49 protein-coding genes and 2 tRNA genes (1 of these 51 cut by a window edge) are annotated in these 57,012 nt (G+C 72.4%); 19 read left to right on the top strand and 32 right to left on the bottom strand.

What is annotated here, in order from left to right; translation table 11 throughout:
- The first annotated feature begins 62 nt into the window (after positions 1-62).
- Positions 63-1,160 carry an NAD(P)-dependent alcohol dehydrogenase gene (locus tag HBO46_RS05575; protein ID WP_166139988.1) on the top strand — a complete coding sequence of 366 codons (1,098 nt, stop codon included), beginning with the start codon at positions 63-65 and terminating at the stop codon, positions 1,158-1,160.
- A 56-nt stretch (positions 1,161-1,216) separates the two neighbouring features.
- A complete protein-coding gene (locus HBO46_RS05570; RefSeq protein WP_166139989.1) occupies positions 1,217-2,038 on the top strand; it encodes a flavodoxin family protein in 822 nt (273 codons plus the stop codon).
- On the opposite strand, the gene HBO46_RS05565 is transcribed toward HBO46_RS05570, so the two are convergent.
- On the bottom strand, positions 2,002-2,970 hold the full coding sequence (locus HBO46_RS05565; RefSeq protein WP_166139990.1) for a GNAT family N-acetyltransferase: 969 nt from the start codon (positions 2,968-2,970) through the stop codon (positions 2,002-2,004). The two genes, HBO46_RS05570 and HBO46_RS05565, sit on opposite strands and share 37 nt — an antisense overlap.
- 79 nt (positions 2,971-3,049) lie before the next feature.
- Between HBO46_RS05565 and valS the strand changes: the two genes are divergently transcribed.
- The gene (gene valS, locus HBO46_RS05560) at positions 3,050-5,671 is read left to right on the top strand and encodes a valine--tRNA ligase (protein ID WP_166139991.1); all 2,622 of its coding nucleotides are present in this window, start codon (positions 3,050-3,052) and stop codon (positions 5,669-5,671) included.
- A gap of 57 nt (positions 5,672-5,728) precedes the next feature.
- Here valS and HBO46_RS05555 read toward each other — a convergent pair whose 3' ends face one another.
- The 9 genes from HBO46_RS05555 to HBO46_RS05515 form a co-directional block, all read right to left on the bottom strand.
- On the bottom strand, positions 5,729-6,472 hold the full coding sequence (locus HBO46_RS05555) for a hypothetical protein (protein ID WP_166139992.1): 744 nt from the start codon (positions 6,470-6,472) through the stop codon (positions 5,729-5,731).
- Positions 6,473-6,586: 114 nt separating this feature from the next.
- Complete coding sequence (clpX, locus tag HBO46_RS05550) at positions 6,587-7,867, bottom strand: ATP-dependent Clp protease ATP-binding subunit ClpX (protein ID WP_166139993.1); 1,281 nt, start codon at positions 7,865-7,867, stop codon at positions 6,587-6,589.
- Positions 7,868-7,966: 99 nt separating this feature from the next.
- Positions 7,967-8,629, bottom strand: a complete 663-nt coding sequence (locus HBO46_RS05545) for an ATP-dependent Clp protease proteolytic subunit (protein WP_263457786.1) — start codon at positions 8,627-8,629, stop codon at positions 7,967-7,969.
- Positions 8,630-8,633: 4 nt separating this feature from the next.
- On the bottom strand, positions 8,634-9,239 hold the full coding sequence (locus tag HBO46_RS05540; RefSeq protein WP_166140226.1) for an ATP-dependent Clp protease proteolytic subunit: 606 nt from the start codon (positions 9,237-9,239) through the stop codon (positions 8,634-8,636).
- Positions 9,240-9,424: 185 nt separating this feature from the next.
- Positions 9,425-10,849 carry a trigger factor gene (gene tig / locus HBO46_RS05535; protein WP_166139994.1) on the bottom strand — a complete coding sequence of 475 codons (1,425 nt, stop codon included), beginning with the start codon at positions 10,847-10,849 and terminating at the stop codon, positions 9,425-9,427.
- 72 nt (positions 10,850-10,921) lie between these two features.
- Positions 10,922-10,994 (bottom strand) — tRNA-Pro (locus HBO46_RS05530).
- 48 nt (positions 10,995-11,042) lie between these two features.
- Positions 11,043-11,113 (bottom strand) — tRNA-Gly (locus HBO46_RS05525).
- Positions 11,114-11,220: 107 nt separating this feature from the next.
- On the bottom strand, positions 11,221-12,318 hold the full coding sequence (locus HBO46_RS05520; RefSeq protein ID WP_166140227.1) for a PP2C family protein-serine/threonine phosphatase: 1,098 nt from the start codon (positions 12,316-12,318) through the stop codon (positions 11,221-11,223).
- Positions 12,319-12,347: 29 nt separating this feature from the next.
- Positions 12,348-13,202, bottom strand: coding sequence for an Fpg/Nei family DNA glycosylase (locus HBO46_RS05515; RefSeq protein WP_166139995.1), 855 nt, complete (start codon positions 13,200-13,202; stop codon positions 12,348-12,350).
- A gap of 61 nt (positions 13,203-13,263) precedes the next feature.
- On the opposite strand from HBO46_RS05515, the gene HBO46_RS05510 reads away from it, so the two are divergent.
- Entirely contained in the window at positions 13,264-14,418 is a 1,155-nt protein-coding gene (locus HBO46_RS05510; RefSeq protein WP_166139996.1) for a hypothetical protein, read from the top strand.
- 7 nt (positions 14,419-14,425) lie between these two features.
- Here HBO46_RS05510 and HBO46_RS05505 read toward each other — a convergent pair whose 3' ends face one another.
- The 6 genes from HBO46_RS05505 to metG all read right to left on the bottom strand — a co-directional run bounded on the left by HBO46_RS05505 (position 14,426) and on the right by metG (position 20,193).
- The gene (locus HBO46_RS05505; RefSeq protein ID WP_166139997.1) at positions 14,426-14,941 is read right to left on the bottom strand and encodes a ribose-5-phosphate isomerase; all 516 of its coding nucleotides are present in this window, start codon (positions 14,939-14,941) and stop codon (positions 14,426-14,428) included.
- Positions 14,942-14,958: 17 nt separating this feature from the next.
- Positions 14,959-15,849, bottom strand: a complete 891-nt coding sequence (locus tag HBO46_RS05500; RefSeq protein ID WP_166139998.1) for an alpha/beta hydrolase — start codon at positions 15,847-15,849, stop codon at positions 14,959-14,961.
- 9 nt (positions 15,850-15,858) lie between these two features.
- Entirely contained in the window at positions 15,859-16,428 is a 570-nt protein-coding gene (locus tag HBO46_RS05495) for an LURP-one-related/scramblase family protein (RefSeq protein WP_166139999.1), read from the bottom strand.
- A 26-nt stretch (positions 16,429-16,454) separates the two neighbouring features.
- Positions 16,455-17,732: a hypothetical protein gene (locus HBO46_RS05490; RefSeq protein ID WP_166140000.1), complete on the bottom strand. Its 1,278-nt coding sequence runs from the start codon at positions 17,730-17,732 to the stop codon at positions 16,455-16,457.
- A complete protein-coding gene (locus tag HBO46_RS05485) occupies positions 17,725-18,264 on the bottom strand; it encodes a SigE family RNA polymerase sigma factor (RefSeq protein ID WP_166140001.1) in 540 nt (179 codons plus the stop codon). The genes HBO46_RS05490 and HBO46_RS05485 overlap by 8 nt, the downstream gene beginning before the upstream one ends.
- Before the next feature lie 132 nt (positions 18,265-18,396).
- Entirely contained in the window at positions 18,397-20,193 is a 1,797-nt protein-coding gene (gene metG / locus HBO46_RS05480; RefSeq protein WP_166140002.1) for a methionine--tRNA ligase, read from the bottom strand.
- Positions 20,194-20,253: 60 nt separating this feature from the next.
- Here metG and HBO46_RS05475 point away from each other — a divergent pair, with 60 nt between their 5' ends.
- The gene (locus tag HBO46_RS05475; RefSeq protein ID WP_166140003.1) at positions 20,254-20,928 is read left to right on the top strand and encodes a GOLPH3/VPS74 family protein; all 675 of its coding nucleotides are present in this window, start codon (positions 20,254-20,256) and stop codon (positions 20,926-20,928) included.
- Positions 20,929-20,959: 31 nt separating this feature from the next.
- On the opposite strand, the gene HBO46_RS05470 is transcribed toward HBO46_RS05475, so the two are convergent.
- The 3 genes from HBO46_RS05470 to HBO46_RS05460 all read right to left on the bottom strand — a co-directional run bounded on the left by HBO46_RS05470 (position 20,960) and on the right by HBO46_RS05460 (position 24,546).
- Positions 20,960-22,147, bottom strand: a complete 1,188-nt coding sequence (locus HBO46_RS05470; protein ID WP_166140004.1) for an N-acetylmuramoyl-L-alanine amidase — start codon at positions 22,145-22,147, stop codon at positions 20,960-20,962.
- A 61-nt stretch (positions 22,148-22,208) separates the two neighbouring features.
- Entirely contained in the window at positions 22,209-22,811 is a 603-nt protein-coding gene (locus tag HBO46_RS05465) for a mycothiol-dependent nitroreductase Rv2466c family protein (RefSeq protein ID WP_166140005.1), read from the bottom strand.
- A gap of 79 nt (positions 22,812-22,890) precedes the next feature.
- Positions 22,891-24,546: a CHAP domain-containing protein gene (locus tag HBO46_RS05460; protein ID WP_166140006.1), complete on the bottom strand. Its 1,656-nt coding sequence runs from the start codon at positions 24,544-24,546 to the stop codon at positions 22,891-22,893.
- Between the two features lie 155 nt (positions 24,547-24,701).
- Between HBO46_RS05460 and pepN the strand changes: the two genes are divergently transcribed.
- Positions 24,702-27,263, top strand: a complete 2,562-nt coding sequence (gene pepN / locus HBO46_RS05455) for an aminopeptidase N (protein ID WP_166140007.1) — start codon at positions 24,702-24,704, stop codon at positions 27,261-27,263.
- A 112-nt stretch (positions 27,264-27,375) separates the two neighbouring features.
- On the opposite strand, the gene HBO46_RS05450 is transcribed toward pepN, so the two are convergent.
- Positions 27,376-27,762 (bottom strand): DUF5130 family protein, encoded by a 387-nt coding sequence (locus tag HBO46_RS05450; protein WP_166140008.1) that lies wholly within the window; start codon positions 27,760-27,762, stop codon positions 27,376-27,378.
- Positions 27,749-28,117, bottom strand: a complete 369-nt coding sequence (locus HBO46_RS05445) for a hypothetical protein (protein ID WP_166140009.1) — start codon at positions 28,115-28,117, stop codon at positions 27,749-27,751. The genes HBO46_RS05450 and HBO46_RS05445 overlap by 14 nt, the downstream gene beginning before the upstream one ends.
- Before the next feature lie 155 nt (positions 28,118-28,272).
- Here HBO46_RS05445 and HBO46_RS05440 point away from each other — a divergent pair, with 155 nt between their 5' ends.
- A complete protein-coding gene (locus HBO46_RS05440) occupies positions 28,273-29,346 on the top strand; it encodes a mechanosensitive ion channel family protein (protein ID WP_166140010.1) in 1,074 nt (357 codons plus the stop codon).
- A gap of 72 nt (positions 29,347-29,418) precedes the next feature.
- Here the strand turns inward: HBO46_RS05440 and HBO46_RS05435 are convergent, their stop codons facing one another.
- Entirely contained in the window at positions 29,419-29,844 is a 426-nt protein-coding gene (locus HBO46_RS05435; RefSeq protein ID WP_166140011.1) for an OsmC family peroxiredoxin, read from the bottom strand.
- 89 nt (positions 29,845-29,933) lie between these two features.
- Here HBO46_RS05435 and HBO46_RS05430 point away from each other — a divergent pair, with 89 nt between their 5' ends.
- On the top strand, positions 29,934-30,317 hold the full coding sequence (locus tag HBO46_RS05430) for a globin (RefSeq protein WP_153322493.1): 384 nt from the start codon (positions 29,934-29,936) through the stop codon (positions 30,315-30,317).
- Positions 30,318-30,338: 21 nt separating this feature from the next.
- Here HBO46_RS05430 and HBO46_RS05425 read toward each other — a convergent pair whose 3' ends face one another.
- Positions 30,339-31,220, bottom strand: a complete 882-nt coding sequence (locus HBO46_RS05425; protein WP_191480203.1) for an acyl-CoA thioesterase — start codon at positions 31,218-31,220, stop codon at positions 30,339-30,341.
- A gap of 160 nt (positions 31,221-31,380) precedes the next feature.
- On the opposite strand from HBO46_RS05425, the gene HBO46_RS05420 reads away from it, so the two are divergent.
- Together HBO46_RS05420 and HBO46_RS05415 are read left to right on the top strand one after the other, a co-directional pair.
- Positions 31,381-32,595: an acetyl-CoA C-acetyltransferase gene (locus tag HBO46_RS05420; protein ID WP_166140012.1), complete on the top strand. Its 1,215-nt coding sequence runs from the start codon at positions 31,381-31,383 to the stop codon at positions 32,593-32,595.
- A 78-nt stretch (positions 32,596-32,673) separates the two neighbouring features.
- Positions 32,674-33,162: a MarR family winged helix-turn-helix transcriptional regulator gene (locus HBO46_RS05415; protein ID WP_317983890.1), complete on the top strand. Its 489-nt coding sequence runs from the start codon at positions 32,674-32,676 to the stop codon at positions 33,160-33,162.
- Positions 33,163-33,260: 98 nt separating this feature from the next.
- Here HBO46_RS05415 and ettA read toward each other — a convergent pair whose 3' ends face one another.
- From ettA to HBO46_RS05390, 5 genes are all read right to left on the bottom strand, one after another.
- Complete coding sequence (ettA, locus tag HBO46_RS05410) at positions 33,261-34,943, bottom strand: energy-dependent translational throttle protein EttA (RefSeq protein WP_166140013.1); 1,683 nt, start codon at positions 34,941-34,943, stop codon at positions 33,261-33,263.
- Positions 34,944-35,068: 125 nt separating this feature from the next.
- Positions 35,069-35,524: a single-stranded DNA-binding protein gene (locus tag HBO46_RS05405; protein ID WP_166140014.1), complete on the bottom strand. Its 456-nt coding sequence runs from the start codon at positions 35,522-35,524 to the stop codon at positions 35,069-35,071.
- 162 nt (positions 35,525-35,686) lie between these two features.
- Positions 35,687-37,354: a YfjP family GTPase gene (locus HBO46_RS05400; protein ID WP_166140015.1), complete on the bottom strand. Its 1,668-nt coding sequence runs from the start codon at positions 37,352-37,354 to the stop codon at positions 35,687-35,689.
- Between the two features lie 105 nt (positions 37,355-37,459).
- Positions 37,460-39,199, bottom strand: coding sequence for a P-loop NTPase family protein (locus HBO46_RS05395; protein WP_224769387.1), 1,740 nt, complete (start codon positions 39,197-39,199; stop codon positions 37,460-37,462).
- Entirely contained in the window at positions 39,196-40,317 is a 1,122-nt protein-coding gene (locus HBO46_RS05390; RefSeq protein WP_224769386.1) for a PrsW family intramembrane metalloprotease, read from the bottom strand. The genes HBO46_RS05395 and HBO46_RS05390 overlap by 4 nt, the downstream gene beginning before the upstream one ends.
- Before the next feature lie 58 nt (positions 40,318-40,375).
- Between HBO46_RS05390 and HBO46_RS05385 the strand changes: the two genes are divergently transcribed.
- On the top strand, positions 40,376-41,848 hold the full coding sequence (locus HBO46_RS05385; RefSeq protein WP_224769385.1) for an aminopeptidase P family protein: 1,473 nt from the start codon (positions 40,376-40,378) through the stop codon (positions 41,846-41,848).
- A gap of 148 nt (positions 41,849-41,996) precedes the next feature.
- Positions 41,997-43,295, top strand: coding sequence for an HNH endonuclease signature motif containing protein (locus HBO46_RS05380; RefSeq protein WP_166140017.1), 1,299 nt, complete (start codon positions 41,997-41,999; stop codon positions 43,293-43,295).
- A gap of 1,172 nt (positions 43,296-44,467) precedes the next feature.
- Here the strand turns inward: HBO46_RS05380 and HBO46_RS05375 are convergent.
- Together HBO46_RS05375 and HBO46_RS05370 are read right to left on the bottom strand one after the other, a co-directional pair.
- Positions 44,468-46,336 carry a glycoside hydrolase family 2 protein gene (locus tag HBO46_RS05375; RefSeq protein WP_224769384.1) on the bottom strand — a complete coding sequence of 623 codons (1,869 nt, stop codon included), beginning with the start codon at positions 46,334-46,336 and terminating at the stop codon, positions 44,468-44,470.
- A complete protein-coding gene (locus HBO46_RS05370; RefSeq protein ID WP_224769383.1) occupies positions 46,333-47,649 on the bottom strand; it encodes an MFS transporter in 1,317 nt (438 codons plus the stop codon). The genes HBO46_RS05375 and HBO46_RS05370 overlap by 4 nt, the downstream gene beginning before the upstream one ends.
- Positions 47,650-47,810: 161 nt before the next feature.
- Here HBO46_RS05370 and HBO46_RS05365 point away from each other — a divergent pair, with 161 nt between their 5' ends.
- Genes HBO46_RS05365 through HBO46_RS05345 form a run of 5 tightly spaced genes read left to right on the top strand, consistent with a single transcriptional unit; the run spans position 47,811 to position 53,185 of the window.
- The gene (locus HBO46_RS05365; protein ID WP_166140018.1) at positions 47,811-49,358 is read left to right on the top strand and encodes an ABC transporter substrate-binding protein; all 1,548 of its coding nucleotides are present in this window, start codon (positions 47,811-47,813) and stop codon (positions 49,356-49,358) included.
- Complete coding sequence (locus tag HBO46_RS05360; RefSeq protein WP_166140019.1) at positions 49,355-50,335, top strand: ABC transporter permease; 981 nt, start codon at positions 49,355-49,357, stop codon at positions 50,333-50,335. The genes HBO46_RS05365 and HBO46_RS05360 overlap by 4 nt, the downstream gene beginning before the upstream one ends.
- Positions 50,332-51,171: an ABC transporter permease gene (locus tag HBO46_RS05355; RefSeq protein WP_166140020.1), complete on the top strand. Its 840-nt coding sequence runs from the start codon at positions 50,332-50,334 to the stop codon at positions 51,169-51,171. Before HBO46_RS05360 ends, HBO46_RS05355 begins: the two co-directional genes overlap by 4 nt.
- Positions 51,168-52,160, top strand: coding sequence for an ABC transporter ATP-binding protein (locus HBO46_RS05350; RefSeq protein WP_166140021.1), 993 nt, complete (start codon positions 51,168-51,170; stop codon positions 52,158-52,160). Before HBO46_RS05355 ends, HBO46_RS05350 begins: the two co-directional genes overlap by 4 nt.
- Positions 52,157-53,185 (top strand): ABC transporter ATP-binding protein, encoded by a 1,029-nt coding sequence (locus HBO46_RS05345; RefSeq protein ID WP_166140022.1) that lies wholly within the window; start codon positions 52,157-52,159, stop codon positions 53,183-53,185. Before HBO46_RS05350 ends, HBO46_RS05345 begins: the two co-directional genes overlap by 4 nt.
- A gap of 7 nt (positions 53,186-53,192) precedes the next feature.
- On the opposite strand, the gene HBO46_RS05340 is transcribed toward HBO46_RS05345, so the two are convergent.
- The gene (locus HBO46_RS05340) at positions 53,193-54,017 is read right to left on the bottom strand and encodes a class I SAM-dependent methyltransferase (RefSeq protein ID WP_166140023.1); all 825 of its coding nucleotides are present in this window, start codon (positions 54,015-54,017) and stop codon (positions 53,193-53,195) included.
- 168 nt (positions 54,018-54,185) lie between these two features.
- On the opposite strand from HBO46_RS05340, the gene HBO46_RS05335 reads away from it, so the two are divergent.
- A complete protein-coding gene (locus HBO46_RS05335) occupies positions 54,186-54,857 on the top strand; it encodes a winged helix-turn-helix transcriptional regulator (protein WP_166140024.1) in 672 nt (223 codons plus the stop codon).
- Between the two features lie 118 nt (positions 54,858-54,975).
- Here HBO46_RS05335 and HBO46_RS05330 read toward each other — a convergent pair whose 3' ends face one another.
- A complete protein-coding gene (locus HBO46_RS05330) occupies positions 54,976-56,823 on the bottom strand; it encodes a phosphoenolpyruvate carboxykinase (GTP) (protein WP_166140025.1) in 1,848 nt (615 codons plus the stop codon).
- 174 nt (positions 56,824-56,997) lie between these two features.
- On the opposite strand from HBO46_RS05330, the gene HBO46_RS05325 reads away from it, so the two are divergent.
- Positions 56,998-57,012: the start of an ArsR/SmtB family transcription factor gene (locus tag HBO46_RS05325; protein ID WP_166140026.1), read on the top strand. Its footprint extends 369 nt past the window's final position; 15 of the gene's 384 nt are visible here — the first part of the coding sequence; the start codon lies at positions 56,998-57,000; the stop codon falls past the right edge of the window.

The raw sequence follows: 57,012 nt of genomic DNA, 5'->3' as shown, positions 1-57,012 counted from the left end.
GTCGTGGGCGGTGGCGGCGCGGAGGGGCGACAACAACGAGAACACGTTCTAGGTTGTCCGCCATGCAGACCACCGTCGCGCTCGTCGAGTCCCCCGGCCAGGAGTTCACCCTCAGCGAGGTCGAGCTCGACGACCCGCGACCCGATGAGGTGCTGGTCCGCATCGTCGCGACCGGCCTGTGCCACACCGACGTCACGATGCGCAGCATGCTGCCGGCCGAGATGTTCCCGAACGTCTTCGGCCACGAGGGCACCGGCGTCGTGGAGCGCGTCGGCGCCGAGGTCAGCGGGATCGAGGTGGGCGACCACGTGGTCCTCAGCCTGCGCTCGTGCCGCACCTGCGCGGCCTGCCGGGCCGGGCACGTCGGGCACTGCGAGCAGACCCTGGTCCTCAACTACCTGGGCTACCGCCCGGACGGGTCGACCACCCACCACCGCGCCGGCCAGCCGGTGCTCGGCTCGTTCTTCGGCCAGTCCTCCTTCGCCCGCCATGCGATCGCCCACCCGGACAACTGCGTGGTCGTCGACCCGTCCCTGGACCTGACCCTGCTCGCGCCGTACGGCTGCGCGTTCCAGACCGGCGCCGGCACCGTGCTCAACGTGCTGCGCCCGGGGCCCGGGGACAGCCTGGTCGTGCACGGCGCCGGCGCGGTAGGCCTGGCCGCGATCGCCGCCGCGGTCGCGGAGGGCGTCGACACCGTGGTCGCCGTCGACCTCCTCCCCTCGCGCCTCGAGGCAGCCGCCGCGCTCGGCGCGACACCCCTCGACCCCTCGACCCTCCAGGGCGCCTCGGTCGTCGACCGGCTGCGCGAGCTGACCGGCGGCGGCGCGACGTACGCCATCGACACCACCGCGGCCCCCTCGGTCGTGCGCGAGGCGATGCAGGCACTGGCCCCGCGCGGCACCCTGGTCGCGCTCGGGCTCGGCGCCGAGGAGTACGCCGTCGACGCGGTCGACCTGCTCCAGGGCGGCAAGACGCTCACCTCGTCGGTCGAGGGCGACTCCGACCCGCTGGAGATGGTGCCGCGCCTGGTCGCGATGCGGGAGGCCGGCCGCTTCGACCTCGACCACCTGGTGACGACCTACCCGTTCGCCGACATCAACCGGGCCGTCGAGGACCTGCACGCCGGCCGCGTCGTCAAGGCGGTCCTGGTCTGGTGAGGCGTGAGCCCGCGCGCTTTATACGATATACAACTCCTCGACGAGAGGAGTCCGGCATGCGCCTGGGCGTGGTGATGGGCACGGGGCACGGCACGGCGGGGACCACCGGCCGGCTGGTCGAGGAACTGGTCGAGCGGATGCGCATCCACGGGCCGGTCGAGGTGGGCGTCGTGGCCACCGACGACCTCGGGCTCGGGCCGAGCTGCCCGGCGTGCCTGGCCTGCATGACCGAGGGCGAGCAGGCGTGCCCCTCCTACGACCGCGCGGCGCCCGCGCGGCAGGTGATGGACGACGCCGACCTGGTGCTGTTCGCGACGCCGGTGCACTCCTTCCACGTCTCGGCGACGATGAAGCGGTTCGTCGACCACTTCGCCTACCTCATCCACCGCCCGGCGTACGTCGGCAAGCCCGCCGCCCTGCTCTCCACCGCCGCGGGCGCGGGCCATGACGCCGCGCTGGGCTACCTGCAGACCGCGGTGCGCCGCTGGGGCTTCCACACCGTCGGTCAGCTCGGCGTCAACGGTCCCGGCCTGGCCAAGGCGCCGTACCGGGCCCGGGTGGACGCCGACCTCGAGGACCTGGCCGCCACCCTGCGCGAGGCGGCGACCCACCCGGTCGAGCCGCGCCCCACGACCGCCGACCTGATCGGCTTCCGCGTCGCCCGGCTGCTGGTCGAGGGCGGCCGCGAGGAGGGCCCGGTCGACGCGGCGTACTGGCACGAGCGCGGCTGGTTCGAGGCCGACTGGTTCAGCGACGCCCCGGTCCCGCGGCTGCCCAACCGGATCGCGGGGATGGTGGAGAAGAAGATCCGCAAGGGGATCGCCGAGGGGTCGGCCAAGCCCTATCGCGGCCCGTCACGCGGCCCGTCACGCGGCTGAGGGTCGATGCGCAGGTTCTCCAGGTCGACCACCGGGCGGAACCCGAGCCTGGCGTAGACGCCGTTCGAGGTCGGGTTGGCCTGGTCGGTGAACAGGCACACCTCGTTGCCCTGGGCCCGCAGCATCCGCGAGACCTCGGCGACCGCGTTGCTGGCCCAGCCGCGACCGCGCTGCTCGGGCGGGGTGAAGACCGGGCCGATCCGGGCCACGCCGTACGCCGGCGGGTTCGCGGCGCTCAGGTGCACCACCCGTCCCTGCTCGTCCTCCCACAGCCACACCCGGCCCTGGTCGATCCGTTGGCGCATCGCGTCCACGTCGCTCAGCTCCGGTGGCGCGGGATGCGGATCGCGGCCGGCCTGGCGGGCCGCGTCGCCCTCGAACGCCGCGAACCACGCCAGCGCCAGGGCGAGATCGTCCCGGTCGGCCACCCGCAGCCGGCCGGGCACCGGAGCGGGCTCGACGAGGTCGCCGAGCAGGTGCAGCCGCACGTGCTCCTCGACCCGTACCACGCCGCCGCCCAGCCGGGCGAGCTCCTCGGCCAGGTCACGCGCGGCAGGCGTGGCGCCGTTGACGGCCGTGACCTCCTCGCCGCGGGCATGCAGGGCCCGGGCCAGCGCCCGCGCCGCGGCGGGCTGCATCGGCAGCACGTAGACCCAGTGCGGCGCGATCGGCAGGGTCCGCATCGCCACCCCGAGCACCGCCGCGCCCTCCCCCGGCCCGTCCCGGACAACCGCCCACCACACCGGCCCGGAGGAGACGACGCCGCCGTGCTCGACCGCGCGCCGGGTCACCGTGGCCACGACCGTCGTCAGCACCGGCGCCTCGCCGAGTACCGGCTCGGCGACGGCCAGGAACGCCGCCGGGTCCTCGAAGAGCTCGACCACCGGCTCCCCCGGGCCGCCGGCCGGCACGACCTGTGGCTGCTCGCTCATGGACCCAGACCCTGACCCCTCCGCAGCCCCGCGGCAACCGGTTTTCGCAGGTGAGGTCCGTCGCTCTAGGATTTCGCCCATGACCGAGACCCAGCACGACCAGGCCCCTGACACGACCAGCGCCCCTCGCGCGGTCGTCGTACCGGAGAAGCCTGCGCTGGAGGGCCTCGAGGCCCGGTGGTCGCAGCGGTGGAAGGAGCAGGACACCTACGCCTTCGACCGCACCCAGCCGCGCGCCAACGTGTACTCCATCGACACCCCGCCGCCCACGGTCAGCGGCAGCCTGCACGTGGGCCACGTCTTCTCCTACACCCACACCGACCTGATCGCGCGCTACCAGCGCATGCAGGGCAAGACGGTCTTCTACCCGATGGGCTGGGACGACAACGGCCTGCCCACCGAGCGCCGGGTGCAGAACTACTTCGGCGTGCGCTGCGACCCCTCGCTGCCCTACGACCCCGACTTCAACCCGCCGGCCAAGCCGGACGCCAAGCGTCAGGTGCCGATCAGCCGACCCAACTTCGTCGAGCTGTGCGAGCGCCTCGTCGTCGAGGACGAGAAGGTCTTCGAGTCGCTGTGGCGCACCCTCGGCCTCTCGGTGGACTGGAAGCAGCACTACACGACGATCGGCCCGAAGGCGCAGACCGCCAGCCAGCGCGCGTTCCTGCGCAACTTCGCCCGTGGTGAGGCCTACCTCCAGGAGGCGCCGACCCTGTGGGACGTCACCTTCCAGACCGCCGTGGCCCAGGCCGAGCTCGAGGCCCGTGAGTACGCCGGCGCCTACCACCGCGTCGCGTTCCACCGTCCCGACGGCGAGCCGATCCACATCGAGACCACCCGCCCCGAGCTGATCCCGGCCGTGGTCGCGCTGATCGCGCACCCCGACGACGAGCGTTACGCCGCCCTGTTCGGCACCACCGTCACCAGCCCGGTCTTCGGCGTCGAGATCCCCGTCCTGGCCCACCCGGCCGCCGAGATGGACAAGGGTGCCGGCATCGCCATGTGCTGCACCTTCGGCGACCTCACCGACGTGCAGTGGTGGCGCGAGCTCCAGCTCCCGGTCCGCACGGTGATCGGCCGCGACGGCCGGCTGCTGCGCGAGACCCCGGAGTGGCTGGCCCACGAGCCCGCCGCCGCGGCGTACGCCGACCTGGCCGGCAAGACCGCCTTCAGCGCCCGCGAGGCGATGGTCACCAAGCTGCGCGAGTCCGGCGACCTGGACGGCGAGCCGAAGCCGACGCAGCGGATGACGAACTTCTACGAGAAGGGCGACAAGCCGCTCGAGATCGTCGCCACCCGTCAGTGGTACATCCGCAACGGCGGGCGCGACACCGCGCTGCGCACCGAGCTGGTCGACCGCGGCAACGACATCACCTGGGTCCCCGGCTACATGAAGCACCGCTACGACAACTGGGTCGGCGGCCTCAACGGCGACTGGCTGATCTCGCGCCAGCGGTTCTTCGGCATCCCGTTCCCGGTCTGGTACCCCCTCGACGCCGAGGGCGAGCCGGACTACGCCCACCCGCTGCTGCCGACCGAGGCCGAGCTGCCGGTGGACCCCTCGACCGACGCGCCCCGCGGCTACGAGCCCGAACAGCGCGGCAAGCCCGGCGGCTTCATCGGCGACCCCGATGTCATGGACACCTGGGCGACCTCCTCGCTGACCCCGCAGATCGCCGGCGGCTGGGAGTCCGACAACGACCTGTTCGAGCGGGTCTTCCCGATGGACCTGGCCACCCAGGCCCACGACATCATCCGCACCTGGCTGTTCTCCCGTGTGGTGCGCGCCCACTTCGAGCACGGCGTCACGCCGTGGAGCCACGCGCTGATCTCCGGCTTCGTGGTCGACCCCGACCGCAAGAAGATGTCGAAGTCCAAGGGCAACGTCGTCGTGCCGACCGAGATCCTCGACAAGTTCGGCGCCGACGCGGTGCGCTGGCGCGCGGCGATGTCGCGCCCCGGCCTGGACTCGCCGTTCGACGAGAGCCAGATGAAGGTCGGGCGCCGCCTCGCGATGAAGGTCCTCAACGCCTCGAAGTTCGTCATCGGCGGCGTCGGCGCGACCGAGCTGAACGCCTTCGAGGTCTCCGAGCCGCTCGACTGCGCCCTCCTGGGCCGGCTCGCGCTGGTGATCCGCAAGGCCACCGAGGCCTTCGACGCCTACGACTACACCACCGCCCTCGAGGCCGTGGAGAAGTTCTTCTGGGAGTTCTGCGACGACTACCTCGAGCTGGTCAAGGAGCGGGCGTACGCCGAGGACGGCGGCGCGGCCACGGCCTCGGCCAAGGCCACCCTGGCGATCGCGCTCGAGGTCCAGCTGCGCCTGCTCGCGCCGTTCCTGCCCTACGTGACCGAGGAGGTCTGGTCGTGGTGGCGCGAGGGCTCGGTGCACCTCGCCCCGTGGCCGACCGAGCTCGACCTGGGCTCTGCTGCCGCGGCCGACCCGTCGACCGTCGACGCGGTGGCCTCGGTGCTGGCCGGCATCCGCGGCGCGAAGTCGCAGGCCAAGGTCTCCATGCGCGCACCGCTCTCGCGCGTCGAGGTCACCGGCCCGGCCGCGCTCGTCCGGGCCGCGGCGCTGGCGACCGAGGACCTGCGCAAGACCGGCAAGATCACCGGCGACCTGGTGTTCACCGAGTCGGCGGAGGCGAGCGAGCTGGACGTCACCGCCGAGCTCGCGCCCGTGGAGGAGCAGGGCTGATCCTGCCCCCGCACCGCAGCCGCTGAGGGCCGCGGCCGGCCGGGACGCCCAGGCGTCCTAGTGCCGGCCGTGGCCTTTGCTGCGTCCCCCGCCGCGGCCGGGCTCGCCGTGACCCTTGCTGCGGCCCTCGCCGTGGCCCTGGGCGTGGTGGTCGCCTCCGCGCTGCCCGCCGCGCTCGCCCCTGCCCTTGCCGCCGGGGTGGCCGTGCCGGGAGTCCTTGGCCTGGCTGTGCCCGTCTCGGTGCCCGCCGCGGTGGCCGTCGCCGTGGCTGAGCTGGTGGTGGCCGTGACGGGGACCGTCGTGGTGACGTCCGTCGTGGTGGCGCCCGTCGCGGCCGCCGTGGCGACCCTTGCCCTGGCCCGACTTCTCACCGTGACCCGACTTCCCACCGTGGCCCTGGTGGCCCTGGTGGTCGCGGTCCTTGCCGGACGGCCCGCGGGGGTCCCGGTCCGGTGCCGGGTCGTGCACGACGGTCGTCGCCGGACGCACGTGGTCGCGGTCCCCGGCACCGTCGCGGTCAGGGGCGCGGTCGGTGGCGCGGTCGCGCTGCCCCGTCGTGCCGGAGCCGAGGGCGGGGGCGGGCGCCTGCTCGGCACCCGCACTTCCGGGGAGGGCGGCACCGGCCGAGCCGGTGCCGCGCTCGGCGCGCTCGACGAACTCGGCGCCCGCGACGACGACGGCGGGTGCGACCTGGAGGATGCTGCGCAGTGCCTCGCTGCGCAACCCGTGCACGAGCACCAGCGCGCAGGCGAGGACCAGCACCAGGAACGCCAAGAGCGGTCGTCTGTGCTCCTTGCTCACCGCTGCCCTCCGCCGAGATTGATGAGGAATCAGCCTATCGTCGCCGGGCGAGGCCGCGCCGGGAATCCCCCGGACTGGCGGGCACCGGCCGGACGCGGTCCGGCCGGGACCCGATCAGGCGGACTTCTTCTTCTTCTCGGCCGCGCGCGGGACCAGGGTCGGCGCCTCCTCGCCCGCGACGACCGCGCCGGTCACGATGACCTTCGCGACGTCACCGCGCGAGGGCACGTCGTACATCACCTGGAGGAGGACCTCCTCGATGATCGCGCGCAGGCCGCGGGCGCCGGTGCCGCGCTCCATGGCCTTGTCGGCGATGGCCGCGATGGCGTCGTCGGCGAACTCCAGCTCGACACCGTCGAGCTCGAAGAGCTTCTGGTACTGCTTGACCAGCGCGTTGCGGGGCTCGGTCAGGATCTGCACCAGGGCCGCCTGGTCGAGCTTGGTGACGCTCGCGATCAGCGGCAGGCGCCCGATGAACTCGGGGATCAGGCCGAACTTGGTGAGGTCCTCGGGACGCACCAGCGCCAGCAGGTCGTCGGCCTCGCGCTGGGTCTCGCTGCGGACCTCGGCGGTGAAGCCGAGGGTCTTCTTGCCGACCCGCTGCTCGATGATGTTCTCCAGCCCGGCGAAGGCGCCGCCCACGATGAACAGGATGTTCGTCGTGTCGATCTGGATGAACTCCTGGTGCGGGTGCTTGCGACCGCCCTGCGGCGGCACGGAGGCGGTGGTGCCCTCGATGATCTTCAGCAGCGCCTGCTGCACGCCCTCGCCGGACACGTCGCGCGTGATCGAGGGGTTCTCCGCCTTGCGGGCCACCTTGTCGATCTCGTCGATGTAGATGATCCCGGTCTCGGCCTTCTTGACGTCGTAGTCGGCCGCCTGGATCAGCTTGAGCAGGATGTTCTCGACGTCCTCGCCGACGTAGCCGGCCTCGGTCAGCGCCGTGGCGTCGGCGATCGCGAACGGGACGTTGAGCATCCGCGCCAGCGTCTGGGCCAGGTAGGTCTTGCCGCAGCCGGTCGGTCCCACCACGAGGATGTTGGACTTCGCGACCTCGACGGCCTCTTCCTTGCTGTGCTTGCCCGAGGCGGGCTGGATGCCGGACTGGACCCGCTTGTAGTGGTTGTACACGGCCACGGCGAGCGACTTCTTCGCCTGCTCCTGGCCGATCACGTAGGAGTTGAGGAACTCGAAGATCTCGCGGGGCTTGGGCAGCTCCTCGAGGCTGACCTCGGCGCCCTCGCTCAGCTCCTCCTCGATGATCTCGTTGCAGAGGTCGATGCACTCGTCGCAGATGTAGACCCCGGGGCCCGCGATCAGCTTCTTGACCTGCTTCTGGCTCTTCCCGCAGAAGGAACACTTCAACAGGTCGCCACCGTCACCGATACGTGCCACGGACGGTCATCCTCCTCAACGCGAGCGAAACTTCGACGACGGTACCCCGTGCCGGGTCCCGGTCGGGACCCGGACACGGCGTACCGGCATGGCGGGTGATCAGGGAGCGGTGAGGACGGGGCTGGTCTTGAGCGACTCGAGCACCGAGTCGATCAGCCCGTACTCGACCGCCGCGTCCGCGGTGAGGATCTTGTCGCGCTCGATGTCGCGGCTGACCTCCTCGATCGGCCGGCCGCTGTGCTTGCTGAGCATCGCCTCGAGCAGCGCGCGCATGCGCAGGATCTCGTTGGCCTGGATCTCGATGTCGGAGGTCTGGCCGAACGTGCCCTCGGTGTAGGGCTGGTGGATGAGGATCCGGCTGTTCGGCAGCGCCAGGCGCTTGCCGGGGGCACCGGCGGCCAGCAGCACCGCAGCGGCCGACGCCGCCTGGCCGATGCACACCGTCTGCACGTCGGGCTTGATGAACCCGATCGTGTCGTAGATGGCGGTCAGCGCGGTGAAGGAGCCACCGGGGCTGTTGATGTAGATGCTGATGTCCTGGTCGGGGTTCATCGACTGCAGGCACAGCAGCTGGGCGATCACGGCGTTGGCCACGTCGTCGGAGATCGGCGTGCCGAGGTAGATGATGCGGTCCTCGAACAGCTTGGCGTAGGGGTCGATGCGGCGGAAGCCGTACGACGTCCGCTCCTCCCACTGGGGGATGTAGTAGTTCATCGACGGGCTGAGCTCGGGGCTGTGGGTGCCCTGGGGAATCTGGGACATGTCGTCAGTCCTTCGTGTGGGCCGGGCGGCCGTCGTCGGCGGCTTCGCGGGCGCTCTTGACGACCTTGTCGACCAGGCCGTACTCGAGCGCCTCCTGGGCGGTGAACCAGCGGTCACGGTCGGCGTCGGCCTCGACCTGCTCGACGCTCTGGCCGGTGTGCTCGGAGATGAGCTGGAGCAGCACCTTCTTGATGTGCAGCGACTGCTGGGCCTGGATCTTGATGTCCGAGGCGGAGCCGCCCATGCCCGAGGAGGGCTGGTGCATCATGATCCGGGCGTGCGGCAGGGCGTAGCGCTTGCCCCTGGTGCCGGCGCAGAGCAGGAACTGCCCCATCGACGCAGCCAGGCCCATGCCCACGGTCGCGACGTCGTTGGGGATGTAGTTCATCGTGTCGTAGATCGCCATGCCGGCGTCCACCGAGCCACCGGGGCTGTTGATGTGCAGGAAGATGTCGGCCTCGGGATCCTCCGCCGACAGCAGCAGCAGCTGGGCGCAGATCGCGTTGGCGTTCTGGTCGCGGACCTCGGAACCGAGGAACACGATGCGCTCGCGGAGCAGACGCTGGTAGATGTGGTCGTCGAGGACGTTGATGCCGCCGCCACCGCCCATCTGGTGGTCGTACGAGGGGCTCGAGTTCTGGGTCACGCTGCGACCCTAGCCCGTGGGCCGGACAGTTCCACGGTCTATCCCCCACTGTTCGCCGACAGCGGATTTCGTCGTCGCGCGCGCCGGGTGCGCGAACGCACAACGCCCTCCCGGCGGACCGGGAGGGCGTTGTCGGTGTCGCTGGAGGATCAGGCCTCGGCGGACTTCTCCGCGTCGTCCTTCGCCTCGTCCTCGGACGCGGCGTCGGCGGACTCCTCGCCGGCCTCGGTCTCGTCGGCGGGCTCACCGATGGAGCCGTCGGGACGCAGGTTCTTCAGGTCCACCACGTTGCCGGAGGCGTCCTTGACCACGGCCGCCTCGACCAGGGTCGCCAGCGCCTTGCCGCGCAGGATCTCCTGCACGAGGTCGGGGATGTGGTTGTGCTCGACCATGTGGTTGACGAACTCCTGCGGGTCCTGGCCGGACTGCTGGGCGCGTCGGATCATGTGCTGGGTGAGCTCGTTCTGGTCGATCCCGAGCTCCTCCTTCTTCGCGATCTCGTCCAGGATGAACTGGGCGGCGACCGCGTCGCGGACCCGGCGCTCGAGCTCGGCCTCGAACTCGTCGATGGTCTGGCCCTCGTCCTCGAGGTACTTCTCCATCGTGATGCCGGCGTAGGCGAGCTGCTGCTCGATGTTCTGGCGGCGCGCGTTGAGCTCGTCGGTGACGATGCTCTCGGGCAGCGGGATCTCGACCTTCTCCAGCAGCGCCTCGAGGACGGCGTCGCGGGCGGCAGCGGCCTGCTCGAGGCGCTTGCCGCGGCCGAGGCGCTCGCGCACGTCGACGCTGAGCTCCTCGACGGTGTCGAACTCCGAGGCGAGCTGGGCGAACTCGTCGTCGTACTCGGGGAGCTCCTGCTCCTGGACCTGGGAGACCTTGACGGCCACCTCGACCTGCTGGCCGACCAGGTCGCCACCGACGAGCTCGGAGGTGAAGACCTTCTCCTCGCCGGCCGAGAGGCCGACCAGGGCCTCGTCGAGGCCGTCGATCATGCCGCCGCGGCCGACCTGGTAGGACATGCCGCTGACCTCGGCGCCGTCGACGGTCTCGCCGTCCTTGGTCGCCACCAGGTCGAGCACCACGAAGTCGCCGTCGGCGGCGGGCCGCTCGACGTCGCGCAGGGTCGCGAAGCGCTCACGCAGCGCGTTGACCTGCTCCTCGACGTCCTCGTCGGAGACCTCGATGTCCTCGACCTCGGCCTCGAGGCCCTCGTAGGCCGGGAGCTCGATCTCGGGCTTGACGTCGACCTCGGCGGTGAACTCGAGCGCCTCGTTGTCCTCGAAGCGCGTCACCTCGATCTCCGGCTGCGCGAGCGGCTGGAGGGAGTTGGCCTCGAGCGCCTCGACGTACTTCTTCGGGAGCACCTCGTTGACGGCCTCGTCGAGCACCGCAGCGCGGCCCACCTGACGGTCGATGACCATCGGGGGCACCTTCCCGCGGCGGAAGCCGGGGACGTTGATCTGCTGGGCGATCCGCTTGTACGCCGCGTCGAGGCTCGGCTTGAGCTCCTCGAAGGGCACCTCGACGGTCAGCTTGGCCCTGGTCGGGCTCAAGGTCTCGACGGCGCTCTTCACAGGCTGTCTCCTGTCAATCTGATTCGTGGCGACCCGCAGGGATCGCCGTGAGTGATGGTGGTGGTCAGTGCGTCGGGGCGACAGGACTCGAACCTGCGATCTCCTGCTCCCAAAGCAGGCGCGCTAGCCACTACGCTACGCCCCGCACAAGTCGTCCTCCGAGCCGTGTTGGACGGCCCGGACGACTCCTCGGAGCGGATGACGGGAATCGAACCCGCGTAGCCAGTTTGGAAGACTGGGGCTCTACCATTGAGCTACATCCGCACTGGTCGTGACACGCGTGCGCGCACCCAGACCGGAAGTCATGGTGCCACACCGCGCCCGCTGCGCCCCAAACGGGCCCGGGCTCCGGCGCCCGGGGCGCCGGCGACTCACAGCCGGTTGAGCACCAGCACCGCGCGGTCGTCCGCGCGCGAGCCCAGCGCGTCGACCAGCAGGTCGGCCGCGCCGGCGAAGTCGCCGCGCAGCAGCCCCTCCGCCTGACCCAGCAGCCGGTCGATGCCGAGCTCGATGTCGCGACGCGGCTCCTCGACCATGCCGTCGGTGTAGAGCAGGACCGCGTCGCCGTGGTCCAGGACGCCGTGCACGCCGACGAACTCGGCGTCGGCGATCAGCCCGAGCACCGGGCCGGAGCTCTCCAGGATGCTCCAGCGCCCGGACCCGGCGGCGCGGTGCAGGGCCGGCGGGTGGCCAGCGCTGCGGACCGCGAAGTCACCCGAGCGCAGGTCCACGGAGAGGTGGATGGCGGTCGCGAACCCCTCGCCCCAGCCCTGGCGCAGCAGGTAGTCGTTGGCGCAGGGCAGGAACTGCTCGGGCGGCAGCGCCCCGAGCAGGCCGCCGAACGCGCCGGACAGCATCAGCGCCCGGGTGCCGGCCTGCTCGCCCTTGCCGGACACGTCGACGACGACCATCTCGATGCGGTGCGACTCCGGCATCGTGGCGACCATGAAGTCGCCGGCGAACGGCGTACCGCCGGCCGAGCGCAGCGCCGACTCCACCCGCCAGCCGCGGGGCAGGGTCGGCACGCCGCCCTGGTTGATGATCCGGTCGCGCAGGTCCACCAGCATCGACTCGCCCATCGCGCCGGCCACGCCCAGCCGCGAGCGGCGAAACGACGACAGCAGCACGATCAGGGCCATCAGGAACAGCACGCCGACCGAGGCCGCCGTGCGCCCCGTGATGGACGGCTCCATGGTCAGCGCGAACAGCAGCATGACCAGCACCCAGATCACGAACCAGTGCAGCTGACGCGGCCCGAGCACGAGGCTGCCGATCAGCATCGGCACCATGAACAGGTTCATCGGCACGTCGCCGGGCGAGATCGCGACGGCGCCCGGCAGCAGCGCGGTCACCAGCGCCAGCGCGCCGACCAGACGGTACTCGTGCAGCAGACCGCGGTTCCACGACGTCTGGACGCGCTTGACCAGCGACGGCCGCGGGCGGCCGGCAGCGGGTAACGACGCGTCCATCGGGCGGGTGTCCTTCGTGGGGGTGGAGGTCACTGTACGGCCCGCGAGCGGAACCGCGGCTGGCACCGCGGGCACCAGAACAGGTTGCGCCCCTGGAGGACCTCGGTGCGGACCGACGCGCCGCACACCAGGCAGGGCTGGCCCTGGCGCCGGTAGACGTAGACCTCACCGCCGTGGTCGTCGCGCCGCGGCGCGCGCCCCATGGCCTCCGGCGTGTGCTCGGGCCGCACGGTGTCGATGCGCCCGGTGCGCACGCCCTCGGCCATCAGCTCGACCAGGTCGTCCCAGATCGCGCGGAACTGCCCCTGGCGCAGGGTGTTGCCCGGTCGCAGCGGATCGATGCGGTGCCGGAACAGCACCTCGGCGCGGTAGACGTTGCCGACGCCTGCGAGGACCGACTGGTCCATCAGCAGCCCGCCGATCGGCGAGCGGCTGCGACGGATCCGCTCCCACGCGCGGTCCGGGTCGGCGTCCGCCCGCAGCGGGTCCGGTCCGGACCGCTCGATGATCGCCTCGCGCTGCGCGGCGGTGAGCAGCTCGCACGCCGTCGCGCCGCGCAGGTCGGCGTACGCCGTGGCGTCCGCGCGCACCAGCCGCAGGCGCACCTGGCCCACCGGGTCGGGGACCTCCTCGACCTCCGGGTCGAGTCCGTCGTGCACGTCGAACCTGCCGTAGAGGCCGAGGTGGACGTGGACGAACCGCTCCCCGGCGAACTCGACGAACAGGTGCTTGCCCCAGGCCTCGGCGCCCTCCAGGACGCTGCCGTCGAGCAGGGCGGCGGACTCCGCGAAGCGCCCCTGCGGGCTCCCGACCCGCACGGCGCTGCCGGCGAACACACGTCGCAGCTGGCCGGCGAGACGGTGCAGGGTGTGTCCCTCGGGCAATCGGAACTCCTTCGACGGGGCAACCACGGATGGGGGTCGCCCCCACACTAGAATCCGCCGCATGGTCGAACCGGTGCGGGATCTTTTCGTCCACGTCGGGCTGCCGAAGACGGGCACGACCTATCTGCAGGAGACCCTCTTCGGGTCCACCGACGCGCTCGCGCGCCACGGGGTCGACATGGTGCCGCGCAGCCGGCGCGACAACTACTGGCTGATGCTCGCGCTGCGCGAAAAGGTCGACCCGCAGCGGGACCCGGCCGCGATCGTGGGCTCCGTCGATGACTTCCAGCGCGAGCTCGCCGCGTCGACCCTGCCGCGCGCGATCGTCACCGACGAGCGGCTGGCGCCGATGAGCGTCGAGCAGGTGCAGCGCTTCGTCGACGCCGCGGGCCCCTCGCGCCTGCACCTGGTGATCACGCTGCGCTCGTTCTCACGGATCGTGCCCTCGGCCTGGCAGCAGCGGGTCAAGGCCGGCATCACCCAGGACCTCGACGCCTTCATCGACTCCCTGCGGACGCGCACGGGCGCCCCGGCCGCGGTGTTCTGGGCCGGACGCGACCTGCCCGACCTGCTCGAGCGCTGGTCGGCCCACGTGCCGCCCGAGCGGGTCCACGTCGTACCCATGCCGGCGAGCCGGACGGCGACCCCGACGCTGCTGGAGCGCTTCTGCGCAGCCATCGACGTCCCGGCCACGGAGCTGACCGAGCCGGACGAGCCGGTGAACGCCGCCATCGGCCGCGCCCAGACCGACCTGCTGCGCCTGGTCAACAAGGTGGCGCCGCCCGAGCAGCGGCGCCGCGGGGCCCACGGGGCCCGGTCGCCCTGGCACGTCCGCCTGTCCTGGCTCGGCCTGCACCACCTCGGCTCCCAGGACGGCGACTCCCTGAAGATGCCCGCCCAGTGGCGCGAGTGGTGCGAGGAGGTCGCCGAGGCCGACATCGACTTCCTGAGCGCCAGCGGCGTCCAGGTGCACGGCGACCTCCAGGACCTGCGTCCCCGCGCCTCCGACTTCTCCGACGCCCCCGCGCCGAGCAGCGAGGAGCTGCTCCGGGTGGCGACGCAGGCGCTGTCCGACATCGTTGCCGAGCGCGCCATCGAGCGGATGCCCCGGGCCGCAGCGGCTCGGGCCGCGGCCGCGCAGCAGCCGACGGTCCCCGCACCGGTCCTCCAGGGGCTCCGGGTCCTGCGGGGCGTGCGCCGGCGGCTGCGCCGCTGAGCGTCGCTCAGGCCTGCGGGTCGACCGGCGGGTTGATCGCGGACTCGGGCAGCGGCGGGAGCTCACGGGTCTGCTCATAGGAGCTCAGCTGGCCGATGCGGCGCACGTGGCGCTCGTCGCCGGTGAACGGCGTCGCGAGGAACGCACCGACGAAGGAGGTCATCTCCTCGAGGGTGTGCATGCGGCCACCGACCGACACCACGTTGGCGTCGTTGTGCTCACGGGCGAGCACCGCGGTCTCGGTCGACCACACCAGCGCGGCGCGGATGCCGAGGACCTTGTTGGCCGCCATCTGCTCGCCGTTGCCGGAGCCGCCGATGACGACGCCGAGGCTGTCGAGGCCCTCGGCGCGCTCCGCGGCGACCGCCTCGGCGGCGCGCAGGCAGAAGACGGGGTAGTCGTCGAGGGCGTCGTAGACGAAGGGGCCGTGGTCGACAGGCTCGTAGCCGTTGTCGACCAGCCAGTTCATCAGGTGGTCCTTGAGGTCGAGGCCGGCATGGTCGGAGCCGAGGTGCACGCGCATGGTGCCGATTGTTCCAGTCACCCGTGCAGACGCAGGAACCCGGCCACCTGCACGGTGAGCGGCTCTGCGGCGGGGAACACATCGCTGTGGCGCCAGAACCCGTGCACCTGGCCCAGGTAGCGGGTCGCGACGACCTCGACCCCCTCCGCCGCGAGGCGGCGGGCCAGCTCCTCGCCCTCGTCGCGCAGCGGGTCGTGCTCGGCGGTCACCACCAGGGTCGGCGGCAGCGTGCCGAGCCGGTCCGAGAGCAGCGGGGCCAGGTCGGGGTCCTCGAGGTCGTCGGGGCCGGCGGCGTACTGCTGCCAGTACCAGGCGGCCTCCGCCGGGTCGAAGCCGTCGGCGGCGGTCCGGTAGGACTCCCCCGCCTGGGTCGGGTCGAGGAAGGGGTAGACCAGCGCGAGCGCGGCGATCCGGCCCGGGTTGCGCAGGGCGGCGACCAGGGCGAGGTTGGCGCCCGCACTGTCGCCGTGGGCGTACGTCGCGCCGCCGCCGGCGAGTCCCGCTCCGCCGTCCTCGCGCGCGAGCCAGGCCAGCACCGTGTCGACGTCGTCGGGCGCCGCGGGGAAGCGGTGCTCGGGAGGCCGGCGGTAGTCCACGCTCAGCACCCGCAGACCGCTGCGGTTGGCCAGGCGTCGGGCGGCCGCGTCGTGGACGTCGACGTCGTGGAAGACGAAGCCGCCGCCGTGCAGGTGCAGCACCAGTCCGGTGTCGGCGCCCTCGGGGACGTGCAGGCGGCACCGGACGCCGTCGGCGTCGAGGTCGCGCACCTCGGCGACGTCCTCGCGCGGCTCGGCGAGCGCGGCTTCAAGGGCGGCGGCCCGGGCCGCCTCGATGTCGTAGCCGGGGGTGGTGACGGGCAGGTCGCCCGCGGCGGCCGCGACCGCGCGCACCGACTCGGGGAACAGCATCGGGGCGCCTCAGCGCTGCATCAGCGCGTCGAGGCCGACCGCGACGGCCGCGGCGACCCGGAAGTCCACCTCGGGGTTCGGCACGTGCACGGTGTAGCGGTCCCTGATCGAGCCCTGTCGCTCGACGCTCATCAGCGGCTGACCCGCGGGGTCGACGAAGTCGAAGTGGATCGGCAGGAACGGGATGTCGGCGAAGCGACGGATCAGCGCGACCGCCTGGCTGCGCTCCTGGCCGGTACCGGCGTAGCCGGGGCCCTCGAGGGTGAACGTCGAGCGCAGCAGGCTGGCCCCGAAGTCCTTCTTGAAGAAGCCGATCTGGTTGCCCGCCTCGTCGCGGATGTCGTAGCCGGCGTTGAGGTCGATCTTCTTGCGGGCCTGGAAGCTGAACACGGGGCGGCTCTTCGACTCATCGGAGTAGAAGGTCACCTGCTCCTTGAAGGCCATCCGCTTCTGCTGGGCCAGGCCCATCAGCTGCCCCTCGGAGCCGTCGGGGTTCGCCGCGACGAGACGGTAGACGTTCGTCGTCATCGCGAACTTCTGGTGGACGTAGAAGAGGGGCAGGTGCATCGCAGCGGGCATGGCGCGCAGCCTAGCCAGCCGCGCGGCTACCTGTTCGGCGGGACACAGACCCGCGCGGTCCTGGCCGCGAGTGTCGTCCAGAACACCCGGTCGGCCGTGCCCGGGTCGCCGAAGATCCGGGCGCACGTGTCCCGGGTGAGCTGTCGGCGCACGCTGCCGTCGTCGAAGCCGTTGCCCGCGCAGCTGGCGAAGTAGAAATGGACGTCGCCCAGCCCGGTGCCCAGCCCCGTGTCCAGCCCCGTGTCCAGCCCAGCATCCGGTCCGGCGTCCTCCCCGCTGCCGAACGGTCGCAGCACCACCGCGGAGTCACCGGCCTCGGCCCCGTCGGCGCAGGTCTCCGGCCCGACACCCGTCGGGCTGTCCTGGATCGCCCGCACGAGCCCGGCGGCCTCCTCCCCGGACACCACCTGCGCGCCCATCAGACCGGGACCCTCGGTGCTGCCGCGGAGGTACTGACACAGCGCGACCCGCTCCACCTGCTCGGGACGCAGGTCCGCGATGCCGTCGGACTCCGGGCTGACCTGCTCGCGCGCCTGCACGGGCGAGCGCGTGTCGCAGCCCTCCGCGCTGCGCTCCGTGCGCGTCAGGCTGGCCATCACCGACGAGGCCACCGCCTCGGTGGCCTCGTCGGTGACCAGTGCCACCTGCACGGTCCCGAGGGTGCGCACCCGCAGCGTCCACCCCTGGTACGTCGTGACCCCGTCCTGGAGCGCCTCGGTCCCGGCGAGCGCGAGGTCGGCGAACCGCAGGTGCGGCCGCCACCCGGCCACCGGGTCCGGCCCGAACCCCTCGGGTACCGGCGCCCCCGTGGACCCGCAGGCGATGGCGGCTGACCCCAGCAGGGTGCTGTCGACGGCGACGTAGCCCCCGGTCCCGGCGGGCACGCTGCTGTCGACGCACCACGCCTGGTCGGGTGCGGCACCGTCGCTCCACTCGCCCGGCACCGCCACCGCGACGTCGCGGAAGGTCACGCTCCGCCACCCCTCCGGAGGCGGACCCGGCGCAGGGGCCAGGCCCGGGTCGGTGCCCGCCGAGCTGACTCCCTCGGGCGAGGGGTCCGCGGAGCCGGTCGCGCCGGGCTGCACCGTCGCCGATCCGACGTCGCCCGGACCACCGCGCAGGGTGACCACCACGGTCGAGGCGATCAGCAGGACCGCGGCCGCGGCGACCACGGGCGGTACCCAGCGGCGGCGCGAGGCGCGGCGTACCTGAAGAGGTGCCGGATGCACGGTCTCGGCCTCGCGGGCGAACGCGTCGCGGAAGGCCTGCGCGGCCCGGCGGTCCTGATCGGCGGCGTCACTCATGGTCGGTCCCCTGCTCGAGTCGTAGGCGGAGCGCGGCGACCGCGCGATGGACGTGGGAGCGGGCGGTGCTCTCGGGACAGTCGAGGACCGCCGCCACCTCCGCGAACGAGAGGTCCTCGTAGAAGCGCAGCACCACCGCCGCCCGCTGCTGGGGCGGCAGGGCGGCGCAGAGGCGCCAGGCGTGATCGGCGTCGGTGACGTCCGCGGCATGGTCGAGCTGGTGGCCGCCGGGGCGGCGCGCGTGCTCGGTCTCCTCCACGGAGACCAGGCGCCGATCCTTGCGCCACGCGCTGACCGAGGCATTGACGATGCTGCGGCGCAGGTAGGCCTCGGCGGTGGTGGTCCGGCTCAGCTGGGACCACCGTGGCCAGGCCCGTTCGAGGGCGCCCTGCACGAGGTCCGCGGCATCGTGTGCGGACCCGGTGAGCAGGAAGGCGAAGCGCTGGAGCGCCGGACCCCGGGCGCTCACGAACTCCGCGAACCCCCCCGGGCCGGGGGCCACGTCGGCACGGTCCTGCTGCTCCACCGTCATGCCCCCTCTACGCGCCGCGAGGCCGCAGTGTTGCAGTCCGCTCAGCGGTCTGGACCGCCCCGGGACGACACGACGCCCCGCAGCCGTGACGGCTGCGGGGCGTGCGTGGGCTCGGGCCGATCGGCCTCGGCGTCAGGACCGGTCGGCGAGCACCTCGTCGAGGTCGAGCTTGGTGAAGACCGGCGTCGGCTTGGCGACCTTCGCGCCCACGGTGACCGGGTGGGACTCCCAGGTCGGCGTGGCCGAGTAGTCGCCGGTGATGACCGGGTAGGTCTCGTCGTTCGGGCCCACGCCGGGGTCGAGGTCGCTGACCTCGTCGACGCGCGGCATCGGCATCAGCTCCCCCTCGCCGCCGAAGACCGCGTGCACCCGGTTGGCGGCGTGCGGGAGGAACGGCGCGAGGATCGTGTTGCAGTCGAGCACGCACTGGGCCGCGACGTGCAGGACCGTGGCGAGGCGCTCGGCCTGGCTCGGGTCCTTCATCTTGTAGGGCTCGGTGACGGTGAGGTACTTGTTCACCTCGCCGACCACCCGCATCGCCTCGGCGATGCCCGCGCGCAGCTTGTGGTGGCGCAGCAGCTCGCCGACGGTGTCGAAGCCGGTGCGCACGGCCGCGAGGACCTCCTCGTCGACCGGCTCCAGCGGGCCCGCGGCCGGGATCTCGCCGAAGTTCTTGGCGATCATCGCCGCGGTGCGGTTGACAAGGTTGCCCCAGCCGGCCACCAGCTCGGAGTTGTTGCGGGTGACGAAGTCGTTCCAGGTGAACGCCGCGTCAGAGGTCTCCGGGCCCGCGGCGCAGATGAAGTAGCGCAGCGCGTCGGGGCCGAACTCGGCGAGGAAGTCGCGGACGTAGAGCACGTGGCCGCGGCTGGAGGAGAACTGCTGGTCGCCCATCGTGAGGTACTCCGAGGAGACGACCTCGGTGGGCAGGTTGAGCACGCCGTACTGGCCGGGCTCGCCGCCGCGCTCGCCCTGGCCGGCGTAGGCCAGCAGCTCGGCGGGCCAGATCTGGGAGTGGAAGGTGATGTTGTCCTTGCCCATGAAGTAGTACGACAGGGCCTCGGGGTCGTTCCACCAGCGACGCCAGGCGTCGGGGTCGCCGCTGCGCCGCGCCCACTCGATCGAGGCGGACAGGTAGCCGATCACCGCGTCGAACCAGACGTAGAGCCGCTTGGTCGGCTGCTCGCGCCAGCCCTCCAGCGGGATCGGGATGCCCCAGTCGATGTCGCGCGTCATGGCGCGCGGACGGATCTCCTTGAGGATGTTGAGGGAGAAGCGGATGACGTTGGGCCGCCAGGTGCCGGACGCCTCGCGTCCGGCCAGCCACTCCCCGAGCGCGTCGGCGAGCGCCGGCAGGTCGAGGAAGAAGTGCTGGGTCTCGACGAACTCCGGCGTCTCGCCGTTGATCTTCGAGCGCGGGTCGATCAGGTCGGTGGGGTCGAGCTGGTTGCCGCAGTTGTCGCACTGGTCGCCGCGGGCCTCGGGGTACTTGCAGATCGGGCAGGTGCCCTCGATGTAGCGGTCCGGCAGCGTGCGCCCGGTCGAGGGGCTGATCGCCGACTGGGTGGTCTGCTCGACCATGTAGCCGTTGCGGTAGACGGTCGAGAACATCTCCTGCACCACGGCGTAGTGGTTGCCGGTGGTGGTGCGGGTGAACAGGTCGTAGGACAGCCCCAGGCCAACCAGGTCCTCGACGATGACCCGGTTGTTCTCGTTGGTCAGCTGGACCGGAGTGACGCCGGCCTTGTCGGCGGCGACCAGGATCGGCGTGCCGTGCTCGTCGGTGCCGGAGACCATCAGCACGTCGTGGCCGGCCATGCGCATGTAGCGGCTGAAGACGTCGGAGGGCACACCGAAACCGGCGACGTGACCGATGTGGCGGGGCCCGTTGGCGTAGGGCCAGGCGACGGCAGACAGCACAGTGCTCATGGGCGAATCCTAGGAGGAGTGCGGCGAATCACTCGCGTCGGGAGCGCTACGGTCGGGCCCATGGTGACGCTGATCGCAGAAGATCTCCTCCTGCTGCTCCTCGACGACGAGACGGGGCGCGGGCCCACGGGCCTCGACCTGCGACCGCTGCTGGGCGGCGCCGTGCTGCTCGAGCTGGCGCTCGCCGGGGCCGTGGAGCCGGGACCGCGTTCGGCATGGGGCACCTCGCGCGTGCGGACGATCGCCGGCGGCGCCCCGGTCGAGGATCCGGTGCTGCGCGAGGCCCTGACCGAGATCGCGACGAAGGAGCGCTCGGCGCAGGACCTCGTCGGGCGCCTGGGCAAGGGCCTGCAGGAGCGGCTCTCGGTGCGGCTGGTCGAGCGCGGCATCCTCGAGCGCCGCGAGGGACGCGTGCTGGGGCTGTTCCCGACCACCACCTGGCCGGCGGCGGACTCCCGTCACGAGGCCGACGTACGACGCGCGCTGGAGGCGGTCCTCGTGCAGGGCCGCGACCCGGACCCCCGCACCGGCGCGATCGTCGCGCTGCTCGCCGCCGTCGACCGCGCCCACAAGGTCGTCGACCGCGCCGGGCTGCCGGCCGGGCAGGTCCGCAAGCGGGCCAAGCAGGTCTCCGAGGGCGCGTGGGCGGCCAAGGCGGTCCGCGACGCGATCACGGCCGCCACGACGGCGGTCACGATGACGGTCGTCGCCGCCGGGGTCGCCACCGGCAGCTGACGCCCGCCAACGGCGCCGGCTCGGCGACGGGTCAGAAGCGGTCGATGCGGTTCTGGGCGCGGCCGCGGAGGTTGCCGAGTCGGTTGTAGAGCAGCTGTCCGGGACAGGCGGTGTCGTTGGTGTCGCGGTGCCCGTCGATGATCGGCAGCCGCACCCGGGCACGGGCCGGGTAGCGGTCACTGCCCTCCGAGCGGCCCCAGACCCGGCCCACGGCGCCGCTCTTGGCCTTGTCGAGCTTCCAGGCACTGAGCGCGACGAGCGCGTTCATCGTGCGCCGGGTCGGTTGCGCGGTCTCGTGGTTGCCGATCACCGCGATCCCGACCGAGGTGTGGTTGAAGCCCAGGGTGTGGGCGCCGCGGACCCGGTTCGCCGGTCCGCCGGCGCGCCCGACCCAGATGCGCCCGAAGCGGTCGACCAGGAAGTTGTAGCCGATGTCGGACCAGCCCAGGCTCTTGGTGTGGTAGCGGTACATCCCGCGCAGCAGCCCGGGCACCTCACGGCGCGAGTAGTCGTTGGTGTTCACCGTGTGGTGGATGTGCACCTGCTTGAGCTGGCGGTTGTAGCTCGGTCGACCGTCGCGCCAGCGCTCGTTGGCGCCCCAGTCCGAGCGGGTGCGCAGCGCCGGGCGCGGGGCCCGCGACGGCTTCGCGGCACGTGCGAGACCCGGCGCCGCCGTCCGGGCGGCGGGCACGGAGGGGGTGGTCGTGGCATCCTCGGGGCGCGACCCCGGGTCGATGAGCACCAGCGTCAGGGCACGCGGGCGCACCGAGGTCCCGGCGACCTCGACCTGCACCCCGTCGGAGTCACCGACCCACGTCGGGTGGGTGCCGCGAGCCTTGCTGGTCTCGCCACCGGTCTCCCCGGGCCCGTCCTCGAGCGTCTCCAGCGCACGCCAGCCGGTCCACGACCCGTCGGTGCGGCTGCGGACCCGCACCGCGGGCTCGTGGTCCCCGCGCCAGGTCACCCCCACCATGCCGTACGCCGCGGTGTCGAGCTGCCGGGTACGGGCGCCGCCGGCGACCGGCACGACCAGCCGCCCCTCGAGCGGGACCTCCGCGGTCCGCACGCCGGAGGCGTCGGGCGCCCCCAGCCCGAGACGCTCGACACCCGGGCTCGCCGCGGCTCCCGGCGGGGCGAGGAGCCCCGTCAGGGCGACGACGGCGACCAGCCACGCGCGGGTGCGCGGGGCCGGTCCGGTGCTGTGTCCGGAGTGACGCATGTGTTCCATGATGCGCGAGGAGGCCTGCGGGGTCGAGCCCGCCGGTTCCCGCGCCCGCTGCTCAGCTGAAGTCGAGCGGCGCGGTGCGCGAGCGCTTCAGCTCGAAGAAGTAGGGGTAGGACGCGAGCGCCACCGCGCCGTCCCACACCTTCCCGGCCTCCTCGCCGCGCGGGATCGAGGTGAGGACCGGGCCGAAGAACGCGGTCCCCTCGATCGCGATCGTGGGCGTGCCCACGTCGTCGCCGACCTGGTCCATGCCGAGGTGGTGCGAGCGCCGGATCTCCTCGTCGAAGGAGGAGTCGTCCATCGCGTCGGCCAGGTCGGTCGGCAGCCCGGCATCGGCGAGCGCCGCCTCGATCGTCTCGCGGGTGAGCTCCTCGCCCCCGTTGTGGCGGCGGGTGCCCAGCGCGGTGTAGAGCGGCGCCAGCACCTCCTTGCCGTGCTTCTGCTCCGCGGCCATGCACACCCGGACCGGCTGCCACGCGGTCGAGAGGAACTCGCGGTACTCCTCCGGGATGTCCTTGTCCTGGTTGAGGTAGGCCAGGCTCATGATGTGCCAGGTCACGGAGATGTCGCGGACCTTCTCCACCTCGAGGATCCAGCGCGAGGTCACCCACGCGAACGGGCAGGCAGGGTCGAACCAGAAATCGGCGTTGGTCGTCATGACCCGATCCAACACGGTGTCGCCCCACCGGATTCCGCGGGGTTGATTCCGCGGGCCTGACTGCGCAGGCCGGTGAGGCTCAGCGCTTCGGGCGCTTCGGGCGCTTCGGCACGAACACCTTGACCGCTCCCTGGGTGGCCAGCACCGGGTCCACACCGCCGTAGCGCACCACGATCCGGCGCTGACCGGCCTTGAGGCCGGTGAGCACGACCCGTGCCGTGCCGCCGGTGAGCGCGACCTGCTGGGCGCGCCCCTGCACCGTCATCGTGACCGACCCTGCCGGGGTCGTCCCGGGCGCGAGCAGCTTGACCCGCACCACGGCCCGCAGGGGCTTGCCGACGGCCTTGACCCGCATCTCCGCGGGCGTGGTCACGCGCGGCCCGGCCGGCACGATCGCCGTCAGCGGGCTGTAGCGGGCCAGGGAGTGGTCGACCTGCACGCTGATCGCGCGGCCGAGATCGGCCGCGACCACGTCGTACGTCGTCCCGGTGGCGCCGGGGATCGGCGCGCCGTCGCGGAGCCACGTGTAGGAGACCCGGGCCTCGGCCGGCACGACCGTGCCGGGCGCCACCTGGAGACGTCGACCGACCTGCACCTGGTCGCGCACCTGGCCGGTGACGCGGTACGGCGAGGTCACCTCGATCGTGCCGGCCAGCACGGGCGCGGTCGGGGAGGAGAACTGCTGGGCGGCCAGGTAGCCGGCGGCCCGGGCGGTGACCCGCGCGGTGATGCTGCGACCGACGTGGGCGGCGCTCAGCTCGAGCTCGGGGCCGGTCTGCTGGGGGATCAGCTCCCCGTCGGCCAGCCAGCGATAGACCAACGACTCCGCGGCCGGCTGCCAGCCCGCGCCGCCGGCCCGCAGCACCTCCCCGACGTAGGGCTCACCGGTGATGACGGGCGGTGTCGCCGCGGCGAGGGTGCCCGCGGCGACCGGCGCCGGCGCGGGGGCCACCACGGAGGCGGCGGTGTAGCCCGCCTTCTGGGCGGTGACCTGCAGGGCCAGCCGCTTGCCGCGCAGCGCAGGCGGCGGGGCGAACGACGACGTGGTCGCGCCGCTCACCGCCTTGCCGTCGGCGAGCCACTGGTAGCGCAGGTTGGCGGCGGGCTGCCACCGGCCGCCGGTCGCGCTGATCGTGGATCCCACGGCAGGCGCGTCGGTGATCTTCGGGGGCTCGACGTTGACGATCTCGGTGTCGATGAAGTGGATGAAGCCGCTCGGCCAGCCGGTGCCGGACTTGGTGATCCGGCGCCAGTGGAAGTCCCCGCCCCAGCTGTCCTCGGAGACCACGATCTCGGTGGGGCTCACGACCTGCTCGACGTAGGCCACGTGGCCGCTGGACCCCGCGCCGGGGACGTTCGCGCGCCACCAGGCCACCGCGCCGACGCGCGGCGTGCCGTCGGTGATCTTCGACATCGCAGCACCCCAGTTGCTGGCGTTGCCGCTGCCCGACCAGGGCCGCACGTTGGGCATGCCGGCCTTCACCAGTCGGTAGGCCACGTAGTTGGTGCAGTTGTGACCGGCGTACATCCGCCAGTACATCGTCTTGTTGTTGCCGGCGTAGCCGTGGTGCTTGTAGCCCGCCTTCTGGCACGCGGTGTAACCCGTGCACAGGTACGTCGAGGCCGCGCCGGCCGTGCTCGACGGGACGACCAGCAGACCCGTGAGGAGCAGGAGCCAGCACCCTGTCGAGGCGAGGAGACGCCGGGCGCGAGGCCACTGTGACTGCTGATGCACAGGACGACTGTAGTGAAAATTGTCAAGCGTGACACGCCGGGGGCCGAACTACTTCAGTGTAATTTTACCCGCGCGGTCGGGCGTGTCCGCGTTGACGCAGGCGCTCCGGCTACCGGCCGGTTCACCGTGTCGCCCTCGGTGGCAGGATCGACCTCATGCCTGGAACCAACCTCACCAGGGATGAGGCCGCCACCCGCGCCGCCCTCCTGGACATCGCGTCGTACGACGTCGACCTGGACCTCACCAAGGGCACCGTCGAGAGCTACGACGGCACCTTCGGGTCGACCACCACCATCCGGTTCACCTGCTCCGAGCCAGGAGCGGACACCTTCGCCGACCTGGTCGGCGCCACGGTCGAGTCGATCACCCTCAACGGGCGCGAGCTGGACCCCGCCACGGCGTACGCCGACAGCCGGATCGCGCTGAGTGACCTGGCCGCCGACAACGAGCTGGTCGTGCGCGCCCGGTGCGCGTACTCCCACACCGGCGAGGGCCTGCACCGCTTCGTCGACCCCGTCGACGACCGGGTCTACCTCTACAGCCAGTTCGAGGTCCCCGACGCCCGCCGGGTGTTCACCACCTTCGAGCAGCCGGACCTCAAGTCGGTCTTCACCTTCAACGTCACCGCCCCCGCGCACTGGGTGGTCGTCTCCAACGCACCGACCCCCGAGCCCGAGACCCTTGGCGAGGGCACCGCGGTCTGGCGCTTCCCCGAGACCAAGCGGATGTCGACCTACATCACCGCGATCGTGGCCGGTGAGTACCACGCCGAGTTCGACGTCTACGAGGGCCGTTTCGGCCAGATCCCGCTCGGCCACTACTGCCGCCAGTCGCTGGTCGAGCACATGGACACCGCCGAGCTGGTCAAGATCACCAAGCAGAGCTTCGCGTTCTTCGAGGAGCAGTTCGACTACCCCTACCCCTTCGGCAAGTACGACCAGCTCTACGTGCCGGAGTACAACATGGGCGCGATGGAGAACGCCGGCTGCGTGACGCTGCGCGATGAGTACCTCCCCCGCAGCCGCCAGCCGCGCTCGTTCTATGAGTTCCGCTGCTCGGTGATCACCCACGAGATGGCGCACATGTGGTTCGGCGACCTGGTGACCATGAAGTGGTGGGACGACCTCTGGCTCAACGAGTCCTTCGCCGAGTGGGCCTGCTACTACTGCGAGGCCGAGGCCACCGACTTCACCGACGCCTGGACCGGCTTCGCCAACGCGCGCAAGCAGACCGGCTACCGCGCCGACCAGCTCCCCAGCACCCACCCGATCGCCGCCGACAACGTCGACCTGCACGCGGTCGAGGTCAACTTCGACATGATCACCTACGCCAAGGGCGCCTCGGTGCTCAAGCAGCTGGTGGCCTGGGTCGGCCTGGAGCCCTTCCTCGCCGGGCTGCGCCAGTACTTCCGCGACCACGAGTTCGGCAACGCCACCTTCGACGACCTGCTCGCCGCGCTCGAGGCCTCCTCGGGCCGCGAGCTGTCCGGCTGGGCCCAGGAGTGGCTGCAGACCGCCGGCGTCAACACCCTCTCCCCCGTCTTCGAGCTCGCCGAGGACGGCACCTATCGCTCGTTCTCGGTCGCCCAGAGCGCCGACCCCGAGTGGCCGACCCTGCGCCGCCACCGCCTCGGCATCGGCCTGTACGACGACGTCGACGGCCGCCTGGTGCGCCGCGAGTACGTCGAGGTCGACGTGGAGGGCGCCAGCACCGCCGTCGAGCAGCTCGTCGGCGCCCGCCAGCCGGCGCTGCTGCTGCTCAACGACGAGGACCACGCCTACGCCAAGATCCGCCTCGACGAGCGCTCGCTGGCCACCGTCGTGGACGGCGGCCTCTCCCGCCTCGACGACTCCCTGGCCCGCGCCCTGGTCTGGGGCTCGGCGTGGGACATGACCCGCGACGCCGAGATGGCCGCCACGGACTTCGTGCGCCTGGTGCTGGCCAACATCGCCACCGAGACCGACTCGTGGGGCGTCACCCGGATCCCGACGTACGCCGCCCTGGCCGTCAGCTCCTACAGCGCACCGGAGCACCGCGACGCGCTGCGCGCGGAGTGGGAGTCCGGCCTGCGCGAGCTCGCCCGCACCGCCGAGCCCGGCAGCGACCACCAGCTCACCTTCGTGCGGGCCTGGGCCAACGCCGCGCACAGCGACGCCGCCCTCGACGAGCTGGTCGCCCTGCTCGACGGCAGCACCACCATCGAGGGGCTCGCGGTCGACCAGGACCTGCGCTGGTGGCTGATCACCGCGCTGGCCGCCGCCGGACGCTTCGGCGAGGCCGAGATCCAGGCCGAGCTGGGCCGCGACAACACCATCTCCGGCAAGGAGAAGGCAGCCGCCGCCCGCGTCGCCCAGCCCACCGCCGAGGCGAAGGCCGCCGGCTGGAGCGCCATCCTCGACCCCGCGACGCCCAACGAGACCTCGCGCGAGATGGTGCTCTCGATCTTCCGCCACGGCCAGGACGAGGTCACCGCGCCGTACCTCGAGAAGTACCTCGAGGCCGCCGAGACCGTCATCGACACCCTCGGCTTCCACAAGGCGTCGGTGATGCTGGAGTACGGCTTCCCCAAGCCGCTCGCCTCCCCCGAGCTGCTCGCCCGGGTGGACGCGTGGGTGGAGGGCACCTCGGCGCCCGCCGGCGCCGTGCGCTACGCCCGGGAGGGTCGTGCCGACGCGGCCCGCGCCCTCGCCGCCCAGGAGCGCGACAGCCGCCGCTGATCTGGGCCCGTTGAACGACGACAGGGCGGCGACCACCTCGGTGGTCGCCGCCCTGTTGTCGTCGGTGGCTGGTCTGCGTCGTACGCCGCCGTCGCTGGGGGCGTGCGAGGAGTCAGCGCGCGTGCAGCGTGCGCGGGGTGCGGGCGTGCTCGGCGAGCAGGTTGATCCCCGCCCGCAGGCCGTCGAGCAGCTCGCCCTCGGCGAACGCGCGCTGCATCGCCAGGGCGGCCAGCTCGACCTCGGCGTCGGTGAGGTTGCGGCGCACCCAGCCGCCGGTGACGACCTCCAGCGCGCGGCGCTGGGGGTCGACCATGATCAGGATGCTGCGCGCGGGGGCGACCAGCGTGTTGTGCAGGCTCGTCGCGAACGCCCGGGGGTCACCCTCGGCGTTGCCGACGAAGACGGAGAACTCGACCCGTGAGTCGAGCTCCGCCTGACGGATCGTCGCCTCGAGGGCGTTCAGCTCGCCCCGAGTGAAGACCGAATCACCAGCGGGCACTGGCTCCACCGGCTTCCGAGCCCTCACCGTCGGGCGCGGCGAGCTCGGCGGTGCCCTGACGCGGGCCACCGATCCACTGGTTCTCGATGTGGGGGGCGCCCGGGGTCAGGCGCTCGCCGCGGATGATCGCCGGCAGGTAGACCAGCAGCGTGATGACGAGCGCCATGCCGATCGGGATGAGCGCGAAGAGCAGCAGGGCGGTCCACGTGTCGACGGCGTCCGGCTCGGACCACCCCTCCGGCACGTCGGCGCTCGCCGGCCCGGCGATCGCAAGGAGCGCCGTCGAGGTCAACAGCACGAGGGAACCCCGACGGACGAGGGTCGAACGACGGGAGGGCACGGTCTGGGTGGTCACGGCTTGAGGATATCGGCTCGCTCTCCGCCGCTCGCCAGGCCCTCCGTCCGTGGCCGCTCCCGCGGCTCCTCCCGCGCCAGGCTCGCCGCGGCGCGTGACGCCCGACGCATGGGCGAGGACTCGAAATGCGGGCCGAGGTCTGGAAACTTGGGCCCATGGCCCTCATCCAGACGACAGACTCCTGCGCCGAGGACGAGACCGTGTGCAACACCGTCTTCGACCTGACCAACAACCAGACCGCGGCGAACATCGCCGACCTGATCATCGGCAAGCCGCTGGCGATCACCGGCCTGGTGGTCCTCGCGGTGGTCATCCGCTGGATGCTGCACAAGGTCGTGAACCGCCTCGTCGCGGGCGCCGAGGACGGCGTGCTCCCCCAGCAGGTCGGCCGGGCGCTGCGCCGCGGGCCGGTCGCGCCGCCCACCGCCAGCGAGCTGATCGCCTCGACCCGGCGCGTGCAGCGGGCGAAGACCATCGGCGACCTGTTCAAGTCCATCATCACCGGCGTCATCGTGGCCGTCTTCGGCACCATGATCCTCAGCGAGCTGGGCGTGAACATCGCCCCGATCATCGCCAGCGCCGGGATCCTCGGCCTCGCGCTCGGCTTCGGCGCCCAGTCGCTCGTCCGCGACTTCCTCTCCGGCGTCTTCATGATCGTGGAGGACCAGTACGGCGTGGGCGACGTCGTCGACGTCGGCGAGGCCAGCGGCACCGTCGAGGCGGTCAGCCTGCGCATCACCCGCCTGCGCGACCTCAACGGCACCGTCTGGTACGTGCCGAACGGCGAGATCATGCGGGTCGGCAACATGAGCCAGAACTGGTCGCGGGCCGTCGTCGACGTGAGCGTCGGCTACGGCGAGGACCTGGCCCGGGTGCAGAACGTGCTGCGGGAGATCGCCCACGACCTGTGGCAGGACGACGAGTTCCGCACGGTGATCATCGAGGAGCCCGAGGTCACCGGCGTCGAGGCGCTGGCCGCCGACGCCGTCACCCTGCGGGTGCTGATCAAGACCTCCCCGCTGGAGCAATGGGCGGTCGCCCGCGAGATGCGCCAGCGGATCAAGTCGCGCTTCGACCACGAGGGCATCGAGATCCCCTTCGCCCAGCGCGTTGTCTGGCACCGCGAGGAGAGCGCCGCCCAGGGCGGTGCCGACGCCCACGAGGGGACGGAGCCCGGCGACGTCAGCGAGCACGACGCCGTCGACTCCGGCGGGCAGCACCGCCGCTGAGGGTCCCGACGCACGCAGGGCCCGGACCGTGACGGTCCGGGCCCTGCGTCTGTGTGCGTGTCTGGTGCGCGCTCAGGCGAGCGAGGCGTCCAGGGTGATCGTGGTGCCGGCGAGCGCCTGGCTGACCGGGCAGCCCTCCTTGGCGGCCTGGGCGACCTCGACGAACTTCGCCTCGTCGATGCCCTCGACCTGGCCGACGACGGTCAGCTTGATGCCGGTGATGCCGGTGCCGGGGGTGAACTCCACCGAGGCCGTGGTCTTCAGCGACGTGGCCGGGGTGTCGTTCTTGGCCAGGCCGTTGGAGAAGGCCATCGAGAAGCAGGAGGAGTGCGCGGCGGCGATCAGCTCCTCGGGGCTGGTCTTGCCGTTCGCCTCCTCGGCCCGCGAGGGCCAGGACACGTCGTAGGTGCCGAGGCCGGAGGACTCCAGCGTGACCTTGCCGGCGCCCTCGAAGAGGGTGCCTTCCCAGTTGGTCGTCGCCTGACGGGTGGTAGCCATGTGCGGATCACTCCTCGTGGATCGCGTACGGGTCTTGGGTTGGCGAGTCTTGCACGCCGATGGCAACCCGCCGACCCGGCGACGGCAGAATGGACCGGGTGAGCACCTTCTACGACGACATCGGCGGCTACGACACGATCACCAAGATCGTGGCGAAGTTCTACGAGGGCGTTGCCGGGGACGAGGTGCTGCGCCCGATGTACCCCGAGGAGGACCTCGGGCCCGCCGAGGTCCGGTTCCGCGACTTCCTCGTGCAGTACTGGGGCGGCCCCTCGACCTACTCCGAGCGCCGCGGTCACCCGCGACTGCGGATGCGCCACGCGCCCTTCCGCGTCGACCCGGTCTCCCGCGACCACTGGCTCCAGCACTTCCGTGCCGCGCTCGACGAGGCCGACCTGACGCCCGAGCAGGACGCGCAGTTCTGGGACTACGTCACCCACGCGGCGCAGTTCATGGTGAACACCGTCGAGTGAGCGGCGGCCCTTCGTGGTGCCTCAGAGAGCGGCGACGCGGGTGCGCTCGGCGTACTTCGTGACCACGGCGCGGTACTCCTCCGGCGGCGCGGCGGAGCGCTGCTGGGCGACGTCGAAGAAGACCATCACCACCCGGGCACGGGCCAGCACCACGTCGCCGTCGCAGATCTCGGACTCGATCACCATCGACTTGGTGCCGAGGTGCGCGATCGTGGACCACACGTCGTAGGCCTCGGGGCGGAACAGGATCGGCACCTTGTAGTCGACGTCGGTCTGGGCCACCACGACCGAGACCCCGGCGGTGTCGACCCCGGCGTCGCGCATCATCTGGTCGACCAGCCAGATGCGCGCCTCCTGGAGGTACTCGAAGTACTTCACGTTGTTGACGTGGCCGTAGACGTCGACGTCGGAGAACCGCACCCGCACCGGGTAGTGCCCGGACTCGGTGTGCGGCACCGGCGCGATCGGCGCCGAGGCGGGCGGCGGGTCCTCGCGGAACCGCTCGAGCACCGCCTTCTCCTCCGCGGTCAGGCGCCGCGGGCGCTCCTCGGCGAAGACGTACGGCGAGAGCACCGTCGTCGCCCGCAGGTAGACGGTGCGGGTGCCGTCCTCGCCGGTGTGGAAGACCTCGTAGGCCATCGTGAAGCTGGCCGCGCGGATCTCGGTCACCCAGCACTCGATGCTCACCGGGCGGAATCCGAACATCAGGGGGGCCAGGTAGCTCACCTCGTGGCGTGCCACCACGATCCCCTCGACCAGGCCCGCGGTGCGCGAGCGCAGGTCGTGGGTGCGCAGCATGTCGACGCGCGCCTCCTGGAGGTAGTCGACGTAGGTGACGTTGTTGACGTGTCCCAGCAGGTCCAGGTCGGCCCAGCGCATGGGGCACTCGTAGAGATGGCGCACGCGGCGATGGTGCCAGAGCACCGCCGGCGGGCGGCACCACGCCGGGCCGCGCCCGGTGCCGACGTGGGCCACGTCACGCGAGGGGGTTCCCTCGTGGCCGCGCGTGCGTCAGGGTGAGCAGCCAGACGCCGTCGCCACCCCCCGACCGCAGGAGGACCCCATGCCCGAGGCCGTGATCGTCTCCGCCACCCGCAGCCCGATCGGCAGGGCCAACAAGGGCTCGCTCAAGGACCTGCGCCCCGACGACCTGGCCGCGACCATCGTCCGCGCGGCCCTCGACCAGGTTCCCGCCCTCGACAAGGCCACCGTAGACGACGTCTACCTCGGCTGTGGGCTGCCCGGCGGGGAGATGGGCTTCAACATGGCCCGGGTCGTCAACATCCTCAACGACATGGACGGCGTCCCCGGCGCGACGCTGACGCGCTACTGCGCCTCCTCGCTCCAGACGACCCGGATGGCCTTCCACGCGATCCGCGCCGGCGAGGGCGACGTCTTCATCTCGGCGGGCGTCGAGACCGTGTCGCGCTTCCGCAACGGCACCTCCGACCACCTCCCGAACACCCAGAACCCGCTCTTCACCGACGCCGAGGCCCGCACCCAGGAGTACGCCGCCGGCGGGCGCGACTGGCACGACCCGCGCGAGGACGCCGAGCTGCCCGACATCTACATCGCGATGGGCCAGACCGCGGAGAACGTCGCCAGGATGCGCCGGCTGGACCGCCGCGAGCTCGACGAGTTCGGCGTCCGCTCGCAGAACCTCGCCGAGAAGGCGATCGCCGACGGCTTCTGGGCCCGCGAGATCACCCCGGTGACCACGCCGGACGGCACCGTCGTCACCACCGACGACGGCCCGCGCGCCGGCGTGACCTATGAGGCGATCGCCCAGCTGCAGCCGGTCTTCCGCCCCGACGGGGTGGTGACCGCCGGCAACTGCTGCGCCCTCAACGACGGTGCCGCGGCGGTGGTGGTCATGTCCGACACCCGCGCCGCCGAGCTCGGCCTCACCCCGTTGGCGCGCATCGTCGCCACCGGGGTCTCGGCCCTCTCCCCCGAGATCATGGGTCTCGGGCCGGTCGAGGCGAGCCAGCGGGCGCTGGCGAACGCCGGCATGAGCATCGGCGACATCGACCTCGTGGAGATCAACGAGGCCTTCGCCGCCCAGGTGGTGCCGTCCTACCAGGACCTCGGCATCGATCTCGACCGGCTCAACGTCAACGGCGGCGCGATCGCCGTCGGCCACCCGTTCGGCATGAGCGGCGCCCGGCTCCAGGCCACGATGCTCAACAGCCTGGACTGGCACGACAAGACCACCGGCCTGATCACCATGTGCGTCGGCGGTGGCCAGGGCATGGCGCTCATCCTCGAGCGGGTCTGAGGGCTACCTCACCTGGGGGATCGCCCGGGACCCTCGTAGCGCCCTCGTGCGCGGGCGCCAGGGCATACACTGCCGCCCGTGGCTGACCGAGAGATGCGCTGGCTCGACAACTCCGAGCAGCGGTCGTGGCGGGCGCTGCTGATGGGCGTGACCCTGCTGATGGACCGGCTCGACGACGACCTCCAGGAGCGCTTCGACCTCTCGATGGTGGAGTACGAGATCCTCGTGCGCCTCTCCGAGAGCGACGGGCGGATGCGGATGGCGCAGCTGGCCGACGGCCTCGCCCACAGCCGCAGCCGGGTCACCCACACGATCAAGCGGATGGAGAAGGCCCAGCTGGTACGCCGCGAGGCCTCGGCCGAGGACGGCCGGGGCATCGTCGCGGTGATGACGCCGGCCGGGCACGACCTGCTGGTCCGCGCCGCGCCGGTGCACGTGCAGGGCGTGCGCGACCACCTCGTCGACCTGGTCAGCCGCGAGGACTTCGCCGCCGTGGGCCGGGTGATGAACACCGTCGCGGACCACCTTGTCGGCGCCCACCCCGAGCGGGAGATGCGCGAGATCTGAGCCGCCCCGGACCACCGGCACGGCACGGTTCTCCCCCGACAGCGAACGGGCCCCCTCCACGTGGTGGAGGGGGCCCGTTCGGTGTCACGGGGAGCTGCTCAGTCGCGGGTCAGGCGGCGGTGGGTGACCCGGTGCGGACGGGCCGCGTCCGGGCCGAGACGCTCGACCTTGTTCTGCTCGTAGGAGGCGAAGTTGCCCTCGAACCAGAACCACTTGCCGCCGTCCTCCTCGTCGCCCTCCCAGGCGAGGATGTGGGTGGCGACCCGGTCCAGGAACCACCGGTCGTGGGAGGTGACCACGGCACAGCCCGGGAAGTCCAGCAGCGCGTCCTCGAGGGAGGACAGCGTCTCCACGTCCAGGTCGTTGGTCGGCTCGTCGAGGAGCAGCATGTTGCCGCCCATCTTCAGCGTCAGCGCCAGGTTGAGGCGGTTGCGCTCACCACCGGAGAGCACCCCGGCCTTCTTCTGCTGGTCCGGGCCCTTGAAGCCGAACGAGGCGACGTAGGCGCGGCTGTTCATCTCGAAGTTGGCGACCTTGATGAAGTCCAGGCCGTCGGAGACGACCTCCCAGACGTTCTTGTTCGGGTCGATGCCGCCACGGCTCTGGTCGACGTAGGAGATCTTCACCGTCTGACCGACCACGAGCTCACCGGAGTCCGGCTCGTCGTTGCCGGTGATCATCCGGAACAGCGTCGTCTTGCCGACACCGTTGGGGCCGACCACGCCGACGATGCCGGCGCGGGGCAGGGTGAAGGAGACGTCGTTCCACAGCACCCGGTCGCCGAAGCCCTTGGTGAGGTGCTTCGCCTCGAGCACGATGTCACCGAGGCGCGGGCCGGCGGGGATGTTGATCTCCGCGGTGTCGATCTTGCGGGCCTTCTCGGCCTCCGCGGCGAGCTCCTCGTAGCGGGCCAGGCGCGAGCGGCTCTTGGTCTGGCGGGCCTTGGCGTTGGAGCGGACCCACTCCAGCTCCTTCTCCAGCATCCTCGCGCGCTTGGCGTCCTTCTGGCCCTCGATCTTGAGGCGGTCCTTCTTGGTCTCCAGGTAGGTGGAGTAGTTGCCCTCGTAGCCGTGGATCGAGCCGCGGTCGACCTCGGCGATCCACTCGGCGACGTTGTCCAGGAAGTACCGGTCGTGGGTGATGGCCAGGACGGCGCCCGGGTAGCTCTTCAGGTGCCCCTCGAGCCACTGCACCGACTCGGCGTCGAGGTGGTTGGTGGGCTCGTCGAGCAGCAGCAGGTCGGGCTGCTGGAGCAGCAGCTTGCACAGCGCGACGCGGCGGCGCTCACCACCGGAGAGGTTGTCGACGAGGGTGTCCGGCGGCGGGCAGCGCAGGGCGTCCATCGCCTGGTCCAGGCGGCTGTCGAGGTCCCACGCGCTGGCGTGGTCGAGGTCGGTCTGCAGGTCGCCCATCTCGGCGAGCAGCGTGTCGAAGTCGGCGTCGGGGCTGGCCATCTCCTCCGAGATCGCGTTGTAGCGGTCGAGCTTCGCCTTGATCTCGCCGACCGCCTCCTCGACGTTCTCGAGCACGGTCTTGCCCTCGGTCAGCGGCGGCTCCTGCTGGAGCATGCCGACGGTGGCGTCGGGGTCCTTGATCGCGTCGCCGTTGTTGGGCTGGTCGAGGCCGGCCATGATCTTCAGCAGCGACGACTTGCCCGCGCCGTTGGGGCCGACGACACCGATCTTGGCGCCGTGGAGGAACGAGAGGGTGACGTTGTCGAGGACGACCTTGTCGCCGTGTGCCTTGCGGACGTTGCGCAGGGTGAAGACATATTCGGCCATGGTCCCCGAGCCTAGATCCTCCCGGTGCCGATCGCATGATCGGGGTGGCCCCCGATCCGACGCGGATCCGGGCCGGTCCGACGCCCGGTCGGACCGGCGTCGCGCCGGCCCGAACGGGCGCGCGCCTACGCCGCCGGCGAGCGGTCCTGGGCGGGCGGCTCGTCCTCCGCGCGCTCGACCACCCCGACCTCCGGGGGCAGAGGCGTGGCGTCCTCCACGGGCCGCGGGGTGCGGGCGAACCGGGTGGTCCCCCGCCCCAGGTCGTGGCCGACCGACGTCGCCTCGACCTCGAGGCTGGTCACCTCCTCGCCCGCCTGGTTGGTCCAGGTGCGGATCTCGAGGCGGCCGTGGACCACGACCGGGTCACCGCGCCGCAGCGAGCGGGCGCAGTTCTCGCCGAGGGCCCGCCAGGCGTTGACGGAGTACCACTGGGTGTCGCCGTCGACCCAGGTGTCGCTGCGGCGGTGGTAGCGGCGCGGGGTGCAGGCCACCCGGAACGAGGCCACCTGGGCCTCGCCCGCGGCGCGGACTGTCACGTCCCCGCCCAACCGGCCGCGCAGGGTGATGACGGTGTCGTGCATGGGCTGCTCCTTGCCTCGGTGGATGGCTTCCACCACCGAGGCTCGGGCGCGGCACCGACGCCTGGCGTCCACCGGCGAGAGGGCTGGGGACGAGACGGCACCGCGGCGCACCTGTGGAGGGTTGTCGGGCCAACGCGACCAGCCCCGTGAGGCGCGGGCGACTCAGTCCCGGCCGAGCGCGGCCAGGATCCCTCGGTGCACCTTCGTGCAGGCGTGCTGCTCGGTCTCGATCGGGCCGACCACCAGGTCGCGGGCGACCTGCGAGACGGCGCCGCGCAACCGGTCCTCGGCCTCTGCGGCGCGCTTGCGGGCGGCGCCGGCGACCAGGGGGCGACAGACCAGGGCCAGCACGACGCCCAGGACCAGGCCGGCGACCAGCAGCACCAGCGGGACCTGGATGCCCGCGACCTCGGGGGCGTCACCGGTCACGCCGGTCGCGGCCAGGACCGCCCACACCCCGCCGCCAACGGCGCCGAGGAGCAGCAGCCACTGCAGGACCCGGACGGCCGACACCCAGCCGGGCAGTCGGCTGACGCCCAGGTCGGTCGCGGCCAGCGCGGAGTCGAGGCGGTCGGCGAGCACGGGGATGTTCGCGACCGGCTCGCGTCGTACGGCGCCCGCCCAGGCGTGCGACATGCCCTCGGAGGCGACGTCGACCAGGGCCCGGACCTCGGTGTCCACGCGGGTGCGCTGCACCGGCGCCGTGGCCGGCTGCGCGGGCTGCTCGCCGCGGAGCGCGGGACCGGCCTCGCCCAGGTCGAGGCCCAGCTTGGTCAGCGGGTCGGGGCGCAGCGCGCTCACCCAGGAGACGACCGGCCAGCCGGTCGCCCGGGCGGCGCGCAGGCGGGTGGAGCGCTCGACGGCGTCGACGACGGTGGGGACACCGGCCGCCTCCACCAGTGCGTCCTCGAAGGCCTCGACCCGCGCCGGCGGGAGCGCGGTCGGCTCGGTGTCGCCGCTGACGGCCTCGAGGCGCTGGGCCATCGCCGCGACGTCGGCCTCGATGCGGGCGCGGGTGGCCTGCTTGCCCTCGACCCGGCGGCGGATCTCCGCGCGGAGCTCGTCGATGCCGATGCCCTGGCGGGCGCTGACCGGCACGACCGGGACCCGCTGGAGCCCGTCGTCGTCGAGCAGGCGGCGCACGTCGGCGACGAGCGACTCGCGCCGCTCCTCGGGGACGACGTCGATGTGGTTGAGCACCACGAGCATGACCTCGTCGTGGGTGCGCAGCGGCTCGAGGTAGCGATCGTGGATCGCGGCGTCGGCGTACTTCTGCGGGTCCAGCACCCACACCAGCAGGTCGGCGTGGGAGACCAGGCGGTCGACCTCGAGGTGGTGGCTGACCTCCGTGGAGTCGTGGTCGGGCAGGTCGAGCAGCACGACGCCGTCGAGGCTGTGGTCCTCGCGACGGGTGTCGAGCATCGAGTCGCGGGTGGTCTGGTGGCGCTCGGGGATGCCGAGCCACGACAGCAGCTCGGCCGCGCCTTCGCTGCCCCACACGCACGCGGTCGCCCACGACGTGGTGGGACGGCGTACGCCGACCGCGGAGAGCTCCAGCCCGGTGAGCGCGTTGAAGGTCGAGGACTTGCCCGATCCGGTGGCGCCGGCGATCGCGACCACCGTGTGGTCGGCCGACAGCCGGGTGCGCTCGGCGGCGTGGGTGACCACGGCGTGCGCCTCGGCGACCAGCGTCGGGTCGAGCCGTCCCTCGGCCGCGGTGGCGGCGGCCTCGAGGCCGGCGATCCTGGCGGCGGTGCCGGACCCGCTCGCAGGTGCCGGGGCGACCCGCTCCTCAGCCCGGTCCTGGGGCTCGTCCAACGACGACGTCATCTTCTCCAACTCTGTCTTGCTGCTCGGGCGGCGCCCGGGGTGGAAGGACCGGCGTACGCGCGGTCCCGGTATCAAGCCTAGGGGTTCACCCGGCTCGACAAGGGGTCAGTCCCCGGCCTCGCCGCCGCGCGTGGCGGGCCCGAAGCGGACGTCGTCGACGCGGCGGGTGGCCTGACGCAGCTGTTCGGCCGCGTCGGTGGTGACGCCCAGGGACTCCAGGTGCTGCTGCCAGCGCGACGCCTCCGCGTCGAGCAGGGCACGCAGCCGCGGGGTGAGGCCCTCGCGCGAACGCCGTTCGAGGGTCGCGACGGTCTCGGCGCCGAACACCGCCTCGAGCAGGCGCCGGCCCAGCCCGGCGGACTCGGTGGAGCCGCCGTCCAGGGTGAGCACCATCAGCGCCACGGAGAGACCCGGGACGCCGTAGACGAGGAAGCGCGCGGAGGTGCGCTTGTCGGCGCCCTCGGTGCGGACCAGCTCGGTGACCTCGGCCTGCCAGTCGCGGACGGCACGCTCGCAGTTGCGGCGCAGCTCGGCCGACGGGCGGGTCAGGGCCGCGCCCTCCTCGGTGCCGAGCAGCCCGGGGCCGGCGGGGTGCGCCGACCACGCCTGGGCGGCGCGGGTGGCGGCGAGCTCGGCGTGGGCGAGCACGAGGCTGCCCAGCGCGGTCTCGACGGCCTCGCTGACCTGCTCGGCCTGCTGGGGCTTGCCCTTCACGGCGCTGACCAGCCGCTCGCGCAACCAGCCGACCTTGTCCTCGAGGGTGCGCAGCAGCTCGCCGGTGCCGACGAACTCCTGCCAGCCCGCCAGCAGGTCGCCGCGCAGCAGCGTCCCGTCGCCGGCGGCGGCGACGAGCTCGTCCGCCGCCTGCTCGTACGTCGTGTCGACCGCCTCGCGCAGCTCGGCGACGGCCTCGGCCTGCTGGGCGACCGCGTCGGCGACCGGGTGCAGCTGGTGGGTGAGGGCCTTCACGGTGCCCTCCATCGTCTGGCGCACCACGCCGCCGCGGGCGTCCACGTCGCGGGCCAGCGAGTCCAGCCAGCCGCGGATGTCCGCGACCGCACCCGCGGGCAGCAGACCCTCCTCGTCGACCTGGCCCTCGTGGACCACGAAGAGCGGGGAGTCCTTGAGCCCGCGCGAGGCCAGCATCCGCGCGAGGTGCGTGGAGACCGTCGACACCGCGTCGGGGGCGGTGCGGTCGAGCACGATCGCGACAGCGATCGAGCGCGCGGCCGCCTGCTTGAGGTGCTCCCACGGGACCTGGTCGGCGTAGCGCGCGGCGGAGGTGACGAAGAGCCACATGTCGGCCGCCGCCAACAGCTGGGTCGCCAGCTCGCGGTTGTGCTTCTCCACCGAGTCGACGTCGGGGGCGTCGATGATCGCGAGGCCCCGGGGCACGCTGGCGTCGGCCACGAGCTGCAGCGCATCGTGGTCCTTGGTGGGGGCCTCGACGCGGCGCAGGTCCGGCAGCAGCCGGTCCTGGCCGAACCACTCGGCGTCGTCGGGGTGGTGGACCAGCACCGCGGAGCGGGTGGTCGGTCGCAGCACGCCGGGCTCGGTGACCCGGCGCCCGACCAGGGAGTTCACGAGCGTGGACTTGCCCGCGCCGGTCGAGCCGCCCACGACGACGAGCATCGGCGCCTCGAGCGTCGTCATCCGCGGGATGACGTAGTCCTCGAGCTGGTCGACGAGCTCGCGGCGTACCGCTCGGGGTCCCTCGACACCGGCGAGGTCGAGCGGCAGCACGGCCGCCTGGAGGGCGCCGCGCAACCGCACGAGCGCGGTCACCATGCGGACGCCCTCGGAGGAGCTCTCGTCGAGCCAGAGGGAGGGCGAGGAGGGGGTCATCGGGTGGGTACCACCTGTCCGGGAAAGGCGATGAACGGGCGCACGGCACCGATTCTCGCAACGTAGTGCTGACCTCGCACGGCGAAGTCAGGCGGCGGTGTGCCGCGCAGGTAACGGTGGTGCAGGAATCCGAGCTCGACAGCGGCCTGCTGATAGTCGCGCATGGCCCGCTCCGCACGGGATCCGCCGTGCGCCCGGGCGTAGGCGCGGGCCCGTCGGCGGGCGCCGAGATCGACCACCCAGCCGATGTCCGTGGCGGGGATCAGCCCGCGCTGTGCCGCGTCGCCCAGCGACGCCGCGAGCATCCGGCGCTCGGCGCTGCGCGCCCAGATCGCCAACGCCGCGAGGCCGAGCAGCGCGGGCACGCCGAGGACGATGTACAGCAGCGCGAAGGAGCCGATCCCGTAGACGGTGGAGGCGTTCCACAGCCCGTGGGCCAGCACCGCCAGGACGAAGCCGCCCAGCGGTGCCGCGACCCGCAGTGCGCGGGTGCGGGCGCCCACCGCGATGCCGACCCCGATGCCGATGAAGGTCGTGAACAGCGGGTGGGCGAACGGGCTGAACAGGCAGCGCACGACGAACGTCGCCGTGAGCGCCTCGGTGCCGCCGGGGCCGAGCCCGTCGGTCCCGTTGTACGCCGCGGCGAGGTAGAGGATGTTCTCGGTGAAGGCGAAGCCGATGCCGACCATGCCGGCGTAGACGATCCCGTCGAGGATGCCGTCGAGCTCCGCGCGGCGCCACCACAGCAGCAGCACCAGGAACAGGCCCTTGCAGGCCTCCTCGGTCACCGGGGCCAGGACCGCGAGGTTCTCGGCCTCGCTGAACCCGCCGACCAGCCCGCCGACGCCGGAGAGCAGGATCGCCGCCGCGGTGGCCACGAAGCAGCCCCACAGCAGCGCCCCGACGAGCAGCCCACGGGGCTCGGGCTCGTAGCGGTCCAGCCACAGGTAGCACATGACGAGCGGCACGACCGGCAGTGCGGCGAGCACCGTCGCCAGGGCCAGCGTGCTCGGTGCTCCGGAGAGGGCGATGAGCAGCAGCATGACGAGGGCGCCGACGGCGACCAGCACGGCCACGAGGACCGTGAAGGCGACACTGTCTCGACGGGCTCCCTGCACGGGCGCAGCCTATCGGCCAACCGCCGTGGAGCCCCGGTCGCGGGCGTACAGTCGACTCGTGACCGAGCAGACGCCCCCCGTGACCACTCCCGAGACCGCTGCTGCGGACGCCCTCGTGACGCCTTCGGAGACCGCTCCCGCCACGGAGTCCCACGACCCCGCCGTGCCCGCGGCGTACGCCGCGTTCATGCGCACCGGCTGGGGCGAGCGCGAGCTGGACCTGCCGCCGCACCCGATCACGCCCTGGGCCGCCGCGCGGCGCGCGCGCCTGACCGCGATGTTCCCCGGAGAGCGGCTGGTGCTGCCCGCGGGGACCTACAAGGTGCGCGCCAACGACACCGACTACCGCTTCCGCGCCGACACCGCGCACACCTACCTCTCCGGCAACCAGACCAGCGACGCCGTGCTGGTCCTGCACGATGACGAGGCGGTGCTCTACGCCCGGCCGCGCTCCTCGCGCGACACCGACGAGTTCTTCCGCGACCGCCAGTACGGCGAGCTGTGGGCCGGCCGGCGCCCCTCGGTCAACGAGATCTCCTCCTCCCTGGGCATCGAGGTGCGCCACGTCGACCAGCTGGCCGACGACCTGACCCGCGGCAACGCCCCGAAGACCCGGGTGCACCGCGGCATCGACGCACGCGTCGACGCCCTGATCGCCGGCGACGCCGCGCTCGACGCCGACCTGGCGCGCGTGGTCTCCGAGCTGCGCCTGGTCAAGGACGCCTGGGAGATCGAGGAGCTGCGCGCCGCGTGCGATGCGACCACGCTCGGCTTCGAGGACTGCGTGCGCGAGTGGCCCCAGGTCCTCGAGCACGGCGAGCGCTGGATCGAGGGCACCTTCTTCCGCCGCGCGCGCACGATGGGCAACGACATCGGCTACGACTCGATCGTCGGCGGCGGTCGGCACGCGACCACGCTGCACTGGATCGACAACGACGGCCCGATCGTCCCCGGCGAGCTGCTGCTGCTCGACATGGGCGTCGAGGGACGCAACCTCTACACCGCCGACGTGACCCGCACCCTGCCGGTCTCCGGGCACTTCACCCCGCTCCAGCGCGACCTCTACGAGCTGGTGCTCGCCGCCCAGGAGGCAGGCATCGAGGCGGTCCGGCCCGGCGCGCCGTTCCAGGGCACCCACCAGGCCGCGATGTCGGTGCTGGCCCACGGCCTGGAGGACCTCGGGCTGCTGCCGGTCAGCGCCGAGGAGGCGCTCTCCCCCGACAGCCGCGTCTACGCCCGCTGGACGCTGCACGGCACCAGCCACATGCTCGGCATGGACGTGCACGACTGCGGCGCCGCCAGCGCCGACGTCTACCCCAAGGGCGACCTCGCCGAGGGCATGGTCCTCACCGTCGAGCCGGGCCTGTACTTCCAGGAGGACGACCTGCTCGTCCCCGAGGAGCTGCGCGGCATCGGCATCCGCATCGAGGACGACATCCTGGTCGGCGCCGACGGCCCGGTGAACCTCTCCGCCGCCCTCCCCCGCGCCGCCGACGACGTCGAGGCGTGGATGGGGCAGCACCAGAGCTGAGCGGGTCGGTCGCTGCCGTCGGTCGAGTGGCAGCCGCTGGTCGGGCTCGTCGAGAGCACGGGCGACGGGCCACCAGGTCGCGGAAGTCTTTACCTTCGAGTTCCACCCAAGCCCTTTTTCTCGAACGTGCGTTCGAGTAAGATGAGGCATGGCCGACTCCGAGCTCCCCGAGTGCGACTCCCCAGCCGCCGTGCTGGCGTTCGCACAGTCCCGCCGGGCTGCCGCCCAGCGGGCGGAGATCGACGTCCTGGAGGCGGCTCTGGTGTGGGCGGCGATGCACCCGGAGGAGTCGGTGGCCGAGGCGCCCGCCTCGGGTCTGGCGTTCGGGGAGCTCGCCGTTCCACTCGCAGGTGAAGGTGCCCCGCTGGTGGCGGAGTTCGCACCCATGGAGTTCGGCGCCGCGCTCGGCATGTCCACCGACTCGGCCCGTTCGCTGGTGGGTGACGCGCTGGAGCTGGCGCACCGGCTCAAGCGCACCTGGAACCTGGTCCGCGCCGGCAAGGTGCCGCTGTGGAAGGCCCGGCGGCTCGCGCAGCTGACCACCTCCCTGCCGAGGGAGGGCGCCGACTTCGTGGACCGCCAGCTCGCCGCATTCGTGGGGAAGATCAGCTGGGCCGGGATCGAGCGGGTCGTCGACCAGGCCCGCGTCGCCTTCGACCCCGAGGGCGCGGAGAAGGAGCGCCGCGAGGCGGCCGACGGACGCCGCTTCGACGTCCACACCCGCGAAGCCGCCCACGAGGGCATCGTCCACGTCGAGGGGGTCCTCGACCTTGCCGACGCGATCGACCTCGACACCGCGATCTCCCAGGGGGCCGAGGAGCTCGCCGCGCTCGGGGTCACCGAGTCGGTGGACGTGCGTCGCTCGATGGCGGCCGGTGAGCTGGCCCGGCGCCAGCTCGCGTTCGACCTGCGGGCGGAGGCAGGTGAGGGTGCAGCGTCGGTGGTGAAGGCGCGGCAGGTCGTCATCCACGTCCACCTCTCCCACGCCGCGATCTCCCGTGACGAGGCCGGGATCGCCCACGTGGAGGAGACCCGATCGATCGTGTCGACCGCCCAGGTCCGCGACTGGTGCGGATCCGAGACCCAGGTGGTCATCAAGCCGGTCATCGACCTCGAGGCCCACCACCACACCGACGCCTACGCGATCCCCGACCGCCTCGCCGAGCAGACCCGTCTGGCCCAGCCGGTCTGTGCCTTCCCGTGGTGCGAACGTCCCGCCCGACGCTGCGACACCGACCACGTCACCGCCCACGGCGACGGAGGCCCGACGTGCTCGTGCAACCTCGCCCCGCTTTGCCGCCGACACCACCGCGCCAAGACCCACACGGCGTGGACCTACGACAAGACCGACGCCGCGACGTATCTCTGGCGATCACCCCACGGGCTGCACCTCATCAAGGACCACGGCACCACCCGTCTCGTCACCGCACACCCGCCGGACGAGTAGATCCACCGCCCCGGACCCCGCCGGCACCCTGCCGGCGGGGCCACACCGCTGCGTGGGGACGGTCCTCTGTCTGGTCAAGGGGTGGGGGCCAGGGGTTTTCGAGGCGTCGGTAGAGATCGCCGGCGAGGTCGCGCCTGAGGCCGCGGCGAATCTCGCAGAGGTCTTGCGCTCGCGCGGCGGGCGGTGTGGTCGCGGGTGGGTTGGCGTTGGCGTTGCGCTGGGCGACGGCGTGCAGGGCGCGGTTGAGTTGGCGGTCGCCGTAGCGATTGCGCCGGTAGCGCTCGGTGGTCTGGCCGCTGTCCGGGATCAATGCGGCGCCGGCGAGCATCGCGACGCTGCCGCGGAATGGATCCGGCCGGGACGGGACCAGGCACACAGCACGATGGCTGCGGTGCCCGGCCCGATCCGGGACTCCTCGAGCAGGTCGGCAACGAGGTCTGGCGATCAGGCGCCCGTTGTGCCACCGCCCTCATCGAGCGAAGACCCATGCCGACTGGACCTACGACAAGACCAACGCCGCGACCTTCCTCTGGCGCTCACCCCACGGGCTCGCTCCACCTGATCAAGGACCACGGCACCACGAGCCTCGTCACCGCCCACCCGCCGGACGAGTAGATCCCGAGCTCGACCAACGGCGGGTCGCTCGGCCAGCGGCCAGCTCACTCCGACCATCTCCCGGGCAGTTTCCGGCGCGGAACCGACGGACCAACCGCGGCGTCACACACAGGCCTGTCACATCGCCGCTTCCGGCACCCGGTGGGTCTCGCCGCTGCCTCCTTGACCCTCGTCGTCGGGGCTGCGTGCTCCGCTGAGGAGCCGCTCGCGGCGCGCGCGACCACCGCACCGGCAGCCGAGTCGCCGGACACCGATCCCCCGGGCCGGTTCGACGGCCTCTCCGTCACGTTGCGGCTGCGCTCGACGACGGTGCGGCAGGGCAGGACGCTGCGCAGCCGCGCCATCATCGAGAACGACTCCGGGAAGACGGTCGTGGACCCGGGCTGCGTGATCGCCGAGGGGCGACACGCGTTGGCGCCTGCCGACGACGGACCAAGTACGGCGACCCGTTGCCGCCCGGTGACTACCTCGCCGTCCTCGACATCCGGGGCCCGACCCAGCGCCTGGAGTACCCGGTCACGATCACCCCCTGACCGCTCGGTTCGCGACCGCCCGCCCTACGCCCCGGCCGACGCCGCCGCGGCCCGCAACCGGTCCAGCACGGCACGCACCCGCTCGGCCGGCAGCTTGGTGACCTCGCGGTCGTAGGTGAGCAGCCCGTTGAGCTCGTCCTCGACGTCGCTGACCTGGGTGTAGACGATCGCGGCCAGGCCCTGGCGCGCGGCCGGGACGAGCTGGTCGTCGTGGAGCCGCTCGAAGGCCGCGAGCAGATCCTCGGTGGTGCGCATCCTGCGGTAGCCGAAGGTGCGCTCCCCCCAGACGTGGCCCGGGACCGGCAGCGCGTAGCCGCCGTACTCGGTCAGGGCCAGCACCCGCGGCTCGCGGCGCAGCCGCACCGAGCGCGGGGTGCGGAACCGGCGGAAGTAGACGTGCAGGCTGCGCAGGTCGCCGGCGCCCTGGTCGTGCCAGCCGCTGGCGTGATCGATGATCCGGGTCGGGTCGAGCAGCCGCACCTCCGCGGCGATCCGGACCGCGTCGAACTGCCCCCAGCCCTCGTTGAACGGCACCCACGCCACGATCGAGGGCACGCTGCGCAGGTGCTCGACCATCGCGCGCAGCTCCGCCTCGAACCCCGCCCGGCCCGCGGCGTCCTCTCGGGCGAACCGCGCGTGCGCGCGCCGCCCGGTGTCCCGGTGGTGCACGAACGGCGCGACCGCGGGCGCCGTGACCACCTCTCCGCGGTAGGCCCCACCGCCGTTGACCGCGTCCTGCCACACCAGCATCCCGATCCGGTCGCAGTGGGCGTACCAGCGCATCGGCTCGACCTTGATGTGCTTGCGCAGCATCGTGAACCCGAGCCGCTTCATCTCGGTGATGTCGTGGACCATCGCCTCGTCCGACGGCGGGGTGCACAGCCCGTCGGGCCAGTAGCCCTGGTCGAGCACGCCGGCGTGGAAGTACGGCGCGCCGTTGAGCAGCAGCCGGGGCCGCCCGTCGGGGCCCGGCCCGATCCCGACCGAGCGCATCCCGACGTAGGAGGTCACCTCATCGGCGGTCTCCCCCGCACCGAGCCGCACCCGCACGTCGTAGAGGAACGGGTCCTCCGGCGACCACGGGCGCGCGTCCGGCACCGCCAGCCGCAGCGGTACGCCGGGGCGCGCGGCACCCCGGGCCACGACGGCACCCTCGGCGAGCACCTCCACCTCGGCCGAGGCATCGGAATCGGAACCGGCGGCCGCGTGCACGGTGACCTCGACGGTGGAGGCGGCCGGGTCGGAGGCCACCAGGTGCGGCACCAGGTCGAGGCGCGCGACGTGGGTCGCCGGCACCGTCTCCACCCAGACGGTCTGCCAGATGCCGGAGTGCGGGGTGTACCAGATGCCGCCGCGCGCGGTGCGCTGCTTGCCCCGGGTCAGCGGCACCGCCTCGGTGCGGTCGCGCACCGCGACGAGCAGGCGCACCGACCCGTCGGCCGCGAGGGCGTCGGTGACATCACAGCTGAACGGCAGGTAGCCCCCGACGTGCGCGCCGACCTCGACCGGCTCGGCGCCGGGCGGCCCGGCGAGCACCCGGCACTCCTGGTCGACCGCGCCGAGGTGGAGCAGCACCCGCTCCCCCGGCCCCGGGCGCACCGCGACCGGCAGGGTGAGGGTGCGGTCGTACCAGAGCGTCTCGTCGGCGCCGGGGCCACGGGCGGCGCCGGACAGCGGCGCCTCCGGGGAGAACGGCACCACGATCTCGCCGTCCCAGGCGTCCGGCACCGGGCCCTCGAGCGGGGTGGGCACGATCGCGTGGGACCAGCGGCCGTTGAGGTTGTGCCAGCGCGGGCGCACCAGCTGCGGGCGCGGGTGCTCGGGCAGCGGGTGGTCGCGGTCGAGCGCGCGACCCCACCTGGTGAGCAGCGGGTCGGTCTGGGGCGGGCTCACGCGCCCACCTCCTCGGTGGTCGTCGGGACAGGTCCGGCACCGGGCACCGGCAGTGCTGCGCGGCGGCGGGCCGCGAGGTGCAGCGGCACCATCAGCGCGAGCACCAGTGCGGCCACCGGGAACAGCTCGGGCGTCGGCACCTGGCGGACCTCCCCGAGCTCGGTGTAGGTGCGTCCGGATCCGTGGATCACCGCGGCCCCCACGAACGGGCCGATCACCATCGGGATCAGCACCGCGAAGACCATCCGCAGCCCCTGCACCTGCCCGGCCCGGTCCGGCGGGGTGCGGTCGCGCACGAACGAGCCCACCGCGGCCAGCACCAGCATCATCGCGCTGATCGTGACCAGCCCGGCGGCGATCACCCCCGCAGGGCCGCGGGCGGGATACATCGCCAGCAGCCCGACGGCGTACAGCCCGGTCGCGGGCAGCACCGCACGCAGCTTGCCGAACCGGTCGATGAGCCGCCCGCCGAGCACGCTGACCACGCACGCCCCGCTCAGCACCACGGCGAGCACCAGCGGGTAGGAGTCCAGGCGCAGCGCCTTGTCGAGGTAGACGATCAGGAACGGCAGGTAGACCTGGGTCGCGATCCCGGCGACCGCCCACATGCCGAGCGCGAGGTAGAGGGCCGGGTTCGCCCGCGCCGCCGCCGGCCGCAGGCCGTGCAGCACCGAGGCCAGGTAGCCGTCCGGGCTGCGGGTGAGCACGGGCGAGTCCCGCACCGTGAACCAGGCGAGCACGCCGACCGCCGCCACGGTGAGCCCCACGACGAGGAAGAACACCCGCCAGCGCCCGTCCTGGGTCAGCCCGTCGAGGCCACCGAAGACCAGGAGCATCGCGACCAGCGCGAGCATCGCGATCACGCCCTCGACCCGGCCCCGCTCGGCGGGACGCGTCACGTCGGTGACCCAGGCCTGGTACGCCGCGTCGTTGGCGCCCGCGCCGAGGAAGGACATCAGGCAGTCCAGCACCACCACGGCGACGACCGCCACCGCCACCGCCTGGCCGGCCGGCGCCCAGGTCGCCACGGCGTCCGCGCTGACCAGTCCGAACCCGGCGGTGGTGAGCCCCCACGCGACGTACCCGACGGCGATGAACGGGCGACGCCTGCCGACCCGGTCGGACGCCGCGCCGACCAGCAGCGTCGCCAGCGTCGCGGTGACCGCGCTCGCCGCCACCAGCACCGCGATCACCGTGGGGTCGTCGGTGATGGTCTCGTGGACGAAGACGTTGAGGTACATGTTCTCGACCGTCCAGGCGAGTTGACCGGCGAGGCCGAGCACCACGACGAGGGTCCAGCGACGTCCGGTCACGAGCGGACCCTAGGCCATCATCCGGACACCCGGTCCGCGACGCCGCCACCGGATCTCGCGTAGCGGGAGTCCCGGACCGAACGTGATCCATGTCCTACGATCATATACACCTACTGACGGTGTTCCGCAGGGCGGAACGCGTCCGGACCGAGGGGATCCCCATGCCTGACATCACTCCTGCCCTGACCCGACGTGGCCTGATGGGCCTCGGGCTCGGCGCCGTGGCCGCCTGGTCCCTGGCCAGCTGCAGCACCGACGAGGGCACCGGCACCGGTGGTGGGGGCGGCGCCGCGCTGACCACCGCGGCGATCACCCTCGGGTCGACCGCGATCACCAGCGCCATCGACCCACACGCCGCGACCTCGAACGTCGGGCGCACCTACGCGATCAACGTCTTCGACTCCCTGGTCGACTTCGACGGCGACGGCAAGATCGTCGCCTCGCTGGCCACCGACTGGACCCGGGTGGACGACACCACCCTCGAGCTGACGCTGCGCGAGGGCGTCACCTTCCACAGCGGCGGCACCTTCGACGCGAAGGCCGTCAAGGCCAACGTGGAGCGGATCCTGTCCGGCGACCCGGCGTACTCGCTGCTGGTCGGCCGGCTCGGCCCGATCAGCAAGGTCGAGGTCGTCGACGCGCAGACGGTGCGGGTGATCACCTCCGCGCCCGACCCGATCCTGCTCAACCGGCTCACCATGATCGACATCGTCGACCCCGCCATGATCGGCAAGGAGGTCACGGTGGAGACCATCTCGGGCACCGGCCCGTTCCGCGTGGTCGGCTACAAGCCCGACCAAGAGGTCGAGCTCGAGCGTTACGACGACGCCTGGCAGCCCTCCGAGAGCATCGCCACCGCCACCCTCGTCGCGATCAGCGACCCCAGCTCGCTGGCGATCGCCGCCCGCGCCGGCGAGGTCGACACCGCCTTCGGCCTCGCGCCCGACCAGGTCGCCCAGCTCCAGGGCACCCTCGACCTCGAGACGCCCAGCGCCGGGTCCTGCGCGATCTGCTCGCTGATCCCCGACGCCGAGCCGGCGCTGGCCGACCCGCGGGTGCGCCGGGCGCTCAACATGGCGATCAACCACGAGGAGTTCGTCGAGGTCGGTCTCGGCGGGTACGGCGAGGTCAGCACCGGGCAGCTGCTCCAGCCCGGCTACCTCGGCTACGACGACAGCCTCGAGGGCTTCCCCTACGACCCGGACGGCGCCAAGGCGCTGCTGGCCGAGGCCGGCGTCAAGGACCTCGAGCTCCCGATCGTCACCACGGCGTTCTTCAAGGCCCAGGCCGAGATCGTGGTCGGCTACCTCGAGGCGATCGGGGTCAAGAGCCGGGTGGAGCTGCAGGACCTGTCCGCCTTCCTGGGCACCCTGCTCAGCAAGAGCGAGTTCCCGCTCGTGTACTGGCAGACCGACTACTTCGACCTCCAGGACATCCTGAGCGTCACCCGCTTCGGCCCGCAGCCGCCCGGCACCCAGCTGCACTTCGAGAACCCGCGCTACCCCGAGCTCTACCAGGACGCCACCGTCGAGCTCGACGAGGACAAGCGCGCGGCGACCATCCAGGAGATGGCCGCGCTGCTCAACGAGGAGGCCGGCGTGCTGTTCCTCGGCTGGCCCAAGCTCGCCTACGTGCACGCCCGCGACGTCGACCTGAGCCTCGACGGTGAGTCCCTGATCAACCTGCAGAAGGTCGTCCGCTCCGCATGAGCGACCTCGCCACCCCGGAGGCGGCGGAGGTCCGGGCCCCCGCCGCCGCCGGTGGCGTGCTGCGCACGATCGCGCTCTGGGTGCTGCGCCTGCTGGTGGTCACCCTCGGCATCCTCACCATCCTGTTCTTCCTGCTGCGTCTCTCCGGCGACCCCGCCGCGGTGATCGCCGGCGCGGGGGCGACCGACGAGCAGGTCGCGCAGGTGCGGGTGTCCCTGGGCCTGGACCAGCCGCTGTTGACGCAGTACGCCCAGTTCCTCGCCGACACCGCCCGTCTGGACTTCGGGCGCTCGCTGCTCACCGACCAGCCCGCGCTCGCGCTGGTGCTGGAGCGGATGCCCGCGACCCTGCTGCTGGCCGCGATCACGATCGTGGTCTCGACGCTGGTCGGCGTACCCCTCGGCGTGCTGGCCGCGGCCCGCCACCGGCGTACGACGGGGCGGCTGCTGTCGCTGCTGGCCGCGCTGCTGCAGGCGATCCCGAGCTTCCTGCTCGGCATCCTGCTGCTGCTCCTGCTCGGCCTCCAGCTCGGCTGGCTGCCGACGTACGGCTCCGGCACCCCGGCGCACGTGGTGCTGCCGGTGGCCACGCTGGCGGCGTTCACCATCGCCCGGATCGTGCGGCTGACCCGCTCGGGGGTGCTCCAGGCGCTCGGCCAGGAGTTCACCGGCGCCGCCCTGGCCCGCGGCGCCACCCGGCGCCGGGTGCTGTGGCACCACGCGCTGCGCAACGCCCTGGTGCCGCTGACCGCGTTCATCACCATCGAGGTCGCGCACCTGATCTCCGGGGCGGTGATCGTGGAGTCGCTCTTCGCCTACGACGGCGTCGGGCGTCAGCTGGTCGACTCGATCTTCCGCCGCGACTACCCCGTCGTGCAGGCGACGGTCTTCGTGATCGCGGTGCTCGTGGTGCTCATCAGCGCCGCCGGCGACCTGCTGCTGCACCGCATCGACCCCCGCATGAGGAGGGAGGCATGAGCCGCTTGCTGCGTCGCCCGGCGGTGGCCGTCGGGCTCGGCGGCCTGCTCGTGGTGCTGGTCCTGGTGACCTTCCCGGGGCTGCTCACCGACCACGACCCCAACACCCAGACCCTCTCCCAGCGCCTGGTCCCGCCGGCCTGGATGGCCGGCGGGACGAGCGAGCACCTGCTGGGCACCGATCACCTCGGGCGCGACATCACCGCGCGCACCCTGCACGGCGGCCGCGTCTCGCTGCTGGTCGGCTTCGTCGCCGCCACCGCGGCGAGCGTGCTCGGCATCCTGCTCGGGCTGCTCGCCGGCTACCGCGGCGGCTGGGTGGACCGGGTCATCACCGAGGCCGGCAACGTGTGGCTCGCCTTCCCGTTCCTGGTGCTGGCCATCGCCACCGTCGCCGTGGTCGGCTCGGACCTGACCGTGCTGGTCGTGCTGCTCGCCGTCGCGGCCTGGGTCACTCCGACCGCGATCACCCGGGCGGCCACCGCCTCGCTGCGTGGTGAGGACTACGTGCAGGCCGCGATCGGCATGGGCGCCGGCGACACCTGGATCCTGCGCCGCCACGTGCTGCGCACCGTGCTGCCGCCCAACGTCGTGGTCTGGACCCTGACCGTGGGCACCCTGGTCGTCATCGAGGGCGCGCTCAGCTTCCTCGGCCTCGGCGTCCGCCCGCCGACCGCGTCGTGGGGCAGCATGCTCAACGACGGGCGGGCCTACCTGGAGACCTCGTGGTGGCTGGTGGTCTTCCCCGGCGCCGCGCTCACCCTCACGGTCGCGCTCACCAACCTGCTCGGCGACGGCCTGCGCGACGCGCTCGACGTCAGGACGGAGTCCCGATGAGCACCCCCGCTCCCCTGCTCGAGATCTCCGGGCTGCGCCTCGAGACCGGCTCCCCCCAGGCGCCGGTGCGCATCGTCGACGAGGTCGACCTCGCGGTCCGCCCCGGCGAGGTGCTCGGCCTCGTGGGCGAGTCCGGCTCCGGCAAGAGCCTGACCATGCGCTCGGTGCTCGGGCTGCTGCCCGGCGGCGTCCGGGCCACCGCTGGCCGGGTCCGCTGGGCCGGCGAGGACCTGCTCGACGCCTCCGAGGCCCGCCTGCGCGAGGTCCGCGGCGGCGAGGTCGGGATGGTCTTCCAGGACCCCGCCCAGGCCCTGGACCCGCTGATGCGCGTCGGGGACCACATCGTGGAGACCCTGCGGCTGCACGACCGGCGGCTGTCGCGCCGTGAGGCCCGCTCCCGCGCCGTCGAGGGGCTCGCGGCCGTCGGCGTACCGGACCCGGAGCGGCGGGCCCGGCAGTACCCGCACGAGTTCTCCGGCGGCATGAAGCAGCGCGCGATGATCGCGGTCGCGCTGGCCAACCGGCCCAGGCTGGTGATCGCTGACGAGCCGACCACCGCGCTCGACGTCACCATCCAGGCCCAGGTGCTCGACCTGCTGCGCACCGCCCGCGACGACCTCGGCACCGCGGTCGTGCTGATCACCCACGACCTCGGCCTGGTCGCCGAGATCGCCGACCGGGTCGCGGTGATGTACGCCGGCGGTGTGGTCGAGGTGGGCCCCGTGCAGACGCTGTTCGACGACCCCCAGCACCCCTACACCCGCGGGCTGCTCGCCAGCCGTCCGCATCTCGCCGCCCGCGGCGCCGCGCTGCCCGCCATCGGTGGCCAGCCGCCGCTGCCCGCCGGTCGCCCGGCCGGGTGCGCGTTCCACCCGCGCTGCCCCCTGGCCCTCGACGTGTGCCGCACCCAGGTGCCGGTGCTGCAGCTGCGCGGCACCGCGCACGAGGCCGCCTGCCACCTGCCCGCCCCGGAAGGAGCCCACCGATGAGCGCCCAGCTGAGCGACCCGGTGCTGCGCGTCGAGCGGCTGCGCAAGACCTTCCCGGTCACCGTCGGCCGGCGGCGTACGACGCTGCACGCGGTGGACGAGGTGTCCTTCGCCGTCGGCCGCGGCGAGACCTACGCCCTCGTCGGGGAGTCGGGCTGCGGCAAGTCGTCGGTCGCGCGGTGCGTGACCCGGCTGCACGAGCCCACCGGCGGCCTGGTCGAGGTGCTCGGCACCGACGTCACCCACCTCTCGCGCCGCGCGCTGCGCCCGCTGCGCCCGGGCTTCCAGCTGGTCTTCCAGGACCCGTACTCCTCCCTGGACGCGGCGTACACCGTGCAGGCGCTGGTCTCCGAGCCGCTGCGCGTGCAGCGCCGCCCGCACGACCGCGCGCTGGTCGCGGGGCTGCTGGAGGAGGTCGGCCTGGGCGCGGAGCTGCTGGACCGCCGCCCGCACGAGCTCTCCGGGGGCCAGCGGCAGCGGGTGGTGATCGCCCGATCCCTCGCCCTGGGTCCCGACCTGCTCGTGCTCGACGAGCCGGTCGCGGCGCTCGACGCCTCGGTGCAGGCGCAGGTCATCAACGTGCTGCGCGACCTCCAGCGCCGCCGCGGGCTGGCGTACCTGTTCATCTCCCACGACCTCGGCGTCGTGGCCAACCTCGCCGACCGGATCGGGGTCATGTACCTCGGCCGGATCGTCGAGGAGGGCAGCGTCGAGGAGGTGCTCGGCAACCCGCAGCACCCCTACACCCAGGCGCTGGTCTCGGCGATCCCCGTCTCCGACCCCGCCCAGCGCGACAGCACCGCGCGGATCCGCCTCCAGGGCGAGCCGCCGAGCCCGATCGACCGGCCGACCGGGTGCGCCTTCGCGCCCCGGTGCTGGCGGGCCGAGGACCGCTGCCGCACCGAGACCCCCGCACTCGTACGCCGCGACGGCACCGACCACCCGGTCGCCTGCCTGCTGACCGGCGACCCGGTGGGCCCCACCTATCCCACGGACCCCTTGGACACGGCGGCTGCCGCGCGCTGACCCGGGCTCAGGCCTTGCGGGCGGTGGTGAGCAGGTACTCCCAGCGCATCGGCCCGTCGGCCACGCCGAAGCGGCGCGGCAGCGCGGCCAGCTCCGCGTCGAGCGCCGCGGTGCGCTCCTCGTCGTCGACGACATTGCGGTAGGTGGCGATCGTCGGTCCGTAGACCGCCTTGAAGTAGTCGCGCCACTCCTCCCCCGTCGAGAAGCCCCCCACCTCGAGGTCCTGCCGCGTCGAGCGCAGGTCGGTGACCCGTGCGCCGAACAGGTCGGCGAGGTGGTCCTCGTCGCCCCACAGCGGCGGGGCCTGGGCACCGGGCGGCGGGGGCGGGGCGAAGGGCCGCATGGCGGCGAACGCCTGGCCGATGAACCCCTGCGGCGTCCACGAGAGCAGCGCGATCGTGCCGTCGCTGCGGCACACGCGTACCAGCTCGTCGGCCGCCTCCTGGTGGTGGGGCGCGAACATCACCCCGACGCAGGACACGACCGCGTCGAAGGTGTCGTCGTCGTACGGCAGGTGCTCGGCGTCGCCGGCCTCCCACGCCAGCGTGAGCCCCTCGGCCTCGGCGACCCGACGGCCGGCCTCGAGCAGCTCGGGGGTGAGGTCGCTGGCGGTCACGTCGGCGCCGTCCCGGGCGGCCGGCAGCGCGGCGTTGCCGGTGCCGGCAGCGACGTCGAGCACCCGGTCGCCCGGGGCGAGGGCGGCGGCCTGCACGAGGGCCGGGCCGAGGCCGGTGATCAGGTCACTGACCAGCCGGGGGTAGTCCCCGCTGGCCCACATCGCCCGGTGCTTCGCCTTCACGGCCTGGTCTGCGGTACTCGCCTCGGTGGTCATGACGCTGTCTCTCTCTCGGGGGAACTGACGCCTCCCACGTTGCGCCTCGACGCGGTCGCGCCGATAGTGCCGCTTCTGTAGCGCGGGTGGTTCCGGATCTGTAGCGCCGCACCACTGGCGCGCCTGCCTCCGCGGGCGTGTACTGGAGCCTCGAGGTGAGGAGACCCGATGTCGACGTACGGCCAGTTCTGCCCGGTGGCCAAGGCGATGGAGGTCCTCGACGAGCGGTGGACGCTGCTGATCGTGCGCGAGCTGCTGTCGGGGAGCAGCCGCTTCAACGAGATCCGGCGCGGGGTCCCCCGGATGTCGCCGGCGCTGCTGGCCAAGCGGCTGCGCACCCTCGAGCGTGCCGGGGTCGTGGAACGGCGCGAGGAGCTCGGCGCGGTCGGCTACCGGCTCACCACCAGCGGGCTGGAGCTGTCCGAGGTCGTCGAGGCGCTCGGTCGCTGGGGCCTGCGCTGGATCGGCGAGCTCGGCGTCAGCGACCTCGACCCGCACCTGCTGATGTGGGACATGCGCCGCACCGTGCCGGTCAGCGCCTGGCCGCGCGAGCGGACGGTGGTGGCCTTCGACTTCACCGATGTCGAGCCGCGTCAGGCGCGGTGGTGGATGTGCGTCAACGGCAGCGACGTGGACGTGTGCGACTCCGATCCGGGCCACGAGATCGCTGCGTGGCTGCGCACCACGCTGCGCGGGCTGACCGAGGTGTGGCGCGGCGATCGTCTCTGGACCGACCTGCTGGCCGACCCGGCCACCTCCCTGGACGCGACCGGCCGCGCGCGCCGCGAGCTGCCCGCCTGGCTCGGTCGCTCAGCGCTCGCCGCCGTACCCCGCCCCTGACTCGCGCAGCCATCAGCCCCGACTCGGCGAGTGGTACGACGACGCCCCCGGAACCACGAGGGGTTCCGGGGGCGTCGGGCGTTGCGTCGGGCCCGGTCAGCGAGCCGTCAGCGGAGGATCAGGACTCGTCGGCCTCGGCCTCGAGCGCGGCGGCCACGCGACGGTGGGCCACCCAGATCTCCTCGGGCAGGTTCTCGAACTGCTTGAGGTGCTCCTCGCGGAAGCCGATCTCCTGGCGCCAGCGGGCGTTGTCGATCGACAGGATGGTCTCCAGGTCCTTCTCGGAGATCTCGACGCCGGAGAGCTCGAGCTCCTCCTTGGTCGGGATGATGCCGACGGGGGTCTGGCGACCCTGCACCTCGCCGTTCTTGAGCTGCAGCAGCCACAGCAGCGGGCGCAGGTTGTCCCGGTATCCGGGCCACAGGAAGTGGCCGTCCTCCGGGTCGCGCTGGAACCAGTTGACGTGGGCGAAGATCGGCTGCTCCTTCGCCGCACCCACCACGTTGAGGTAGTGCTGGGCGTAGTCGCCCTCGCCGTACGCCATGAACGGGCGGTTCGACATGGGGTCGTAGCGCAGCTGGCCCTCGACGCCCTCGGCGGCGAAGGTCGCCTCCGCACCCAGGGTCAGGCCGTCGTACACACCCTCGGCGAGGTCGGTGATCGCGCGGACCAGCGGCTCACGGTCGCGGGTGCGGCCGCCGAAGATGATCACGTCGATCGGCACACCGGCGGCGGCGTTGTAGTCCGCCGCGATGTTCGGGACGTTGTCCAGGGTGGTCGTGAAGCGGCTGTTCGGGTGCGCCCAGGGGCTCTGGTCGCCGGGCTCGCGGTCAGCGATCCGGTCACCCTTCCAGTCCAGCCAGCCATCGACGTCCGCGGGCGGGTTCTTGGTGCGACCCTCCCACCAGACCTCCTGCGTCTTCTCGTTGTAGGCGACGTTCGTGAAGATCACGCCGGTGCCCTCGCCGAGCGACTGCAGAGCGGTCGGGTTGGTGCCCTCGTTGGTGTCCTTGGCCACGCCGAAGACGCCGTACTCGGGGTTCATGCCGTAGAGCTTGCCGGTGGTCTCGTCGACCCACAGCCAGGCGATGTCGTCGCCGTAGAACGACACGTGGTAGCGGTCGCCGAGGGCGTCCGGGGCCAGCATCATGGCGAGGTTGGTCTTGCCGGAGGCGCTCGGGAAGCCACCACAGATGTGGTAGTCCTTGCCGGTCTCCTTGTCGTGGATCCCGATGAGCATGTACTGCTCGGCGAGGAACTTCTTCGACGCCCAGCCGTCGTACGCCGCCTGGCGCAGGCCGTGGGCGATCTTGCCGAGCAGCGCGTTGCCGCCGTACGACGAGCCGAAGTGCAGGATCGTGCGCTCGTCGGCGACGGTCACGAAGTAGCGCTGGTCGTCGGGCGTGCCCTGGCCGAGGTTCTCCAGGTCGCCGGCCACGTGGACCGCGCGCACGAAGCTGTTGGGGTCCTCAAGGTCGTTGATGTGCTCGACGCCGACACGGGCCATGCGCATCATGTGCAGGACCACGGTGCGGGTGTCGGTCAGCTCGACGCCGGTGGCCCAGGGGCTCAGCGTGTTGCCGGGGGGCGCCATCAGGTAGGGGATGACGTACATCGTCTTGCCCGCGGAGGCGCCGCGCATGCGGTCCTCGAGCATCGGCTTCATCTCCGAGGCGGGGCGCCAGTTGTTGTAGACGCCCTTGTCCGCGGGGTTGCTCGTCGCGACGATCGTCCGCTCCTCGGAGCGGGCGGTGTCCTTGTGGTAGCTGCGCGAGTAGTAGCGGCCCTCACCGGCGGGCAGCAGCTCCCCGGCTTCCAGGGCCTCCTGGACGAGGCGAGCGTCGTCGGCGGAGCTGACGACCTCGACCCGCGCTGCGCCCGTGAGCTCGGCCCAGTACTCCACATACTCCCGCACGCGCGGGTTGGTCAGGCCTGCAGCATCGAGCACCGACTGCACATCAGCCATGTGAGCTGTCCTCTCCGGAGCACCAGCGGAACCTTCCGCCCGCCGGCCCTGCCGAGTTCTGTGTGTATCGTGCGGCTTGCCGCCACACTTGAACAATCTTTCAAGTCGACATGATTGCACCTCTCGGCCCGTGATGGGTGAGGGGGTCGCATCCCGATCCGAGGAGGGTGCCCGATGGAGGCTCCTCTC

The organism is Nocardioides ochotonae (assembly GCF_011420305.2).
Taxonomy (GTDB): Bacteria; Actinomycetota; Actinomycetes; order Propionibacteriales; family Nocardioidaceae; genus Nocardioides; species Nocardioides ochotonae.
The sequence above is the reverse complement of the archived record's forward strand: the minus strand, read 5'-3'. Positions and strand labels throughout refer to the sequence as shown.

Excerpts from the sequence above, each read along its gene's own strand:
- HBO46_RS05400 (WP_166140015.1), bottom strand. The coding sequence starts at position 37,354 with ATGACGTCGTCGTTGGACGAGCCCCAGGACCGGGCTGAGGAGCGGGTC.
- HBO46_RS05470 (WP_166140004.1), bottom strand. The coding sequence starts at position 22,147 with ATGCGTCACTCCGGACACAGCACCGGACCGGCCCCGCGCACCCGCGCG.
- HBO46_RS05495 (WP_166139999.1), bottom strand. The coding sequence starts at position 16,428 with ATGCCCGCTGCGATGCACCTGCCCCTCTTCTACGTCCACCAGAAGTTC.
- HBO46_RS05380 (WP_166140017.1), top strand. The coding sequence starts at position 41,997 with ATGGCCGACTCCGAGCTCCCCGAGTGCGACTCCCCAGCCGCCGTGCTG.
- ettA (WP_166140013.1), bottom strand. The coding sequence starts at position 34,943 with ATGGCCGAATATGTCTTCACCCTGCGCAACGTCCGCAAGGCACACGGC.
- HBO46_RS05395 (WP_224769387.1), bottom strand. The coding sequence starts at position 39,199 with ATGACCCCCTCCTCGCCCTCCCTCTGGCTCGACGAGAGCTCCTCCGAG.
- metG (WP_166140002.1), bottom strand. The coding sequence starts at position 20,193 with ATGAGCACTGTGCTGTCTGCCGTCGCCTGGCCCTACGCCAACGGGCCC.
- HBO46_RS05510 (WP_166139996.1), top strand. The coding sequence starts at position 13,264 with ATGGTCGAACCGGTGCGGGATCTTTTCGTCCACGTCGGGCTGCCGAAG.
- HBO46_RS05335 (WP_166140024.1), top strand. The coding sequence starts at position 54,186 with ATGTCGACGTACGGCCAGTTCTGCCCGGTGGCCAAGGCGATGGAGGTC.
- HBO46_RS05420 (WP_166140012.1), top strand. The coding sequence starts at position 31,381 with ATGCCCGAGGCCGTGATCGTCTCCGCCACCCGCAGCCCGATCGGCAGG.
- HBO46_RS05340 (WP_166140023.1), bottom strand. The coding sequence starts at position 54,017 with ATGACCACCGAGGCGAGTACCGCAGACCAGGCCGTGAAGGCGAAGCAC.
- pepN (WP_166140007.1), top strand. The coding sequence starts at position 24,702 with ATGCCTGGAACCAACCTCACCAGGGATGAGGCCGCCACCCGCGCCGCC.
- HBO46_RS05465 (WP_166140005.1), bottom strand. The coding sequence starts at position 22,811 with ATGACGACCAACGCCGATTTCTGGTTCGACCCTGCCTGCCCGTTCGCG.
- HBO46_RS05440 (WP_166140010.1), top strand. The coding sequence starts at position 28,273 with ATGGCCCTCATCCAGACGACAGACTCCTGCGCCGAGGACGAGACCGTG.
- HBO46_RS05365 (WP_166140018.1), top strand. The coding sequence starts at position 47,811 with ATGCCTGACATCACTCCTGCCCTGACCCGACGTGGCCTGATGGGCCTC.
- HBO46_RS05490 (WP_166140000.1), bottom strand. The coding sequence starts at position 17,732 with ATGAGTGACGCCGCCGATCAGGACCGCCGGGCCGCGCAGGCCTTCCGC.
- HBO46_RS05405 (WP_166140014.1), bottom strand. The coding sequence starts at position 35,524 with ATGCACGACACCGTCATCACCCTGCGCGGCCGGTTGGGCGGGGACGTG.
- HBO46_RS05350 (WP_166140021.1), top strand. The coding sequence starts at position 51,168 with ATGAGCACCCCCGCTCCCCTGCTCGAGATCTCCGGGCTGCGCCTCGAG.
- HBO46_RS05540 (WP_166140226.1), bottom strand. The coding sequence starts at position 9,239 with ATGGGCGGTGGCGGCGGCATCAACGTCCTCGACGACCACATCTACCAG.
- HBO46_RS05475 (WP_166140003.1), top strand. The coding sequence starts at position 20,254 with ATGGTGACGCTGATCGCAGAAGATCTCCTCCTGCTGCTCCTCGACGAC.
- HBO46_RS05345 (WP_166140022.1), top strand. The coding sequence starts at position 52,157 with ATGAGCGCCCAGCTGAGCGACCCGGTGCTGCGCGTCGAGCGGCTGCGC.
- HBO46_RS05575 (WP_166139988.1), top strand. The coding sequence starts at position 63 with ATGCAGACCACCGTCGCGCTCGTCGAGTCCCCCGGCCAGGAGTTCACC.
- HBO46_RS05355 (WP_166140020.1), top strand. The coding sequence starts at position 50,332 with ATGAGCCGCTTGCTGCGTCGCCCGGCGGTGGCCGTCGGGCTCGGCGGC.
- HBO46_RS05545 (WP_263457786.1), bottom strand. The coding sequence starts at position 8,629 with ATGTCCCAGATTCCCCAGGGCACCCACAGCCCCGAGCTCAGCCCGTCG.
- valS (WP_166139991.1), top strand. The coding sequence starts at position 3,050 with ATGACCGAGACCCAGCACGACCAGGCCCCTGACACGACCAGCGCCCCT.
- HBO46_RS05435 (WP_166140011.1), bottom strand. The coding sequence starts at position 29,844 with ATGGCTACCACCCGTCAGGCGACGACCAACTGGGAAGGCACCCTCTTC.
- HBO46_RS05360 (WP_166140019.1), top strand. The coding sequence starts at position 49,355 with ATGAGCGACCTCGCCACCCCGGAGGCGGCGGAGGTCCGGGCCCCCGCC.
- HBO46_RS05520 (WP_166140227.1), bottom strand. The coding sequence starts at position 12,318 with ATGGACGCGTCGTTACCCGCTGCCGGCCGCCCGCGGCCGTCGCTGGTC.
- HBO46_RS05430 (WP_153322493.1), top strand. The coding sequence starts at position 29,934 with ATGGACCGGGTGAGCACCTTCTACGACGACATCGGCGGCTACGACACG.
- HBO46_RS05500 (WP_166139998.1), bottom strand. The coding sequence starts at position 15,849 with ATGCTGTTCCCCGAGTCGGTGCGCGCGGTCGCGGCCGCCGCGGGCGAC.
- HBO46_RS05330 (WP_166140025.1), bottom strand. The coding sequence starts at position 56,823 with ATGGCTGATGTGCAGTCGGTGCTCGATGCTGCAGGCCTGACCAACCCG.
- HBO46_RS05570 (WP_166139989.1), top strand. The coding sequence starts at position 1,217 with ATGCGCCTGGGCGTGGTGATGGGCACGGGGCACGGCACGGCGGGGACC.
- HBO46_RS05485 (WP_166140001.1), bottom strand. The coding sequence starts at position 18,264 with ATGACGGTGGAGCAGCAGGACCGTGCCGACGTGGCCCCCGGCCCGGGG.
- HBO46_RS05565 (WP_166139990.1), bottom strand. The coding sequence starts at position 2,970 with ATGAGCGAGCAGCCACAGGTCGTGCCGGCCGGCGGCCCGGGGGAGCCG.
- HBO46_RS05505 (WP_166139997.1), bottom strand. The coding sequence starts at position 14,941 with ATGCGCGTGCACCTCGGCTCCGACCATGCCGGCCTCGACCTCAAGGAC.